The sequence below is a fragment of the Cellvibrio zantedeschiae genome (genome assembly GCF_014652535.1).
Classification (GTDB): domain Bacteria; phylum Pseudomonadota; class Gammaproteobacteria; order Pseudomonadales; family Cellvibrionaceae; genus Cellvibrio; species Cellvibrio zantedeschiae.
Map to the genome: position 1 here is coordinate 1,843,608 of NZ_BMYZ01000001.1, position 57,671 is coordinate 1,901,278.

Genomic DNA, 57,671 nt, shown 5'->3' on the forward strand with positions numbered 1-57,671 from the left:
GAAACCATGCGTACAGATTCCCGTGGTCGCGTTGAATCGATTGTAGGAACAAACCTGGATATCACAGAACTCAAACGCACCGAAGCCATATTGCGCGAGAACGAACGCCATTTGCGCGCGGTTATTGATGCATTGCCCGTAGCCATTTACACCACCGATGCTGAGGGTGTACTCACACACTACAACCAGGCTGCTGTTGAATTTTCCGGTCGCACACCGGAGCTTGGTGTAGACAAATGGAGCATTAACGAAAAACTTTATAGCCCCAACGGCACACCCGTACCCAATGATCAATGCCACATGGCGATTGCACTTAAGGAAGATCGCCAACTTTTAGGTGCAGAAGCAATTGCAGCGCGTCCAGATGGATCACGTATTTGGTTCACCGCGCACCCTACTCCGCTACATGATGCTTACGGAAAATTAATTGGCGGTATCAACATGATGATTGATATCACCGAGCGCAAACGTTTGGATCAGGTGTTGCTGGAAAATAATATTGAATTGAAAAAAGCCAAAAACCTGGCTGAAAAAGCAAACCGCGCAAAATCAGATTTCCTATCCAACATGAGCCACGAATTGCGTACACCTTTAAGCGCAATTTTAGGTTTTGCACAATTAATTGATGCAAGCAATCCGCCACCGACTCCCAGCCAAAAACGCAGTGTTGATCAAATTTTGCAGGCGGGTTGGTATTTGCTGGATTTAATTAATGAAATTCTGGACCTTACATTAATCGAATCTGGCCGCATGCCCGTATCAATGGAAACTGTGTCTCTTCCAGATTTAGTTCGTGAATGCGAAACCATGATTGAACCCCAGGCGCTTAATCGCAATATTACATTGAGCTTCCCCAAATTCGAGCAGCCAGTGAAAGTTAAAGCCGACAGCACGCGTTTAAAACAAGCGCTCATTAATTTGTTGTCAAACGCTATTAAATACAATCGCCAATACGGTGCAGTTACGGTGACTTGTGTTGAATGCGAAACAGATCGCGTGCGCATTTCTGTAGAAGATACTGGCGATGGTTTACCGCCAGAAAAACTTGCTCAGCTGTTCCAGCCGTTTAATCGCCTTGGTAAAGAAAACAGCTCTGAGGAAGGTACAGGTATCGGCTTGGTCATGACCAAACGCCTGGTTAAATTAATGGGCGGTAATATTCATGTAAAAAGTACCGTGGGCAAAGGTACTACTTTTTCAATAGATTTAGATGTAGCAAACGAATCTGAAATCATTGAAGCTGAACCGCAAGATTTCCTGGAAATTTTGCCAATGCCCGTGAAAACCGATGCACCCAAACGCACCCTGCTTTACGTAGAAGATAACGCAGCAAATTTAACGCTGATTGAAGATGTATTAGCAACTCGCTCCGATATTTTATTGCTTACCGCGCGCGATGGTCACAGCGGTATTGAACTTGCGCGCGTTGCACAACCCGATTTAATTTTAATGGATATCAATTTGCCGGGAATTAGCGGAATGGAAGCCTTGAGAATTCTTTCCAAGGATCCAATCACACACCATATTCCCGTAGTGGCAATTAGCGCGAATGCAATTCCGCGCGATATAGAAAAAGGTTTGGAGGCTGGATTTTTCCGCTACCTCACCAAGCCCATTAAAATTAATGAGTTCATGCACACAGTAGATAGTGCGCTTGAACTTTCTATTCCGAAACCTATGAGAATAAATTAAGAGAAATTAACATGAAGCTAACTGAGCAAGATATTCTCAACGCCAGCATTTTAATCGTTGATGATCAGCAAGCGAACGTAGCGCTGCTGGAACAATTGCTAAGCGAGGCGGGTTACACCAATGTCTCGTCAACCATGAATCCAGTGGAAGTGGGTGCTTTGCATCGCAAGAATTACTACGATCTTATTCTGCTGGATTTGCAAATGCCGGAGATGGACGGCTTCCAGGTTATGGAATGCCTTAAAACCAATGACCAGGAAGGCTATCTGCCGGTTATTGTTTTAACGGCGCAACCTGGCCATAAATTGCGTGCATTGCAAGCGGGCGCTAAAGATTTTATTAGCAAGCCATTTGATTTAATAGAAGTCAAAACGCGCATTCACAACATGTTGGAAGTTCGCCTGCTGTACAAAAAGCTGGAGAACTACAACAAAATTCTTGAGCAAACCGTTGCCGAGCGCACCGCTGAATTACGCGAAAGCGAAGCGCGTTTCCGCAGCCTTACTGAGCTCGCTTCCGATTGGTATTGGGAACAAGATCAGGACGGAAAATTTATTAAAGTCTCCGGCCCCGTATTAGAAATGCTTGGCATTCAAGTTGATCCGCTATTGGGAGACGCAGCGACAGCCAACACCTTAGACAACGCCGGATGGAACGAAGACGAGCGCAAAGAATTGCAAGGCATTATTGAAGCGCGTCAACCCTTTATTGATTTTGCATTCAGCCGCGTTGACTCTACCGGCATCAAACATCATTACCGCGTAAGCGGTGAACCTATGTTCGATTTGTCCAGTCGTTTCATTGGATACCGCGGTATTGGTATTCAATGCAAAGAAATGCCTGGCAGCAACCAATAGGGATAACGATGCAAACAATTCATAGTCCATTGCAAAATCATCTTCTCGCCGCACTCAGTAAACCGGAAATTGATCGTTTAACTGCGCGCCTTGAACTGGTGCAGTTGAAGTTGGGCGAAAGTATTTATGAACCGGGCCAACCCTTAAGCTATGCGTATTTTCCAACCACCAGCATTATTTCGCTGCAATACGTTATGGAATCCGGCGCATCTGCAGAAGCGGCAGGCGTAGGTAACGAAGGGATGGTAGGCGTTGCGCTATTCCTGGGTGGCAATACCACGCCAAGTGCAGCTGTAGTGCAAACGGCGGGTTATGCGTATCGCCTGGAGCGCAGCATTTTAAAAGCTGAGTTTAATTGTGCAGATGTAATGCACCGCTTACTGTTGCGCTATACGCAGGCGCTAATGACGCAAATGTTCCAAACTGCTGTGTGCAATCGTCATCACTCCGTTGAACAACAATTGTGTCGCTGGCTATTAAACACAGTTGATCGCATTCCCACGGGTGAGTTGGTTATGACACAAGAATTAGTCGCCAACATGCTCGGTGTGCGCCGCGAAAGTGTTACAGAAGCCGCAGGTAGTTTGCAAAGCGCAGATTGCATTCGCTACAGACGTGGTCATATCGCCGTGTTAGACAGACGCAAGTTAGAAGCGCGTACTTGTGAGTGCTATCAGGTCGTTAAAAAAGAATTGGATCGACTAATGACGAATGTAAAATAATTTGTCAGCGGTATAAAAGGATTTTAGGGAGTGTTTTTTAAAGTTGGATTTTAAGGGATCTTCGCAACCGAGCCTAATCCTGACACCAATAAAAATCAAAGCTAGATACTGGAAAGCCAGTTAGAAATAAGGGAAATAGGCTTAAAGGGATATTAAGGAATAGAAATCACAGAAGGGAAAATTCAGACTACCGTTTTACTCCTACCAAATTCGTTTTGAATCACCTACCCATCGCAACCTTATTTAGGCTTCTAATAAAAAACTGGAATGCACTTAGGCCAAATAAGCAAGCGAGCATTTGACCTAAGTACATTCCAGAAAAAGGAAGGCATTTCAAAAACGAGTGTAAAGCAAACAAACCTTGGCAAGCTTATAGTCTTCGCCCCTGTATGATTCTCACCAGAATCACGACTACTGCAGCAACCAATAACACATGGATTAAACCGCCGATAGTGTATGAGGACACTAGACCCAATACCCATAAAATAAGCAGAATGACTGCAATAGTTTCTAACATGATAATTCTCCTATTAAGTTAACCAGCAATAAAGCCACATGAATAGATTAAAAAATCACCCTGTTAAACTCGGTGCGCTAACGTACCTTGATTTTAAAAGACTTTATAAATTTGCTAATCACATCTCATTTTTTAACCCCCAATAAAAAAGCCCCGCATTGGCAGGGCTTGGTTTTTTCTAAAGCAATTTCAGGTATTAAAATACCAGCTCTTTTGCGTTCACACTTTTTACACCGCGAACATTTTCTGCCAGTTCAATTGCCAAGGCACGTTCAGCTCCGCTAGTAACCTTACCTTTTAAAGTCACTATGCCCGCACTGGTGGAAACATCTATATCAGAACCGCTAACGTTGCTGGAGTAAAAAAAGTTTGATTTAACCTTGGTAGAAATCCAGGCATCCGCAACTGATTTACTCGTGTCATTAGCCGCAGCTTTTGCTTTATCGGTTGCGCCGGGTTTTGAGTCAACATTCAATTGGTTGCTCACCGCAATTACACCGCGTGTGCTGGCAGCCAAACGAGTTGCAGCAGTTTTTGCATCGGTGGAATCTACATTACCTGTTAAAACTACGCGTCCGCCTTTGCTTTCTACCTTGGTGGAAATGTAAGAAAATTTACTCCAGATCAAACGTGATTTAACCGCAGCAACAATAGTGACATCATCAACTACTTCACCATAACCCCGATTACCAGCTTTAGGAACGTAATCTGATTTAACAACAATTTGGTTATCTACATCCTTAATACCGTCAACACCCAAGGCAATTTCCTTCGCCAAATCTTTGTTGATATCCTCGTCAACCGTACCTGTTAAAACCGCTTTGCCATTGTTAACCTTCACTTTTAAATCGTGGGCTCGCAAATAGGGACTCAACGCATAAGTTGTCCAAATTTGCGTTTCCTGGCGAGCGTCAACAATATCTTGTTTTGCATCGGCGCTCGCCATCATACTCGCAACAGAAAATACCAACACCATGCCAGTTTTTGCGAAAGATTTTAAAAACACTTTGTTCATAAATATTCTCCGTTAAAAAATATTCATCCGTGTTTAATGCCAAATCACGCAAATATCTTGCGCGACAAAAACACATGAACTTTATCCTTAAGCCCTGTGAAAACTAATCTGCCCTGTTCAGGAATGGCGCTTTCTTAAAAAGGCTGCCACTTGTTTGTCAGCCTCCGCGCGCGAAATCGCATAGCGTTCTTGAACCAAGCCTGACAAGCGCTCAATTTGCCCCTGGCTTTTTAAGAGGTCGTCTTCAGTTAAGCGCCCTCTTACCATCTTGGCTTTTTCAATTTGCTCCTGCCAAATTGCCTTCACTTGGCTGTCACTTGGTAAGGAATGCTCACGTAAAGGTGCATCCAAATCCCCCTCCCGGCGCGCTTGTTCAAGTTCTTCCGGAGTTTGTTCGCTCAACTGAACTGAACGCTTATCGTGCAAAATACTTTGCATACGTCGCGTCACCTGGCTTCTTTTAGGCGAGGAATGTCGATCCATGGGTTGATGGGTATTCGTTAAACCAAACTCATGACTTCTGTTCATATTGACCTCCGAGTTAATAAAGACCCTTCAACCACTCTGAACGGAATGCGGTGGACGTAATACAAGGGATGACCCTTACACTAATAGTGAACGCCTACCCAATCTGTACGGTGCCGAACGCGATTGCTGCGGACCAACAATGAACAAAGCGCCCACTTCCCGCGGCAAACGAGCTACAAATGCCAAAAATAGCCTTGCCACCCCTGAATAATGCGCGCGCCTGTGGATAACCTGTGAAATACTGGTGCATATATCTAGTGCATCACAAAATATAAAACACTAGATATTGTGTCGAGAACGCGTCTCCCTTATAGTATGGACACCTCTGGATTTCGCCAAAATAATGCGCGAAAAACCAGGCTAGAGATGAGTTGCCAGCCTAACTGATTGATTTCACTTGATCTTTAGGCGACACCCAAACCTTTGATCTATCACAAAAACATCAATAACCGAGCGATAGAAAATAGGTAGAACTTTCCCTAGCAACGAATCACTAAGATTAAAGCGCTATTGAAACTACCGCGATGCCGCTGGGGCCTTAAACGCCTCGATCACAGATATAAACAGCCAGATAAGCTATATAGAGAGGAAAGCCATGTTAAGTTGGGATGAATTCGACTCAGAAGAAGTTGTAAAAGAAGCCGCGAAAGAATCAGCACGCCAGGAAGCACTCAGTGCCGCTCCCGTAGCGCCTGCACCTGTGCAACAAATCGCGCAGACTGAAGCACCAGCAGCGACTTTTACCGCCAGCGCCAACGAAGAAGGCATCAGCCCGGAGCTGGCCAAAGCCCGCGCCGCCCTCGCCCAACTTGACCCAACCCCAGGTATCGCCGAATTGGAAATGGGCGCAGCCCGTATCCAGGTTGATGAAAAGCGCATGATCAACTGCCGCGCTGACCTTAACCAACTCGTACCTTTCAAATACGACTGGGCATGGCAAAAATATTTGGACGGCTGCTCCAACCACTGGATGCCACAAGAAGTAAACATGACCGCTGACATCGCTTTGTGGAAAAGCAAAGACGGCCTCACTGAAGACGAACGCCGCGTTGTTATGCGCAGCCTCGGCTACTTCTCAACCGCCGACTCATTGGTAGCCAACAACTTGGTATTGGCAATTTACCGCTTAATCACCAACCCGGAATGTCGCCAATACATTTTGCGTCAATCATTCGAAGAAGCGATTCACACCCACGCCTATCAATACTGCATTGAATCTTTGGGCATGGACGAAGGCGAAATCTTCAACATGTACCGCGAATTGCCATCCGTTGCTAACAAAGCCGCATGGAGTTTGAAACACACGCAATCACTGAGCGACCCAACCTTCACCACCGGCACACCAGAAACCGATCAAGAATTGTTGCGCAACCTCGTAGCATTCTACGTAGTGACCGAAGGTATTTTCTTCTACTGCGGATTCAGCCAAATCCTTTCAATGGGCCGCCGCAACAAAATGACCGGCGTTGCAGAACAATTCCAATATATTTTGCGTGACGAGTCCATGCACTTGAATTTCGGTATCGACGTAATCAACCAAATCAAATTAGAAAACCCACACTTGTGGACCGCAGAATTCCAACAAGAAGTTATCCAAATGATTTTGGAAGGCACCGAATTGGAAATCCAATATGCCCGCGACTCAATGCCACGCGGCGTACTCGGCATGAACGCTGCGATGATGGAAGAGTACTTACACTTCATCGCCAACCGCCGCTGCTCACAAGTTGGTTTGAAAGAACAATACCCAGGCGCACAAAACCCATTCCCATGGATGAGCGAAATTATGGATTTGCGTAAAGAGAAGAATTTCTTTGAAACGCGCGTGATTGAGTATCAAACAGGTGGTGCGCTTTCTTGGGATTAATTTTTTAAAAAAATTATTGGCCACAACCTAATTGATTTGGGAGTCGTCATCTTCGCGCAGCGGAGATCCACGAATAGACAAGCCCTGCGACAGCAGGCAACCAAATGGACAAATATGTTCCGGAGTGAATAACCAAAACCGTTATTGAGTTGTATCAGAGATTTTCTGGTGGGGCTTGGTAGCGGTTTTTTTATCATCAAAAAAGGATAAAAATGAACATTATGAACTTATTAAAACAAAAAAAGGATCCTTCTGACGTATTCACACCTCGACAATCAGAGGTGAACGACAATATGTACATTCATAGAAATAAAAATGAAAAAAGCATAGTGCGCTGGTTAAAAGAAAATATGCATGGCTTTATTTACGGCGAAAGTGGAAATGGAAAAACTTGGCTATATAAAAAGGTATTCAATGAAAACAATGTCAATTATGTAATTGCAAACTGTACTCTTGCTTCAAGCAAAGGCTCTTTAAGAAATGAAATTTTCTCATCATGCATGCCATCAGCAACATCAATCAAAACAGGCTATAGTGAAACCAAAGAAGCCGGCTTAGATGCAGTTGTTGCAAGTGCGACAATAAATCACGAAGCGAATTATGAAATTCTTACAGAAGACAAGCTTTTAATCTCATTCAAAGAGCTCTCAAAAAAGGCCGATAAAAATACATTTTCAGTTATTGTTCTAGATAATGTAGAAACAATATTTAATAACGCAACTTTAATGGATGAACTAGCCGACATCATTATCTTATTAGATGACTCTAGATATGCTAAATACAAAGTAAAGTTTTTAATTGTTGGGGTGCCATGCGGAGTTATCGAGTATTTTTCAAAATCGAAAAATAGATCATCAGTTGGAAATAGAATAACAGAGCTTCCATCGGTAACTGGATTTTCAATCTTAGAGACCAAGGAAATTGTTAATAAAGGATTTAATGAACACCTAGACTGTGATTTAAGTCAAACGCTAATTGATGGCATAACAGGAAAAATTTATGACATTACGTTAGGTGTGCCTCAGCGAGTACATGAGTATTGTTTATCGCTCTATTACGCCCGAGAAGATAATAATGGAAATATTGACGCAAAAACTTTAACCGATGCTGATGCTGGATGGCTTCAAAAAGGCCTGCGAGAATCATATGCGGCAATTGAACAGCATTTTTCTGGCAGTGGAGGACAGATAAGGCGCGGACAGGTTTTATACTCAATAGGAAAGCTGAAAGGGCATCAGTTTAATACGGCTGAAATCGGAGCTCAAATTAGAAAGAATTTTACCTCTGTAGAAATTAGTGCAGACTCAGGAATTGGATCAATATTATCTAGTTTAACAAAAGGAGATTCTCCCTTACTATCCAAAAACACAACAACAGGTTCCTACAGTGTCATAGACCCTCGTACGATAATGTGTTTAAGGCTCATTCTCGAAAAGACTGATGACAATCAGGTAATCAAAAGGGGATTCATCAGAAATTAAAAATCAGTAGGCTGTAAAGTTAACAAACAGGATCAGAATAAATAATCATGCCTGCCACAGGCCTCACTTTTCTTTGCTTCGCCACAGAAAAGTAAGCAAAAGAAAGGCGACCCGGCGAATTTCTGACCCTGTGCTTCTCAGGGGCCAACGGGTCGTCTTGGTGTGACATCCCTGTCCCATCAAGACTAAAACGGACGTCCTGTCCGTTTTACCCTATCACCTTACGATGCTCAGAAAATTCACATGGGATTCAACGGAAAAGAGCAAGAGCAAGAAGTCTGGAAAAATAACCTATAAATAATCAGGAAAAGGAAGTGAAAAGATGAACGAAAACGTAGCCAACATTGAAAACGATACTCTACACGCTGAAGAGCCGATAGAAATTACAAAAGGAGGGATTAGCAATGAATTTTATATTGTCTCCAAAAAGAAGTTTATATGGCTTTACTTCAGCACTTTTGGATTTTATTCAATATATTGGTTTTTCAAAAACTGGATACTTCAAAAAAAATTCCATAATGAAACTTATTGGCCAGCAATGCGTGGTTTGTTTTATATATTTTTTACGCATTCGCTATTTAGACAAGTAGATAGAAAACTAAAAAATTCTGATAAAAAATATATCTGGGACCACGGCGGTATTGCTACACAAATAGTAATGCTAACTCTTGCCTCTAACCTATTGGGCAGGCTGGCAAGTAAATACATGGGCTCACCTTACACCGATATAGGCTCCATCGCGCTTGCAGCCGTTATGGGAGTACTGCTGCTTAGAGTTCAAATGGCTACTAACCTGGCGTGCAACGATTCTGAAGGCGAATCTAATAACAAGCTTTCTGCACTCAATATATTTTGGATTGTTATAGGGGGGATTTTTACGCTTCTTGCGATCTTAGGCATTTTCTTTACAGATGCTGACACCTAGAGTTAGTACCAACGAGTCGCCTTGATGTGAGATCCCTATACCATCAAGACTAAAACGGACGTCCTGTCCGTTTTACCTTACCACCTTGCGATGCTCAGGGAATTCACATGGGTAAAAAAATCAACATAGAAATCACAATGGAAAAAAAGGATTAAACATGAATGACAATAATCAATTACCACAAAGCTCCGAATCTAACGAAGAAATAAAAGAATCTGGCGCTCTTGCTTCGCGCTGGGATCGTTTGGGAGCAGCAATCATTGATGCAATTATAGGCATGTGCGTTATGTTACCGCTTATGTATTTTTCTGGTGGGCTAGAAGGTATCAGCAAAGGAATAGAACAACCGATAGAATACAAATTAATTATGAACATAGTCGGGATAATAGTTTTCGTTATGCTCCATGGAGCGTTATTGGCAACAAAAGGACAAACCATTGGCAAAAAAATAATTGGGATCAAAATAGTTGATCTAAATGGAGACCTACCAAAAATACAAACACATTTGCTAAAGCGATACGCGGTGTACTTTATTCTAGGCTTAATCCCTACAGTCGGTGCATTTTTATCTTTTTTAAATATTTTATTTATCTTTGGAAAAGAAAAGCGTTGCGTTCATGACTATATTGCTGGAACAAAAGTAGTAAATAGCTAATCGGTCAATCATACGTCATTGAAGTGATAACGGACGTCCTGTCCGTTTTACCCTATCACCTTGCGATGTTTAGAAAATTTACATGGAATTGAACAGCGGGTGCCAATAAAGAATATTTTTTGCTTTTGCCTTTAACCACCCCTTATGAGTTCGCCGAGCACTGGAAGAAAATTGCCGGAAAACGGACACGACGTCCGTTTTAGTGACTACGCGGCAGGACGCCGCGTCGGAACGACGGCTATTTTCTGAAGCGCGCAGGAAACACGAACGAGTGGGTCGCCTTTCTTTTGGTTACTTTACTTTGGCGAAGCAAAGAAAAGTAACTCGCCAGCAGGCGAAACTGAACATAGAAAATGATTAACCAATTTAAGGAAAATGCAATGAAAAAGCTATTAACCTCAATATTCTTGCTATTTATTAGTTCACAACTGGCTGTCGCTGAACTAGATAAGAATTATCTAGTTCAAATAGATAAAATGGTTGCCGAAAATCAGTATGAAAAAGCTTTAGATGCCTTTAGATACTATTTTAAAGAATCAAGAAAAGAGAGCAGCTTAGGAGCAGTTCGATTATCGTTTTGTTTATCTGCTTGGGTTTCACTGGGAAAGATTTATCCTCCGGCAATGAGCGAACTCATTTTAATGTCAAATGAGCGCAGGAACCTTTTGTTAGCTGGCAAAGGGAATTCCGAGACCTTTCAGGAATACAATGCTATCAATCGCTATATAGAAAAGGATAACGAAACATTAGCAACTTTCATCGCCATAGAGAAGGATTTCCCACAGCAAGCAGCCTCATACCATTTTTTTGCTAAAGACCTCATCATCAATGCCAAACAGTACGACTTAGCGAAAAAGTATATTGATCCTATATATGAATTTGAAAACTTAAGATTTCTCAGAGAATCAGAATTAAGCTCTTCAAGAAAAAGTAAATATGCGTTTGCAAATAGTCAAAGCGACGTAGTCTTCGAAAAAAATGTTAGCGAACTTATTGAGCTGGCAAATAAAATTGGAATGAAAGACGCCGCCGACGATATTAAGCGCCGTTACGCTAACTACATTAGTTTAAGCCCACTAAAAAAATAGGACGCATCACGTCAAGAAAATATTTTTGCTTTTGCTTTTAACAATCCCTATGAGTTCGCCGAGCACTGGAAGAAAAGTCATTCAGACCGTCCATGGCCTTTACTCTTCGAGCAGCTTCGCTGTGCAAAAATGCTCCTGCAGTTTGTGGCGAAGCACGACTGCATGGATGAAGTGGTACGGCACCCCGAAGGTAGAGCAATGCAGGAGCAATTGCCGAAAGGAAAGTAACTCGCCAACAGGCGAAACCAATCACGAAATAAAAACCTCAAAAAGGAAGTCAAAATGTTCAAGCTAATAACAATCCTGGCATTCGCGATCACCCTGTCCTCATGCGCAACCAACACAACTAAAACCAAAGAAAAGGATGAAGATCTCTCCTCCGCACTTACCGGCCTTTTTGGCGAACCGAAAAAAGTAGACGAAAAGAAACTGGAAAAATTTCCCTTAGGTTCCGAGAAAAATCCTGTTCGAGTGGCTGGCCCCGGAGGACAACGCGATTACCTTTCCCGCTTGGTGTGCGACAACAACGAGCCCGTATCAGCGTTTGAACGTATGGGAAGCGCAGGAATGAGCCCCTTTGGATCTATAATGGATATCTACGAAGTTATCTGCGATACAAATAAGGGGGTTGTTAAACATTCCGTTTATCTTGATATGTACCACGGAGATTACGACGAAACGCGACCAGCAGTAGGCTTTATTGCATTGAAACCCAACTGTTGGATCCCCATAAAAAAAGCAATTGAATTTAGAGAACAGAAAAATTTCAATGCTGCATTGGAGCAAATTGAATTACACAATCAATGCGATACATCCAAAGAGCGCATGTCTTACTATTATCACCTTGGATGGACTTATGCGGAAATGGGCGAATTTATAAAAGCAATTGATGCTTATTCGGAAGGTTTAAAAACACAACCCAACTACCCCTTCGCTTACTGGCGCAGAGGTTTGGCTTATGAAAAATTTGGCAAAGCAGTTGAAGCACAAGCAGATTACAAAAAGGCGTACGAAGTGGGAATGGAAGGGAATCCTGAAAAATTTAAAGAATTTCTAAATCAAAACCCAGATATAGCCAAAAAACTTATGCCACAATAAATAAATGTGATCAGCCTGTGACTGACTCATCAAGACTAAAACGGACGTCCCGTCCGTTTTACCCTATTTCCTTGCGATGCTCGGGAAATTCACATGGGAAATAGCAACATTGTGAGCACCACCTTGACATGGTGAGGGTCAAAACTAATAAGGCATGAAGATTGAGCTGCGGGTACTCATAGCCGATAAATATTTGTGCTTGTGCTTTTAACATCCCTTACGAGTTCGCCGAGCACTGGAAGAAAATCGCCGGAAAACGGACACGACGTCCGTTTTAGTGACTACGCGGCAGGACGCCGCGTCGGAACGACGGCCATTTTCTGAAGCGCGCACGACTGCATGGATGCAGGAGGTAGAGCAACGCAGGAGCAGTTGCCGAGGAAACACGAACGAGTGGGTCGCCTTTCTTTTGGTTACTTTACTTTGGCGAAGCAAAGAAAAGTAACTCGCCAGCAGGCGAAACCTACAAACAAACAAAACTAAATATCATGAAATACAAACTCGCCATATTCGACTTCGATGGAACTCTTGCAGATTCCTTTCCATTTTTTGTAAGCGTATTTAACCAGCTTGCTGATGAATACGATTTTAAAAAGATTGATGCTGCTTCCGTAGATCAATATAGGCATTACAACGCCAAACAAATGATGGAAATTGTTGGCTTGCCGAAGTGGAAGCTGCCAATGGTGGGGAAACGCTTTATGTCCTTGATGAAAGACAACGCAAACTCCATTCAATTATTTGACGGCATTAGTGAAACCCTGGAATACCTTGTTGAACACCATGTTCTGGTAGCTGTTGTTTCGTCTAACTCTTATGAAAACCTTAGCCATATTCTCGGCGATAAGCTTTCACAGCTCGTTACGAGTTTTGATTGTGGTATGTCTATATTCGGCAAAGCCGCGCGCTTGGAAAAAGTACTCAAGCAAAATAAGCTTACAGCTTCTGATGCTATTTATATTGGCGATCAAGTTACCGACCTTGAAGCCGCGCACAAAAAATCAATCGCTTTTGGTGCTGTGGCATGGGGTTATGCGTCAATCGAAAGTTTAGCGGCCCATAGCCCCGCAGAGATATTTCAAACACCCTACGACATAAAACGAATCGTAAATTAACGCGCCCATCTCAACAAAAGTGATCCACATGAATTATTTACGGTTGATCAAGGCCTGCGTGTGTTAGCGCACTCCCTATAGACGCGCCACACGTATAATGATGACATTTTCATTCTGACAGCGGGGGCAAGAATCATGGATTGGAAAGGCGGAAGACGCAGCAGCAATATTGACGACCAACGTAACTCACCGCTTGCGGCTGGCGCGGGAGGCATAGGTATTTTGCTTCGTTTCTTACCCTATTTGATTGGAACTAAAGTAGGCCGAATTATCCTTGTCGTTGGCGGTTTAACCTATTTTGGCGCGCGCATGCTTGGTATAGATATGCTGCAAATAATGAGCGGAGCACCTGCTGCTGCCCCCACGCAAGCCTTAAGCGCTAAAGATCAGGAATTGGCAGATTTTGTGTCCGTTACTTTGGCAAGCACCGAAGATGCCTGGAAATCTGAATTCCAGAAAGCCGGAAAAACTTATCAGGAACCGGTATTGGTACTTTTCAGGCACAGAGTTAATTCCGCTTGCGGTTTGGCGCAATCTGCTACGGGGCCATTTTATTGCCCAGCCGACAATAAGCTTTACATCGATTTAAGTTTCTATGAAGACATGAAAACAAGATTGGGAGCACCAGGAGATTTTGCACAAGCCTATGTTATTGCGCATGAGGTAGGTCATCACGTTCAAAATTTACTAGGGATTGCGGCAAAAGTCAGTAACGCGCAACGCACATCATCACCCAATGTGGCGAATGCATTATCCGTGAAAATGGAACTACAAGCTGATTGCTTAGCCGGTATATGGGGTCACTATGCGGACCGCGAGCGAGGCATTATTGAAGCAGGCGATATAGACGAAGCCTTAAATGCTGCCGCTGCAATTGGCGATGATCGCCTGCAAGAACAGGCGACAGGTACGGTTAGGCCAGAAAAATTTACGCACGGAACATCCAAGCAAAGAGCTGAGTGGTTTAATCGCGGATTCCAAAGTGGTTCATTTGAAAACTGCAATACATTTACTAACTAAATCACCTCAATATTTTACCAGCGCATGAATCACTGCAATTCATGCGCTGGTAAAGAATCTGCTCCGCTGATCACTTCAAAAAGTTAGCAATATCAAAATAATTTGATTAAAATTTAGTTTCGCTTGATAAACGTTCAAGTGAAAAATAAATATTTATAATTTCTAAAAATTTTCATCAATTGGCTCAAGTATTTTATATTGCTACGCACCGTCAAATCAGTTAGACGCTTAACATTAGTAAACCTATATTTTTTGTTAACATTTTTTTATTACATACAGCGTCAGCGCAGCATAAACACATGAAATTTTTCCTGAAAAAGTAATAAAAACTATTGATAGTTTTTGTTTCATCAACCTAGAATCAAATCGCCTTTTTTGCAATCCCAAGTGATTTCAAAAATGCATTTCGTAAGTTAATTTTTTTCAGGAGATTTTTATGAAAAAGCTATCATTAATTCTTGCAGGTGTTTTAACGGCTTCTATGGCTATCGCACAAACCGGAACAGGTAGTGGCAACACCAACAAAGGTACTACAGGCGCGAGTGGAACCAACAAAAGCTGGTCTTCATCCTCATCGTCGCGCGGCAACATGAACGACGGTACTAACGGCACTCGAAACGGAACTAACGGCAGCGGTAACACAGGAAGTGGCAGCGGAACTGGTACAGGAACTGGAACCGGATCTGGCACTAATGGCTCAGGCTCTGGCAGTGGTGGTAACGGCACTACCGGAACTGGCACAGGAACCCAAGGTAGATAATGTGAACTTTCATTTACAATTAAAATAAAAGGCCCTTTCTTGGGGCCTTGTTGTTTTGAAAATTTATTACAACCACAACATATATTCTCGCATTATGATAGGCTCTCCTCGTAAGTTGCACGCCCCACAATAATTAATTAGCTTGCACACCAAATCAATTCACGGAACTGACAATGATTTCTCTAACCCATATAAAAAGCCTGCTATTGGCGCCCTCCTCTTTACCCAATCGCCATGCACATTTAAGTGCGGCAAGTGGTTTGGTGCAGGTTGGGCCCTGGTTATATGTTGTGGCCGATGACGAATTGCATTTGGGTAAGTTTTCATTAGCAAACAATGATGTCGGCGAATTATTCCGCTGTTTCGATGGCGAACTACCGATGGATAAGGAAGAGCGCAAGGCAGCTAAACCCGATATTGAGGTACTGACATTAATTCCGGCTTTTAACACATCACCGCACGCTTTATTAGCCTTGGGGTCTGGTTCAAAAAAAAATCGCCACCGTGGCGCAATAATTCCGCTTGATCACAGCGGCAATATTTTAGGCCCAGCGAATATCATTGAGCTTTCCAATTTTTATGAATTTCTTAAAAAAGAAATAGGAAAGCTAAATATTGAAGGTGCCGCTATTGTTCAGGACGACATTTTACTTTTTCAGCGCGGTAACAAAAAAAATGAACTCAACGCCAGTATTCGCCTCAAGCTTGAAGATTTTTATCGTGCAATTCAGGAACCTAACTACGAACCATGCATTCGCATAACTCCTTATGATTTAGGTGAGATCGATCAAGTGCCACTGTGTTTCACCGATGCTACTTCACTACCCAGCGGCGACATTATTTTTACCGCAAGCGCAGAAAACACGTCCGACTCATACCTTGATGGTGCCTGCATGGGTTCCGCTGTCGGAGTTATCGACCCCAAGGGAAAGCTCAGCCTACTGGAGCCTGTAAATAAAAAAGTCAAACTGGAAGGTATAGAAGCCACTACAAATGGCTCGGCTATAGAACTCTTGCTCGTAAGCGATGCCGATGACGCGACACTCCCGGCACAGCTTTATTCCGCACGTATTAATTCTTAATGGAACCTATGAGGACATAAAATGAAATCTGTAATTGTTAAAGCAACGGTGATTTGTGGAACCCTGGATATTCTTTACGCCATAGTTATGGCAATTCTGGGCGGCGGCACAGCCTTGGGGGTTTTGCATTCTGTTGCGTCCGGTCCTTTTGGTGCAAGTATAAAATCCTGGGGCTGGGCGGGCGGATTAGTTGGGCTTGGAGTGCACTTTACAATCATGCTGGTAATGGTTGCAGCTTTTGTATTTATTGTTAAATCCGTTCGAATCCTTTCATCCATAAACACGTTTGTATTAGGCACCATTTATGGATGCTTACTTTACTTTGTTATGTATTGGGTTGTATTAAGCTTGCGTTGGCCGAGTGCATTTCCACAAACAGATCCAATGCAAATTATTAAAGCACTTATACCCCATATTTTTCTCGTAGGGATTCCGTTGGCATTCATTGCCAAGCAGCAAAAAAATAGACAAATTTAGGAAAACAATCATGACCGAAAAGTTAAATGACGAAGCATTACAAGCCTTAAAAATCGCATTCACTTATATGCCTAAAGCAATTGAAGTAAATAAATATGAGTACGGTGACCGCTACCAAACTGTACTTGAGCATATTGAAACCGTAAGAGAAGTATTACTTCTCAATGACGTAGACCCCGAAGAAGTTTATGGTGAAATTAATCCTGATAGCACACCTAATTCATCTTATTAGTGATGAGTATATTAAACGATGAATATCAAAGAGCTTTCAGAAAAAACGCATCTATCTGCGCACACGCTAAGATATTATGAAAAGATTGGTATTCTGCCGAATATTCAAAAGAATAGCAGCGGACATAGATTTTATTCAGCAAGCGATCTGGAATGGATAAGTTTTGTTATTAAACTGAAAGAGACTGGAATGCCGCTGGAGGAAATTATTACTTATGCCCGCCTTCGTGAACAAGGCGATGCCACTTCTGCTGAACGTATGCAATTATTAATTAAGCACAGGGAAGTATTGGAGGCAGCCATTGCTCGGCAAACAAATTATCTAGCGGCGCTAGACGCAAAAATTAATTTTTATCGCAACAAAATTAACGCTTGACTTAGACCTAACTCTAACACTTAAGCTCGCCCCACATTCACAGTAATGAGGGAAGACCATGACTCAATCACGCTACGAAACTGGCTTACAAAAGCTCAACCAAATTGACGGTTTAGCAGGCACAAAGGTTATTGAAAGCCTGCAAGATATTTGCCCCGACTTAGCCAAGTTCACCATCGAATTTCCCTTTGGCGATATTTATTCGCGGCCCGGCCTGGATCTTAAATCCCGCGAAATAGCAACTGTGGCCGCTCTCACAGCCTTAGGCAATTGTGCACCGCAACTTAAGGTCCACCTTCAGGCAGCGCTAAACGTAGGATGCACAGAAGATGAACTTAAAGAGGTTATTCTACAAATGGCTGTCTATGCAGGTTTTCCCGCCGCCCTGAATGGCATGCTCGCCTTTAAGGAAGTATTAAAAAGAAACTAATAAACGAAGGTTCAGTGTTCGCCTAAGACCACATTCGCAAAAGCAATCTAAATATCTTGTTTAACGACAGGATGAAGCTATGGCATCATAGTAAATATTGCGTTACTTACGCATTAAGCTTCTGTTTGCGCAGTTGGAGCATCCGAATATTCGCACCCTATCGAAAGAAAACATAAGAGGCTACTTTGGGTTCTTTACATCCAATGTAGCCCTTTGTGCCCTACTCTTTTGCATCTGCCTCTTATCACCCGGCGTGCACGCCGAGCAAACGGATCCTATAGTTGTTCGTTACCCTGCATCTGATTCAAACCCCTATTACTACAAACGCGTAAAATATTTCGTAGAAATACTTGAATTAGCTCTATCCAAATCAAACCACAAATATCAGTTAGAAAAAGTTTCGTTGCCGTTTATGAACGAAAGCCGTTCCAAGACCAACCTTATGACTAATGTTTATGAGGTTCATTGGCTGAATGTTCAAAAATCATTAGACACAGATATACACCCGATCCGAATCCCACTATGCAAAGGCTTGAGCGGATGGCGAATATTATTTATACGCCCAGAAAGCCAAAGCAACTCTCTTCTATCAAAACGCTAAAGGATTTACGCCATTACACAGCGGGGCACGGTAATGATTGGCCAGAAACTGCTCGCTATAACAGCTTAGAATTACCGCAAAAATTATCAGGAAGCTGGAAAGGACTTTTTTATATGCTGAACCAGAGCCGAATAGATTATTTGTCGCGCTCTGCGCTTGAAATTTACGATGAGGAAGATGCTTTTCCAGAGTTAGGGTTGAAGATCGAATCGCAATTGGTATTTCACTATCCTGCCACCTATTATTTTTATGTTAACAAAAACAACCAATCACTTGCTGCCGATATAAAAATTGGTTTGGAACGCGCTATCGCCGATGGTTCATTTGACAAAATATTCAACCGTTATTTCAGTGAAAAAATTAGCCGTTTACATATTGAAAAACGCCGTATTATTGAAATGCCAACCGAAGCCGATGCAAGCCTGATTGCTGATCGAAAAGCAAATCCTTCTTACTGGTACAAAGCACATTAATCGCGACCCAAAAAATATTTCATTCCTTTTACCCAAAAAAAATTTCCATCATTAATAATGGAAAACATTCAAATACAATTCTAAACAAAACTGAATAAAGCTAATCTTGCAACAAAATCGCGTTAGTAGGCAGACTAATAATGATGTACGACCATCATTATTTTTAACCTACCAGGAGACGGTACATGCAAGGTTTCAAAAAATTATTATTAGGATGTGTTTGCGCAGCTGTATGTACACAAGGGTTTGCCGACAGCAAGGATAACAAGGGCTTTGTAGTGAGCAAACCAAGCCTTACCTTGAAAGCAGCAGAAACTATTGCAAATGCGTGCATTGAGAATCAGGTAAGTAATAGAGGCAGTACGATTGCAATTGCAGTCGTGGATGCAAGCGGAAATTTATTGGTTTATAAACGTATGGATGGCACGAGTGTAGCGAGTGGTGATATTGCGCTGCAAAAAAGCATCAGCGCCGCCCGTTACGGTTACGCTACTCGTGAAACAAATAGATGGGTCACCGGCAATATCGCCGTTGGTCAAGCGAAAGATATATTTGGCGTTACAGGCGGTATACCCGTTAAAACCCAGTCAGGTGAAATTTTGGGTGGCATAGGTGTTAGCGGTGCCATTTCAGACGATGATGAAGCCTGCGCTAAAATTGGTTTAAGTAAATTGGGTGATCTGTAAAATTCAACCCGGCATTCTGCTCTGATTCGCGTTTTTGACCATAAAAGTGAATCAGGGCAACTTCTCTCGACAAAATCCCCTCTCAAACATCAATCTGCCGGTTTCGGAATGTCACTGAAAGACATAACTCCGAACAGAATTTTCCAGAAAACACAGATCGCAGACGAAATTTGACGAAAAGAATGCCATTCATGGAAATTTCGTCGCTTTTTCCTAGGGCACATCTCAATAAAATCCTGTATATTACGCGCCTATTTTCCAACCCAGCTTATAGAGAGTCCTATGACTGATTTATCACTTTACAGAAACATTGGTATCTTCGCCCACGTTGATGCCGGCAAAACCACCACTACCGAGCGTATTCTGAAGCTGACTGGTAAAATCCATAAGATCGGTGAGGTTCACGAAGGTGAATCAACTACCGACTTCATGGTACAGGAAGCTGAACGTGGTATTACCATTCAGTCGGCAGCTGTAACCTGCTTCTGGAAAGGTACTCGCTTCAACGTAATTGATACCCCCGGACACGTTGACTTCACCGTAGAAGTATATCGTTCATTGAAAGTATTGGACGGCGGTATCGGCGTATTCTGTGGTTCTGGCGGTGTAGAGCCTCAGTCAGAAACTAACTGGCGCTATGCGAACGACTCTAAAGTATCGCGTTTGATTTTCGTAAACAAACTTGACCGTATCGGTGCTGACTTCCTGCGCGTTACCGACCAGGTACAAAACGTACTTGGCGCCAAGCCACTGATCATGACCCTGCCAATCGGCCGCGAAGACACTTTCGTGGGCGTGGTAGACGTTCTGAACCGTCAAGCCTACGTGTGGGACGATTCTGGCAAACCAGAAAACTACAACGTTGTAGAAATTCCTGCCGATATGAAGGACGACGTTGAACTCTACCGCAGCCAATTGGTTGAAACTGCTGTAGAGCAAGACGACGACTTGATGATGGCTTATATGGATGGCGAAGAGCCTTCAATTGAAGACCTCAAGCGTTGTATTCGTAAGGGTACTCGTGACCTCGTGTTCTTCCCAACCTTCTGTGGTTCTGCCTTCAAAAACAAAGGTATGCAACTCCTGTTGGACGCGGTAGTTGACTATCTGCCTAACCCAACCGAAGTTAACCCCCAACCTTTGACTGACGAAGAAGGTAACGAAACTGGCGAGTTCGCAACAGTTTCTGCCGACGAGCCATTCCGCGCACTGGCGTTCAAGATTATGGATGACCGTTTCGGCGCCCTGACCTTCGTACGTATCTACTCAGGCGTGCTGAACAAAGGTGACACTCTGCTGAACTCGTTCACCGGCAAAACCGAGCGTATCGGTCGTATGGTGGAAATGAACGCTAACGACCGTACCGACCTGACCACCGCACAAGCTGGTGACATCATCGCGTTGGTAGGCCTGAAGAACGTTCAAACCGGTCACACCCTGTGTGATCCAAAGCACCCATGTACTCTTGAACCAATGGTGTTCCCAGAGCCAGTAATTTCTATTGCTGTAACTCCGAAAGACAAGAGCATGATCGAGAAGATGGCGACTGCTATCGGTAAGCTGGTGTCAGAAGATCCAACTTTCCGCGTTGAGACTGACCAGGATTCAGGCGAAACTATCCTGCGCGGTATGGGTGAACTTCACCTGGATATTAAAGTAGACATCATGAAGCGTACTTATGGTGTTGAGTTGAACGTTGGTCAACCACAAGTGGCCTACCGCGAAACCATTACTCGCGGTATCGAAGACAGCTACACCCACAAGAAGCAATCTGGTGGTTCTGGTCAATACGGTAAGATCGACTACCGTATTAACCCAGGCGAGCCAAACACTGGTTTCGTGTTCAAGACTTCTGTTGTTGGTGGTAGCGTTCCGAAAGAATTCTACCCAGCCATTGAAAAAGGCTTTAAGTCAATGATGGACACTGGTCCATTGGCTGGCTTCCCTGTGTTGGACGTGGAAATTGACCTGTTTGACGGTGCATTCCACGCCGTGGACTCGTCAGCAATCGCGTTCGAAATCGCAGCGAAAGGCGCTTTCCGTCAATCTATGCCAAAAGCCGGTCCACAATTGCTTGAACCAATCATGAAAGTTGACGTGTTCACTCCAGAAGATCACGTAGGTGATGTTATCGGTGACCTGAACCGTCGTCGCGGCATGATCAACGGCCAAGACGCTGGCGTAACTGGTGTTCGTATCAAGGCACAGGTTCCACTGTCAGAAATGTTTGGTTACATCTCTACTTTGCGTACCATGACTTCTGGTCGCGGCCAGTTCTCTATGGAATTCTCTCACTACGCTCCTTGCCCAAGTAACGTAGCTGAAGCTGTAATTGCAAAAGAGAAAGAAAAGAAAGCTGCTGCTGAAAAGAATAAATAATTCTTTTTTATCAGCGCCTCTCCTGCGCATCCATGCGCTCGAGGCATACCGTTCATCCTGAACATAAAAGCCCCGCCAGTGAAAATTGGCGGGGCTTTTTTATTGGGTTAAAGCGTTAGTTTTAAAAATGGTAAAAAAATAACGACAAGCCTAGCTGTTTATTAGCGCTTCAATTCCCGCGCCGTAATTGATATGAAATACATTTCCATCAACCACCAGTGCAGGCACAGATTTAACCCCGGCCTTTAAAGCTTCATCCAAACGGTTCTTTTGCAAACCAAGGTGCACAGATTCAACAGGGCTTTTCAAATTGTCTACGAACTGCTGTTCTGCAGTTACGCAAACGGGACAACCTGCATGGTAAAAAACGGCTTTAGTGTTCATAATGTTTCCTCCAAAGGATGATAGTAGTACGCAGGAACTCGTCCTGACCCGATCCACATTAGGTGAAAGCGACACTGGAAAATAGCGGGCACTTTTTGGTGCCCGGGTAACTTTTTGGGGTAAAACCTTGATGAAAAACGAGAAAAAAATTTCTTCACCAACATTGTCCGATTATCAAAAACTGGAAGATGTTATCGGCTGCAAATGGTCAGTTGCAGTTTTAACGAGCATCGCCAAAGGGATTAATCGCCCCGGCGAAATTGAACGTCACATTGAAGGCATATCCACTAAAGTGCTTTCGGAGCGCTTTCGCAAATTAACGGCATACGGGCTTTTGTTGAAACATGCTTACGCCGAATTACCACCACGCACCGAATATGAATTAACAAATAAAGGCAAAAGCTTGATCAATATTATTGAGCAGATCCACGAATTGGACGCAACAGAATAACTTAATGAAAAAAAACTCTCGCCCAATTTTATATACATTTAGGCGCTGCCCCTATGCCATGCGCGCACGCATGGCTATTTATATCGCCGGCATTGACGTCGAAAAAATCGAAGTTTCATTAAAAAATAAACCGCAAAGTCTATTAGATTACTCACCCAAAGCTACGGTGCCTGTAGTTGTTACACCCACCGGTGAAGTTATCGAACAAAGCCGTGACATTATGAATTGGGCACTACTGCAAGCAGACCCGGATAATTGGTTATTGCAAAATGATATTTTGATGCAGCAACAAATGAAGCAATTAATTGATAGCTGTGATAATGAATTTAAACCCTTGCTGGATCGCTACAAATATTTTGACCGTTATCCGGAATATTCGCAGCTGGAGTATCGCCAGCAAGCAGAGAATTTTATTCAGGTATTGGAAACCAGATTAAAACAGCAAGCGTTTCTCGTAGACTCACAAATGCGCCTCGCTGACGCCGCAATTTTTCCCTTCACTCGACAATTTGCTGCGGTGGATCATGATTGGTTTATGCAAAGTGATTATACAAACTTACAGCGCTGGATTGATGTTTGCGTAAACACAACTATGTTCAAAAGCATTATGGAAAAGAGTTAACTATGTAATCGCAGCACGCATTTAACCTAGTGTATATTTCTGTAAATTAATAGGATTTATCGTAATCCTGTGTTGTACTAGATAAGTTTTCTGCACGCTAAACTGTAAAATTCTCCTGACACGCTTGAAAAGTGTTGGCTCAAAATGAAAAGGTCGGCTCAAAATGAAAAATAATATGCTTCTTATTTCACTATTCTCCATCGCTTTGTTGGGGTGCGCTGATGCAGGCACCAAATCTGATAAAGCAAATGCTGCAGCAGCAAAAACTGCTAGCTCCGAAGCTTTTACCGGAGCGAACTCTCGCTTAATTGGCCGTTTCGATCGTAACACTAATGGGCAAGCAAAGTTTACCTGGCCAGGTTCAGCGATTGAATTTCGCTTCGAAGGCTCCAAAGCCAGTATTAATATCGCGAGCCAGGCAAAAACACGTTTCGCAGTAACGATTGATGGAAAGACTACAGATCTTTGGACTGAAGCCGGAAATCACACATATGTTTTGGCATCCAATCTGGGCAGTGGCACTCACACTCTCAGACTAACGCGCCTCAATGAATCCACTGCAGGTGTCACCAGCTTTATTAGCGATCCACAAGTCGATGGAAAATTATTAAGTCCACCGCAAACACCGGAAAAGCAGTTGTTGGTAATTGGTGATTCAATAACTGCAGGCTACGGCGTTGAAGGTGCGAGCGAAGCCTGCCATTACACACTTGATACGAGCAATCAACAACTTACTTATGCAGCTCTCGCGGCAAGCGCGCTGGGCGCAGACTTACATGCGATAGCATGGTCTGGCATTGGCGCCTGGCGTTCCTACGGTGAAAAGACTCCAACAAATCCGACCATTCTCACACGGCATACACGTACGCTTGCTGATGATACAACTAGCGTTTGGAATCCATCGCAATATCAACCCGATGCAATACTTATTAATATAGGCACCAATGATTATTGGGAAGGCTCTACCAGCGACGATTACCGTCTTAACATGGCAAAATTAATTGCACAAATACAAACTGACTATAAAAGCAAACCTATTTATTTAATCGTAAGCCCTATGCTTACCAATAAGGTTCACGCCGCACAAAAACAAGTTTTGGATGGGCTTGCAGTTGGAAATGTAAAAGTGCTCGATTTAGGTGAGGGCCCCGGTTCAGACGGTCTCGGCTGTGATTATCACCCCAACAGCAAAACCCATGCACGCTTGGGCAAGGTATTGGAAAAAAATCTTAAAGCAGATTTGAAGTGGTAATCTAACTAAATGCATCATTGCCCAGTGCAACAACCTGGGCAATGATGATGCTTCAACACGAAATGCAATACTTTCACCATGAATAAACTTTTTATCATTGGCTTGCCTAGAACAGGCACCACCAGCGTCAGTGTTGCACTTCTGGATTACGGATTTAAAGTTGCCCATACCGCTTACACCAAACGTGCATTTGAATTAGCCGATGTTATTTCTGACGCGCCCTGCTTTTGCGATTATCCCCAACTGGATAAAATTTTCCCCGATTCCAAATTTGTCTACCTGGACCGTGCGTTGGAAGTATGGATTCCCTCCATACAAATGTTATTAAATAAAATGCTCCCCGAACTCACACCCAAAGGTTATCTTCACCCTGTTCTTAAACGCAGCATGCAGCAAACGTTTTCCCTATCATTAATTTCGGACCCATTAAGTAATAAACACTTAAGCGATTGTTATGCTAAGCATCAAAAAGCCGTTTTAGATTATTTTGCAGATAAAGATAATTTTTTAAAAATCGATGTCAGCAAGGACACGAGCCTGATCACGCTTCTGGAATTTTTGAATATTGCCCCAAAAGGCGCAACCTGCTTCCCCAAATTAAATGTTGGAAAGCTGGTGGACAACTGGAAAGAATTCAAACACCCTAACAAAGTAAACTCTTTAAGCGCAGGCGCAGAACATCGAAAATTTTTTGATTACGAAACAGGGGAAACCAAACAAAAAATTCGATAAACTCATCTGCAAGGATTCCCCACATACTCATTAAGGCGACACTATGACAAGCAATTTATCGGACTTTCTCGTCACAAAAAAATGGCCCGCCAAATATCCAGACAGACTACAACTCTACTCCCTGCCTACACCCAACGGCGTTAAGGTTTCAATCATGCTTGAAGAAATTGGCATGGCGTACGAACCGCATTTAGTTAATTTCTCCAGCAACGACCAACTGTCCCCAGAATTTTTATCCTTAAATCCTAACAACAAAATACCTGCGATTATTGATCCTAATGGGCCGGATAATAGGCCAATAGCATTATTCGAATCGGGTGCTATTTTAATTTATCTTGCAGAAAAATCCGGCCAGCTTTTACCCCAAGACGCCACGGCGCGTTACCACACCATTCAATGGTTAATGTTTCAAATGGGCGGAATTGGCCCTATGTTTGGCCAAGTTGGATTTTTCAATAAATTCGCGGGTAAAGAGTATGAAGACAAACGTCCTCGCGACCGCTATGTCGATGAAGCAAAGCGCTTGCTGAATGTATTAAACAAGCAATTGGAAAATAGTTTGTGGATAATGGGAGATACATACACCATAGCCGATATTGCTACTTTTCCCTGGGTTAGAAATCTAATAGGATTTTATGAGGCCGGAGATTTAGTGGGCATTAAGGATTTTCCAAATGTTACGCGTTCCTTCAATGCATTCTTGAATCGACCAGCAGTTATTAAAGGACTTACAATCCCGAAAAATGAATAAATGCGTACATTAAATGAATTCGGTAAAATAGATTTTCAACCGCAAATCACGGAGGCTTTATGACCCAAATCCCCCCTGAAGTTAGTAGTCAATTGCTTTTGGATAGCATTACCGCAAACGCTATTGGCTTGGTGGTGCTGAACAGCGACAATAAAATTCTATTTCACAACGGTATTTTTGCGGAACTGCTCCAGTTTGAGGAAATATCTTTAGTTGGCCAGAATTTTGATGAAGCCATCACCTGGGTTTACAACCATCGCAAAAATTCTAATACCGAATCTAATTCGCTACAAAAATGGCTATCACACGCAAATGAAAACCTACAATTTGACACTGAACTGGATGGGCGCTGGCTATCAATAGCTAAACAAACCCATGCGAATGGTTTGATCACCCTTCTGTGTTCTGACATCACGCAGCAAAAGAATGCAGAGTTAAGCTTACGCGACACAAAAGCCGAAATAGAAGTGTTGGCTCTGACCGATGAATTAACAGGCTTGGCCAACCGCCGTTATTTTATCCGACATTTAGAGCGTGAAATTAATCGTTCTCGTCGCAACCATCATCCACTTTGTTTGGCGATTTTAGATATAGATTTTTTTAAAAATATCAATGACACTTTTGGCCATGCTGTTGGCGATAAAATGCTGATGCATTTTTCACAGTTTTTGCAGACACATTTTCGCGCCAGTGATTTTGTTGGACGATTGGGTGATGCGGAGTTTGCTATTATTCTGCCCGAAACCAAAATCGATGATGCATTGCAAGTTGTCGAGAGAGCCATTAATTCGCTTACTAATGAAGAGCTGAGCGATATTCAATATAGCTTCTCAGCTGGAATTGCCAGTTTCCCCGGTGAGTTAACCATTGATAGTAATTGGTTACTGACGCAGGCAGACAAAGCCTTACATATTGCAAAATCTGGCGGGGGAGCCAAAGTGGTTAGCGGTGCAAGCGATTGATCATTTTTGCAGCGCGACTTTATTAGTCAGCTGAATATTTTCCTGCAGAATTTGGTGAATCAAATCCAATTTTTTTATTACCGGCTCGCCCAATACAAATGGATACGCATGCTCATGGCCCATGCTACGATTCAAACTATTTAGGGCATAAGTTAGCGGGAACCAATGTTCAATAATGCTGCGAAAACTTTTGGTGCGATAAGGATTAATTTCCACATCAACTTGCAGCTGTTGGTTAGCCGTCGGTTGCGGGTGCACTTGCAAGCCAAACTCTCGCGCTGTTTCAAGCGTATCAATAATATGTAAATAATGCGCCCAGGTTTCTGCCCAATCCTCCCACGGGTGCGAACTTGCGTAAGCGCTTACATAATTAAGCTGCCAATCGTTTGTTGGGCCATTTTCATAATAAGCTTTTAGTGCTGAACCGTAATCAAGACTGTCATCACCAAACAGCTCCCTTACAGGCTCAAGCCATTTGCTATTGCGCACTAATATATCCCAATAATAATGCCCCGATTCGTGGCGAAAATGTCCGAGTAATGTTCGATACGGCTCCGCCATTTGCTCGCGCATTTTTTCACGGTAAGAAGCATCCGCCTCCTTAACATTTAGCGTGATTAAGCCATTCGCGTGCCCCGTAAGAACAGGGCCAGATTCGCCAGAAACACATGGCGAATCCATTAAGAAATCAAATGCTAATTGCGGACTATTATCAGCGGAAGGCGCGAGTGGAAGTGATAAAGCTAACAAACTATAAATCAATCGACGTTTTTCAGTTTCAATTTTAGACCACAAAAAGAGGTTATTGGCAACAGCAAGATCTGGAATAGTTCGGTTTAATCGACAAGCCACACACAGCTCGTGATCATCAGCTAACTCGACGACCCAATTGCAGGCGTTATAAATTAAACCGTTTGCACAATAACGATAGGTTTTGGATTTGTTGCCATTTAGCAGTTTTAAGCCTCCGTTTTTATGTTGCTTAAATGCTTCAACTTTTAATGTTTCTACGCTAAAACCCAGTAAGGCTCCACATGCCGTACAAGAGGTATTTTCAAAATAAACAAGTTGTCCGCAGCTGCCACACGTGGATAACCGCATTTTTGTAACCTCATAAAGTACAATTAAAATTCTTTTACCTAAGAATACACAAGGGCTCTGTACGACAACGCACATGAACCCTATAGGTAGTTTGGTACTTTAAGCTTTTGGAAACCACACCAGGATCGTCTATCATGCAAAAGCTATGGCTGCTCGTTGTTTTTATCACCCTCACCTTTTCATTATTAGGCTGCGAAGATCAAAAAACTGAACCGCCAGTTGTGCATCCAACCGCAAATTCAAACGCACTGACCACTATTGAAACTGACAAATGGCTTGGTCGGTGGAATGGACCAGAAGGAACTTTTCTCAAGCTTTCAGGTGGCGAGGGTAAGTATGAAATCACCATTCAAAATTTGGACGGTCCGCAAGTTTATAGCGGCATAAGCCTAGACAATAAGATTCGATTCGAGCGAAATGGAGTTATCGAAAATATCCACGCAACTAGCGGGTTAGAAACCGGTATGAAATGGCTAAGCGAAAAACATAATTGCTTAACCATCAAGCGCGGCGAAGGGTTTTGTCGCGATTAAATGACGGCTGCAGACAAATATTTTTATGTGAGTGAATCCAAATTGCGGTAAGAGTGCATCCAAGTAATACACGCCCTTAATGTGAGGCAATTTGATGCTGACGTTTATCTGCTGGTTGTTACTGTTTGTATTGTGCTGGCCGCTAGCCATTCTGGCGTTAATTTTATGGCCTTTTGTCTGGCTGATTTCATTACCTTTTCGTCTGATAGGAATCACCTTCAGTGCCATCTTCGCTTTATTGGCAGCAATACTATTCTTGCCCGCCAGAATTCTTGGGCACAAATGGCAAAATTAATTGAGAATCTTGCCCCTCCGAATTCACCATCTCATAAAAAAAGGGAAGATAGTCTATCTTCCCTTTTTCTCAATTCGCCTATTGTAATCGCTAGGCACTAACTACCAAATGCAAGGGTGTTGTCTCCGGTTGCAGTGTGCGCAAAATATCCATGGTCGTAATAACTCCCAACGCAATCTTGTTATGGGTTACCACCACACGGTGCACATCGTTTTTAACCATCACCGCCGCTATCTGCTCAATAGAGAATTCTTTCTCTACAGCAATAATTTCTTTTTTCATAATTTGATGAACGGTGCAATTTTTTTCAGCGTGGGCACTCCATTCGCGCAAACTGGTTTCATCCAAATCTATTTCACAGGCTTCGCGGTAATAATTGCGCAAAGCTTCACGACGGTTTCGCTCATCCATATTACTAAACTTGAAAATATCAGAAACAGTAACCACACCTACGAGCTCATGGTCTGAAGCAATAACCGGCGCGCCGGATATGTTGTGCTTGATAAAAAACTCTGCCAAACGGTGAATTGTCCATCCCTCATAAGCACTTAACAGAGTGCGGCTCATGATCGATTCTGCGGTTAAACCATTATTATGAATCAATGACATATTGTTAACCTCGTAGTAGTGGATACTCATTAAGTATTGACGTAAAAATCTACTTCGCTAAATTCTGTACCAATCGCTTTATACTTTTTATTCATTAAGAAAGCGCCTGTAGTTCCTCCAAAGGAAGTGAAGAATCATTATGAAATGAGCACAGTATGTGCAAGCAGATAGACATCATAAATCCTATAGTGTTCTGAATAAAAAGCTAGCCACAAAAAGGATTTTCACGCCACAGCCTTCCGTTGCCGTTGTTACGGATAAACAGCCAAGACTTACAGCTCAGCTTGTCATAGTAGTTTTTTAAAGAAGCTGCGGGTAGACTTCGCTGGCTGTTATTTTTTACAACAGGAATCAATTACCAAGAGGAACTAATAATGAAATCAACCATGCTATTTTCGTTACTTGCGGCTTTAACAATTTCTTCCACAACTCTTGCTGCTGACACGCCTGCACCTAAAGGCAAAGTTTTTATTGTAGAGCCAGCCAATGGTGCGACTGTGCCAACCACCTTTACCGTAAAATTCGGGGCGTCAGGTGTTGATATTGTACCCGCAGGAACTGATAAACCTAACTCGGGCCACCATCATCTATTGATTGATACCGATAAGCTTCCCGATTTTCATACTCCGCTGCCCGCCACTCCAACCCTGCTTCATTTCGGTAAAGCACAAACAGAAACCCAAATTACCTTGACGCCGGGTAAACATAGTTTGCAACTCGTGTTAGGTGATTACATTCATGTCCCAGGCAACAATCCTTTGATATCGGAAAAAATCACCGTAAACGTTCAATAAATTGTAATGTGCTTTCGATAGCTTCAAAGGAAGGGAGATTTTTACGGGTAAGTTTTTGTTAAGCCCTCCAATCAAATCTTAATGCAATCTGCTTGACCAAAAGGATTTAAGAGTCGCAAGGATGTGATTTTTTTAATATTTAAAGGGTATTGAATATGGATAACTTAATTAAATTTAATGCGTCATCGCTCCTCGCCGTTTTAATCATTTCTTTTGCAACATCCGCAAATGCCGGGCTGCTTTCTTTTGCTGCAACGAGAGATAGTAGCCTTCCGCTGGATGAATATAACAATTGGAATTACACCTATACACATATAGATACACAAACGGATGGTTCCATAGCTTCGTCCAGCATTTTAAGTGGCAATGCCAAAGCCCAATCAGCCTATGGCGTTAACAGAATTTCAGTTAGTAATAACGCAGCTGTAGACGACGCAGACTTAAGGGAACATTCAATCGGCGGACCTTTTGCCACAGCTATATCCATTTGGTCTGATACGTTCACTATTACCGGTGGAACTGGCAGCGGAAAAGTATCTGTCAGTGCCAATGTTAGCGGACAATTTGGAATGGGTTATGGTGCAGCGGGTATCTATCGGTTATTTAAAGCATCGCCACAAGACTTGCAAAATTTACTCGCGAAACCTTTCGAGTTTTTAGTTGATGAGCCGCTCTTAAACAAACCCTGGGCAACACCTGATTATTTGTTAGACCTGGGACAAGATGTTATCAATTTATCGGTATATGACGACCCCGAAGAACATCTTCAACCTGGCAGTACATTTGGAAAATTGCTTACTACTGAACTTGACTTTAATTATGATGATCCATTTACATTGGTCAGTATCCTTGCAGGTTCGGCAAATGATTTTGGTTCATTATCCGCGTTTAATTCAGCCCACTTTGGTATAAGCGGCCCCGAGAATTCGATCATCTCAACAACCTCCAATTCCAGATATAACCAGGCCGCCGTTCAAGTGCCAGAACCGGGTTCATTTATCCTGCTCACAATTGGCAGCCTATTGTTGTTGATGCGGCGCAAAAGCCAAAAAAATTTTCTGCGCTATAAAATTATATAGTTAAGAAAGTTATGTACCCGGTAAAAATAAAAAGAGCCTGAAGGCTCTTTTTATTTACTTGAGATTAATAATTTCATAATCTAGCGCAACAATCCTTCTCTAAAGGCCTCCCCGTGAAAGATCAATCAATAAACAGCGCCGCTCTTATAAATGTTACAGTAAATGCTTTAAAAGCAGCCAAAGGAAATAGAGATGCGTTGGCAAGCGCAATCACGCAATTTTTAAATGATGCTCGTGCGGCTCATCTTGAAATCGAAGAAATTGAAAATATTTTGGGTGTGAATGAACCCAGCATAATGGATTTGGCAGAGCTTTCAGAAGACGATGAAGAAATAGTGATTGACGCGTTTGAAGAAATTTCGGCCAACCAATAAGAACAACCTAGCTTGGGAATATTATGGAATCTCCTACTGATCAGAATTTAATGCAACCCGACGAACCAATGTTGACCGCCATTGAAGCACGCGTACTCGGTGCGTTAATGGAAAAACAATTGACTACCCCCGACGCTTATCCCATAACCCTTAATAGTCTAGTGCTCGCCTGCAACCAAAAAACTAGCCGCGAGCCGGTGACTAATTATGAATCGGGCGAGCTGCAACGCTGTGCTAGTCAATTACAAGATAAGAATTGGATTACGGTGGATTACAGTGCCCGCGCCGCTCGTTATGACCAGCGCTTAACACGCGTGTTGGGGTTAGACAAAGCTGCGCAAGCACTTTTAAATGTAATGTTATTGCGCGGTCCGCAAACATTGTCTGAATTATTTACGCGCACGCAGCGTATGTTTGACTTTGAAAATATTAATGCGGTTGAAGAGAAGCTTGAACATTTGTGTGCTAAAACAACTCCCTACTTCGTACGTATCCCGCGAGCTGCAGGCCAAAGGGAAGATAGGTTTATGCATTTGCTGTGTGGAAAACCAGATCTGGATGCTATTTCAGCCATGCAAAGCGCTAAAAACACTTCACATGCTAACGACGAATCCACTGTGTATTTGGAGCAAAAAGTTGTGCACTTGGAGCAACAACTCGAACTCATGCAAAAGCAAATAAAATTTTTGCTGGATTTAAACGGTGTTAGCGATTCAGATATAAATTAACCTTAGAAAAATTCTATGCTTGCTTCTGCCTGGATCTGCTCTGGCTGTTCTTTGGTATCAAGTAATCTAGCGGCTTGATCGAGCTGTACGACCAGGCTGCGGAAATGGCCTTCAATTGCATCAGTAACTTCATGCAAGGTTTCTAACGAGCCCAGTGCTCGTTCGGATAATTTCAACATGGAGGATTCTTGCTCCAATGTTAAATCCATTCCTACCGCCAATTCACGCAAAGCTTGTGATAGCTCCGTCATAATGAGTTTGACCGAGCTACGATTGTCGCGCGAGGCCATTTCCAACAAAGACATTACTGTACGAATTTTTTCCTGCTGAACTTTTAACAAAGAATTTACTTTGATTGTTTTTGCACGCGCTTCAGCAATAGACGCTATTTGCGCAATAACATCACGCAAGCGCCCATATTTATCGGGGTTAGCTATTGGGGCATCGATAATCAAGAATTGGGCATTTTCAAAATTGAAAATTAAGAAGCGCCCGTGTGACACTATCCGAAGAGCAGACATACGAAACTGATCAAACAAATTCCGATAACCGGGTGCTATGGCTCTAGGGTAAATCTCCACCGAATCGTCGAAGGTGAATTGAAGATAACCGTTCACCGATAAATCATTCAGACACCGTATAGTTTGATCAGCCAGACGATCCATGGATGAAATTTCTTGCACCGCTTGCGCATAAAACGCCACTATTCCCATTTCAGATGCAGATGACATAGCGGTGAAGGCTATTTCAGAATAGTTTTTCAACTCTTCTTGCAAGGCCAGTATGGATTTTCTATCTTCATAAGATTTTTGAATGCTGACCTTTAGCGCTTCAGCGGTGAATGGATTAAATAACCAGCCGTCCAGATTCAACTGCTCAAGTTGCAAGCGCGCATCGGCGGAGGTGTTTGCCTTAATCAATGCCAAACTTGGTAAATTGGTGGGTATAGCTGCCAGGTAGTCAGACTTAAAAAGCTGGCGACCCGAGATTAGAATTAATTGATTAACAGTTTCACAATAGGCGACGAAATCTGCCGGGCTCGCCACGTCCAACCTATAAGAATCCGCTGCCGCAGTCGGCATGCCTTGATCGTCAACGATGGACTCTCCATCGGGCACACGACACATGCTGTTCGTATCTGAAAACCACCAGAGTTTATCCATAACATCTCCTGCTTACTCGTAACCACACCAAATCAATTTGGCAAACAATTTGAGTATAGGTTGCACCAATCTTTTTGCACGCCTCAAAAAATTACATTGCATAACATAGGCGCCATTTTTTACGTGGGAGCGCTTAAAGCACCTGTTTTTATTATTTTCTTTTATAATCAAGGAAGTTTTTTTGCTTTTTAGTTAGTTAATATTTCGAAACTACTAAAGATCGAAAACATTGATAAGAAAATTTTATGGATGGCAGAACTAAAGATTTTATTACTGCAGAGCAACGGACAAGCGGATAGCCATAGTTTATGATGACCAGCGTTCCATTAAGCGACCGGGCTTACCAGCCCTAACCAACAGGATAAAGATTGTTATGCGCACTAGTGTTTATATAGGTATGTTGTTCTTGAGCTTGATGCTTGCAGGTTGCAGCAACGAACTTAATATTCCCTATAAAGGGCCGGAACTGAATAGCCTGGAACAAGCCGCTAACTATTTTCAAGCGCGCAATGTGAGCAAAAAAATTGTAGGCATGAAAATTCGTATAGAGGAAAAACCCTTCCTCTTGGGTGCCTATGACGTGCGCGATGGAATTCCAGCAAGGGTTCCAGAGGAAAGCTATGGCGAGCTACTTGACGCACTACAGAAAAATGCATCACCGCTCACCAGTGCCCCTCAACTTAGCGACAACCCAGATTCACCAGATGGCTTGCGCACGGCGCAAGAGCGTGTGAGTTACCTCACCGCACGTGCGATTGCCAAAAGCTTTGGCAAAAATGGTATTCCTGTTATGCCTGCCAGTATGGCTATTGGTCTGGCAGATGCCCAAACAACCAACACTCCGCCTAAAATTTCAGCAAAGGAAGAAAAGGAATTATTAGAAGCCATTAAAAACAAAATTGCGGTCAAAGATAACGATTGGGCCGAGAATCGTAAGCAGTATTTTATGGCCGAAGAAAAAACATTTTTTGCAGACAATATTATTAAACCCGGTGTTATAGCGCTCGACTCTGGCGTGCAATATAAGTTTGTTAAAAAGGGAACGGGCAAAGCACCCAAGCTAAAGGATACGGTAACCGTTAATTATCGCGGGACATTGCTTGATGGCACCGAATTCGATAGCAGCTATAAACGCGGAAAAACTGATAGCTTTAAGTTGAGCGATATGATTGCCGGCTTCGGGCAAGCTATGACCCAGGTTCCCGACGGATCGCAGGTCATAATTTATATTCCCACCCGTTTGGCTTATGCGGAAAAAGGTGCAGAGGGGATTCCACCTTATGCAGCAGTCATTTTTGAAGTTGAATTACGAGGAACTAAAAGTAGTTTCTTTTAATCTCTACCAAACCATTAAGGTTCCTAACAGGAGATTTGAACAATGAAATTTTTAGCAATTTGCGGCAGTTTACGAAAAAAATCGACCAATATGGGTTTGCTCCGCTATGCCCAGGCTAACGCGCCCGAGGGCGTGGAATTTATCATTGCCGATATTTCGGAAATTCCCTTCTACAACGCTGACCTCACCGAAAAAGCTGCCTCGGTGCTCAAGTTGTTTGAGCAGCTAGCAGCGGCAGATGCTGTGGTATTTGGTTGTCCGGAATATAACTACTCGCTGGCTCCAGCCTTGAAAAATGCGATTGATTGGGCTTCGCGTGAGCAGGGTAACCCGCTACTTACCGGTAAACCGGCTGCCATTATGGGCGCCGGTGGCGGTATGGGTACTTCACGTGCGCAGTATCATTTACGCCAGGTTTGTGTCTATGTGAATTTACACCCCATCAATACACCCGAAGTTTTTGCCAATGCGTTTACAAACTCTTTTGATGGCGATGGCAATCTCGTTGATGCAAAAATCCAGGGCAACATAGTAGCGCAGCTTGAAGCTCTGGTAACTTGGACCAAGCAGCTGCAAAAATAATTTGCCTTTGCAATCACTGGAGCTTACCACCAGTGATTGCAGCGCCAAACTTCAGTTCCGTTACTTTATTGTGCCTTTCGAAAATCTTCGGCTAAGCTTTTACAGAGGCGCAACTCGACGCCATAACAATAAGCGGCGGCGATGAGAAACTCCTGGCATGAGCAGTAGCGAAAGTAATCATTATTGTAAGAACCTGATGGAAGTGAACAAGTCGCACAGCGTGGTGACTAACCAAGCCATCTACAACGAACAAGGCACCCTTCTCCTGGCAGCAGGCTCTGAATTGAGCGAAAAGCGCGCCGACATCCTTTTACAGCACAAGCTACTTAAACCGCTGGAACAATGCATTGGCATCGCTAGCAGTTTCAGCGCCAAACAACTTTATGAGTATCTGAACAAATTTGCAGGAAACATTGCGGGCTTAATTGCAGTTACCAAAAATGAGGATTACCAAAAAACACTGCGCCAAATGTGTTTGTTCTATGAGAAGTATCCGCTGCTCCAACAAAACCTCACAGTGCTCGCGCTGCGAACCCCCAACATTTACTACCACGGCCTCTTCAGTGCAGCCGCCGGTTTGGCAATTGCAATTCAACTCAAGCTTTCACAACGAGAGCTGCAAACTATCTTTATTGCCGGCTTATTTCACGATGTTGGCTTTTTATATTTGGCGCCAGAACTCAGTCAAAAAAACCAGGAGTTCAGTAATGATGAATGGAAAGCACTGCAAGCTCATCCTCTTATTGCCCAACGCTTTTTAAACCTTGTACCAGACTTACCAAAAGAGATTGGCGATGCGATAGTCAACCATCATGAGCGCATTGACGGTACTGGTTACCCCTACCATATTTTTGGTGACAAACTGCCCATGGTCAGCCAAATTATTGCCGCTACGGATAACATTATTTTCAATCACTCACGCTACAAAGATTACGGTGTGCACGCCCATTCTATGTTGCTTACAGCGCTCAAATTGAGCGACAACATATATTTTGAATCTGTTTATGATGCCGCGATGGTTTTGTTTAAACACGCACCCTCGCCTTCAACCAACCTTATTGAGGCACCGTCTGTCGAAGAACTTTTGGTGCGGCAAAAAATGTTGCAGCAACAATTTCAACATGCAAAATTTTTATCACAAAAATTAATGACGTTTCCTGCCAGCCCCATGATACGTTCAGTTTCTGCCGTTATGGGACGACTGGCGATTTCCGTGGTAAGAAGCGGAATCCTCCAACCTGAACAGGAAGAATGGCTCAATCAATCCAGTCACAATATGAGTTCTGAAGATAGTTTGTCGCTCGTCGAGCTAAGCGTTATGCTGGATCAAATTTATGACCAGCTATTACACCTTAAAAACATTATGGAACGCGTAGTGGAATCTATTCCTGCAAACAATGCGCCCCTTAAAAAAATGGCTTCCGATGCCTTGAATCAAATCGATTTGCAGTACGCCTGAGCAACTTTTTAGGATATGGACACTTCAACCCAACAACTATGCCCTCTCTGCAATAAACCCAACGGCTGCGCGCTTGCCAACGATAAAGAGGCTAGCCAATGTTGGTGCATGAGCGTTAAAATAAACGCGGAAGCCTTGGCAAAACTCAAAACACCGCAAAAAAATTTCGCCTGCATTTGCCAGCAATGCGCCAGCGTGCCTGAAGCTAAATAACCTTAGATCACGCGCGCAGCCCGGATGTTTATCAACTATTGAAGTCATTTATGCTTACCTGGATCAGCCATCACACCGAAAGCAACACAGTTCACGCAGTTTCAGTTGCAGAAACTTCAGAAAACGCCGTGTGTCAAATCATTGAAGCCAGTGCAGAAAAAGCCATCCAAATACTTAAAGAAAACATTCAAGATAATTCACTCTACTTATTATTTGAATGGGATGCCAACCAAGCCAAACTGAACATTGTTGTAACGGATGCAAGCAAAAAACTTGATTCACCGCAATCAGTTTGCTGCACTTTTTCCAGCTTGGCCGTTGAGCTAGCGCGAGAAAGTGAGGAACAGCGCCTTGGTTATACGGAATCTGTTAAATTTTGGCTTCACGATTATTTAACGACGTGCACGGCATTTTTTAATTACTCACTGGTAGCCATTTTTCACAGCAGTTCGCGAGACAATACTGAGCTTCTGTAACATAAGGTTTTACAAATTTATTAATGGGATGGAGACTATGAATCAGTTCAGCACCAGTTTGATTTTAATTGGAATGCCTGGCGCAGGTAAAAGCACCATAGGTGTGTTACTGGCGAAAGCGCTTGCCAAAGATTTCGTCGACACCGATGTGCTAATCCAATTGCAAGAAGAGAAAACCTTGCAAGACATTGTAGACACCCAAGGTTATTTGAAATTGCGCGCGATTGAGGAACAAGTACTGCTTAATACGCACTACCCCAATCATGTTATCGCCACGGGCGGCAGTGCAGTCTACAGCGAAAAAGCCATGCATCATTTAAGGCACTTTGGGCAAATTGTATTTCTGGATTTACCTTTAGCTGAACTCTCCAAGCGTATAAAAGATTTTGATACACGCGGCTTGGCGCGCAAGCCAGACCAAAGCCTGGCAGAACTTTATAGCGAGCGACGCAAGCTTTACCAAAGCTACGCCAACATCACCATTGATTGTCTTGGCAAAAAACCGGACGATATTTTGGCTGAAATCATTTATGAGGAAGCTGAAGCTTATACTGAGAAAGATGCCTAATCTTTACTGACTCAAAAAAAATAAGGCTGCCAATGGCAGCCTTATTTTTTTCGACCGGCAGGTTTTTTATCGACCCGCAGGTTCTGTGGTTCGTTGCGGTGGTTCGCCTTCAGGCTTGGTTCCCGTACCGCGCAAACGCACCAACATTTTTAACACATCAAACCAAAAAGGCGCACCGAACAACGAAGCCGATGCTGTTACTAACCAACCAATAATAGAAGAAGGTACAAACAGCATTGAAAATTCAAAATGACCATTCCAGCCTACCGGCAATGTCTGCAATTGCGAATAAGCCTGGGTGGCTAGAAAGGTGTTGCTTTCTGAAAGCTGAAGTTGCGCAATCGACGCAGGATGCAACCAAAGCGTTTTGAACAAATGTACGCAATCAATGTTAAACCCCGCTGCAATCACAAACGCGATAACAAAACACCAGATTTGTGATTGTTTTTTATAAGCACCGGATACACGCCCCATACCTGTATCAAACCAGGTTGCTATCTCGTGTTGGAAAACATGGAAATTTCCTTCTGCTTTGCGATACAAATTTTGTAGGAGCGCACGCAACTGTTCATCTTTTAACGAATTAATACCCGCTTCCAAATTATCTAGTTTGCCAGGAACTTCTTGTATGGAATGTATTAATGCTAAAGCGAAGTTTTTAGAAGGTATGTAGGCAGGTTTATTTTTGATGTCTTTCACTTTGGTGGCAGAACCATTGCCAGCCGGATGTGCCAAAGCATCGTTATAAATAGACAGTAAAAGTTCATGGCCTTCATCGGTCTTTGCATTTAATAGCTCTGTTAAACCGCACAACAAAGTTTTGGAGCGAAGATTCATCCAGGATGCTATGGCCTCATAAATCGAGCTTGCAATAAGCGCTACAGATGCGAAACAAAAAATAAGGCCAATGGCAACTTCCAATACCGTACTATTAAACATACATCAGCTCCTTTATCCGTTTGTATTAGCTAAGAGTGTAAGCCAAGAGTCAAAAGCCAAGCCTTACGAACTTCACATGCAGATTGTTATGGACATCAATTCCTTAATACTGTTTTACGAGATTTCAAAACACCTATTGCAACACACCGCTGTGAAAACGAAACTCAGTGTCAGCGCTTTCAATCAAACTTTTTTCCAATTCGAGAAAAACATTCACTCGCTCGCTAATATCTTCACCGTTCGCTACTTTTTTAGCGAGGTGTAGATAATCCTCATAATGGCGCGCCTCAGATTTCAGCAACGACAAATAAAAGGTTTTTAATTCCTCGTCCAAATGCGGTGCTAATTTGGCGAAACGTTCGCAGGAACGCGCTTCAATAATTGCACCTACAATAAGCGTATCCACAAAGCGCGCGGGCTCATGTGTACGCACAGGTTTACGCAACTCGCCAGCATAGCGGCACGGAGTAATTTGCTCATAAGCGATACCCCGTTTTTGCATTATTTGCATTACTTGTTCGTAATGCCGTAATTCTTCACGCGCGAGACGGGACATTTTGTGCATCATTTCAAAATCGCCCACATACCGGTACATCAGGTTGACCGCAGTGGAGGCTGCTTTTTTTTCACAGTTCGCATGATCAAGCAACAACAACGCCTGGTTTTCAGATTGTTTGGCTGTTTCTACCCAGGCATCAGGCGTTTCACAATGTAAGAAATTTTGAATACGAGCCAAAGCTGTGGCTAGCGCTGGTGTCGTAGCAGTCGAGCTGGATATAGAATTCATAAACAATCAATAATTATTCAGTAAAATGTGGAATTACATAGCGCTCATAGTAAGCGCAGGATAAAGCGTAAAAATCCCGATCAATGTTATCGCGAATTTCTGTTAAAGGTGTATCGCGCCATTTTGGTTGCAGCCGCAAGCCATAAGCTTTTAAATCGCTGATTTGGCTTGCGCCTGAACGCAACAGATCAAACACCCAGCAATAGGGATTTTGCTCTTCCTTGAATAAAATTTGCTGATGTTTAATTTGTTGTAAAAGTATTTTTTCATCAACAACTTCAATCATGTTTTGCACAACTTGCGACAGATATCCTTCCAAACGCTGCGCAATAATTAACCGCTGTTCATGGGTGTAAGCGTTCCAATCAATAACTTCATGAGCGAAGCGTTTGCAACCTCTGCAAACGCTATCACCAATGCCCGTGGAGCAAATACCAACGCAGGGTGTTCTGACTGGTTTGTATAAAAGCATAAAATTAAAATAACGCGATTAAAATAAAACGATCAATAAGGTGAACCACTAACATCCAGTTTCAATTTCCAAACTGCACCAGCACCGGTGAGGAAAAGTGTTTTACCATCTTCTCCACCGAAAGCGGCGTTGGTTATGTTGGCGTCCACGTTAATGGTGGCAATTTGTTTGCCTTCGGGAGTAACAACACGCACATGTTTGGCGGCATGTTCAGTGATATAAATATTGCCATGGCAATCCAATGCCATACCATCTGGAATAACCAATCCAGTCACAAGATCTTTGCCTGCCTGGGGAATGCCATCAACAATTGGATAAGCGCGCAACACACCTTGCGCATCCCCACCCTCTACATACAAAGTTTTTTCGTCGAGAGATAAAGACACACCATTAGGATTATTAATGGTGTCATCTACAACACTTATTTTTCCATCAGTGGCAACTCGATACACACGAGTTTTATCCTGGCCACCAGGCGCTGCGGCTGTTTGATAAGCAGGGTCGGTGAAATAAATAGTACCGTCTTTGGCAATTGCCAAATCGTTGGGCGAGTTAAAAACATTTCCTTCGAACTTATCAATCACGCTCGTACGTTCACCCGACAGAGTATAACGTGAAAGATTTTTAAATTTGTGTGCGCCGGCAACCAGATTGCCTTGGGCGTCTACCGCCAAACCGTTACTGCCACTGTCATCGATCAACGTAGTCATCACACCATTTGCATCCAGTTTTTGTATGCGTGACGGAAATGTGCCGGATGTTAAAAAATCAGAAAAATAGAGCGCGTCTTTTATCCAGACAGGCCCCTCATAAAGACTGGGTTCTGCGCGCGTACTGTTTGCACCCGGAATACGCTCTGCCACCAATTCGCCAGCAGGAGCAACACCGCAGGCATTTACTACTGATGTGGACGAGCTGGTATTTACCACGCTGGCAACCGGCTCAGATTTTTTTTGCTCACAGCCAGCCAAACCGAATACCGCCAAGCTGGAGGCAGCCAAAAACACAAACGATGATTTCGTTATTTTCATGGGAATATTTACCTTAATAGTAACCGTTAGATTAATTGGGTTTTATTCTTGGCAAGTGTTTTGGATATCAATAAACCAAAGCGCCTCAGTTTTCGACATCTCGTATTTGTAGGGACGCAAACATACCACATGGCCCCGGCAAAATCCTGAACTCGCCACTGAAAATACGAGAGACGTCCGGAGTTTGTACGTATTACAAACACCCGGGAGGTGTGATTAAGTGCTGCGAATAGCGCATCCGAGTTAACAGCGTCTAATGCATCATGTATACTTCACGCCCGATTAAACGCTCTTGCCAGAGTAATTAATTCATCCGTGAAGGTCACGGATAGTCTCTTGCCGCAGAGATCCTGCATGCGAGAGTAAAAACCACCCAATGAGGATAAAATTGTGCTTGAAGCCTACCGTAAACACGTCGCTGAACGCGCCGCCGAAGGTGTTCCACCAAAACCACTTAACGCTGAACAAGTTGCTGGATTGGTCGAATTACTCAAGAACCCACCTGCTGGTGAAAATGAAGTTCTGTTAGACCTGATCACCAACCGCGTTCCACCAGGCGTTGACGAAGCCGCCTACGTTAAAGCCGCTTTCCTAAGCGCAATTGCCAAAGGCGAAGACAAATCCCCCCTCATTGATAAACCTCTCGCTGTAAAACTCCTGGGCATGATGCTTGGCGGTTACAACATCGAAACCTTAGTCGGCCTGTTAGATAGCCCTGAGTTAGGCAAACTCGCTGCCCAAGAATTGAAACACACATTGCTGATGTTTGATGCCTTCCACGACGTGGAAGAAAAAGCCAAAGCCGGCAATGCAAACGCTAAAGAATTGATCCAAAGCTGGGCTGATGGCGAATGGTTCACCAGCAAGCCAAAAGTAGCTGAAAGCACCAAGCTCACCGTGTTCAAAGTGACTGGCGAAACCAACACTGACGATCTGTCCCCTGCTCCAGATGCATGGTCTCGTCCTGACATTCCATTGCACTCATTGGCCATGTTCAAAATGGCACGCGATGGCATTACTCCAGATCAACCGGGTACTGTTGGTCCTATCAAGCAAATCGAAGCACTGAAAACCAAAGGTTTCCCATTGGCATTCGTGGGTGACGTTGTAGGTACTGGTTCTTCACGTAAATCTGCAACCAACTCTGTACTTTGGTTCATCGGTGAAGACATTCCTGGCGTACCTAACAAGCGTACCGGTGGTGTGTGCATCGGCGGCAAAGTAGCCCCGATTTTCTACAACACCATGGAAGACGCCGGTGCTTTGGTATTCGAAGCTCCTGTTGACCTGCTGAACACTGGTGATGTGATTGAGATTCGCCCTTACGAAGGCAAAATCCTGAACGGTGAAACCGGCGCAGTGATTTCTGAATTCAGCCTCAAGTCCGATGTATTGTTGGACGAAGTACAAGCTGGCGGTCGTATTCCTTTGATCGTTGGCCGTGGTTTGACCACCAAAGCGCGCGCATCTTTAGGTTTGCCACCAAGCACGCTGTTTCGCTTGCCACAAGCTCCGGCTGACACTGGCAAAGGCTACACTTTGGCCCAGAAAATGGTTGGTAAAGCATGCGGCGTAACTGGCATTCGTCCAGGAACTTACTGTGAGCCTTACATGACTACCGTGGGCTCACAAGATACCACCGGCCCAATGACTCGTGACGAGTTGAAGGATCTGGCGTGCCTAGGCTTCTCTGCCGATTTGACCATGCAGTCTTTCTGCCACACAGCGGCTTATCCGAAGCCAGTAGATATCGAAACCCAACACACATTGCCTGACTTCATTATGACCCGCGGTGGCGTTTCCCTGCGTCCAGGCGACGGTATTATCCACTCATGGTTGAACCGTATGTTGTTGCCAGACACTGTTGGTACTGGTGGCGATTCTCACACCCGTTTCCCAATTGGTATTTCATTCCCGGCTGGTTCTGGTCTGGTAGCATTCGCGGCGGCAACCGGTGTTATGCCATTGGATATGCCTGAATCTGTTCTCGTTCGCTTCAAAGGCGACCTGCAACCAGGCGTTACTCTGCGTGACCTGGTAAATGCGATTCCTCTTTATGCCATCAAAGCTGGTTTGTTGACTGTTGAGAAGAAAGGCAAGAAGAACATTTTCTCTGGCCGTATCCTCGAAGTTGAGGGCTTGCCAAACCTGAAAGTAGAACAAGCATTTGAAATTTCTGACGCATCAGCTGAGCGCTCCGCAGCTGGTTGTACTATCAAGCTGGATAAAGCTCCAATCATCGAGTACATGACCTCCAACATCACCATGTTGCGCTGGATGATCGAACAAGGTTACGGCGATGTACGTACCCTTGAGCGTCGTGCGCAGAAGATGGAAGCCTGGATTGCCAACCCTGAATTGATGGAAGCTGATAAAGACGCAGAATATGCGGCGATTATCGACATTGATTTGGCGGACATCAAAGAGCCAATCCTCGCCTGCCCGAACGACCCGGACGATGTGAAAGTATTGTCAGACGTTCAAGGTGCGAAGATTGACGAAGTCTTTATCGGTTCGTGCATGACCAACATCGGCCACTTCCGCGCTGCTGGTAAGTTGTTGAATGCCACTAAAGACGCGCTGTCTACCCGCTTGTGGATCGCCCCTCCAACCAAGATGGATCAACACCAATTGGTTGAAGAAGGCTACTACAGCATTTTCGGCACTAAAGGCGCTCGTACCGAGATGCCGGGCTGCTCACTCTGCATGGGTAACCAGGCGCGCGTAGCGAAAAACTCTACCGTTGTTTCAACATCTACTCGTAACTTCCCCAACCGTTTGGGTGAAGGTGCTGATGTGTATTTGGCATCTGCTGAATTGGCCGCTGTTGCTGCCATCCTTGGTAAGCTGCCAACGCCAGAAGAGTACTTGAGCTACGCCAATAAGTTGAACAGCATGAGCAGCGATATTTATCGTTACCTCAACTTCAACGAAATCGAAAGCTACCAACACGCCGCCGACGAAGGCAAGCGTATTGCTGCTGTAGAAATCCAAACCGTAGCGATCTAATTCGTACATCTGCGCCGCTCCTGCGCATCCATGCGCCTGCGGCATACGACCGCCACGGATGGTGGAAGTGCAAAAAATGCAGGAGCAATTTTTTGTCCGTTCATTCTGAACATAAAAACCCGCTCCGGCGGGTTTTTTATTGGGCGCGAAATAGTCGTCTAATTACATATAAGAGAAAAGTATTTATAACAAATAATGGCGTAAGCCCCAATCCGACCTATACTTTTTGGCATAGACCGTGCAATTCCACAAGCAACACTTCTTTTTGTCAAAATCTTGTCGGCGACTACTTTATGGATACTATTGAGCAACTTCTCAAGCAAGCAGAGACCCAGCATAAAATTATTGAACTCAATATGATGTTCTCTAAAAACATGGAATTCTTCCGTGAAGCCCTGCCAAACATCTATGAACAATTCAAAGATTATCAACCCACCGATATTAAAATTGTTATTCAGGAAGATGGCTCTCTCGACCTTGCCAACATCAATATCGACAACAAATTAGTGTACGGCTGCGACCCTGTTCGCTTTGCGGAAGAAACCGTTGCCGGCTTCCTCGCAAATCCTTTAGCACAACGTTTGAATCCTGATGAAACTGATGTTTTGAATATGGATATCGAATCCCATACGCCGAACATCAATAAAATTATCCGGGACCTCAAAGCACAAAACACCGATCACAGCCGCGTGCCGCTCGATAGCCGAACTGAATTTGTATTTATGTTGGGCGTGGGATTGGGTTATCAAATTACCGAGCTACTAAAACATACGGACATTCAACATCTGGTTATCGCAGAAACTAATCTTGATATTTTCTTTGCATCTTTGCACACACTGGATTGGCAAGGACTTAATGATAAATTCAGCGCTCGCTACAAAACATTGAATTTAATTTTAGGACAAACACCGGATATGTTTATCCACATGGTGTCGCATCACGCCAAGCAAATTGGTGTATTTAATCTAGCGAAACCTTACGTATTTACACATTTATCGAGCCAGGAACTAACTTCTGCTACCATAAAATTTTTACAAAATGTTCCAATTATTGCAGGTGCACTTGGCTATTTTGATGATGAAAAAGTAGGTTTGACCCACTCCATCAATAACTTTAAAGCCAAAATACCGTTTATGAAAAACCACGGTTTCCTGTCCAAAAAATTTGTGACAAAACCGGTATTCTTAATTGCTAATGGGCCATCCTTGGATCATGCAAAAGATTTCATTGCAGAGAACCGCGATAAAGCTATATTAGTGTCCTGCGGCAGCTCCTTAAGCTCACTCTTTAAATTGGGAATTAAACCTGATTTCCACGTAGAGCTGGAACGTACACATCCTATTAAAGAATGGATCGATGTGACAACCACACAAGAATTCCGCGATGGCATTACCCTATTGGCAGTGAACACCGTTCACCCCGATTTGCCCAAACTGTTTAATACCACGGGCATGGCATTGAAATACAACGACCTGGGTGGAACATTCATTGAAAAATATATTTCGGACGATGAGTTTTCGGTAACCTTGGGAGCTTGCAACCCTACAGTTTCCAACGCAGGGCTTTCATTTTGTGCAGCATTAGGTTTTACCAATATTTATATATTTGGCATCGACCTTGGATTCCCGGAAGGTGGAAAGCACCACTCTGCCCACAGTTTCCACTACGACATTAAAGATGAAGATATTGATTCATTCCAGCTGGCAATGCCGGAAGATGATATTGATTTTAAATTGCCAGCAAACTTTGGTGGAAATGTTATTTCAAATCCACTCTTCCTACGGTCCAAACTTTCTTTAGAGTCAATTTTAAAAGACTGCAAAGAAATAAATTGCTACAACACTTGTAACGGTGTCCTCATCGAAAGAGCTACGCCCACTAAAGTTACCGAGATAGATACAAGTACCTGGAAGCCTTTTAACAAAAAGGAATTCACCCAAAAGCTATACAAGGAATATTTTAGCAATAAACATTTATTGAAACTGCCAAATGATTCCGAGATTGTTAAACTCTTTCAGCCGGCCATAGAGGCGTTAGAAAAAGCTCATGCTGTTTTCGATAAGGATATTACGAGTTTCGAAGAAGGTATTTCTATGCTGATAAAGAACGAAACCATTACCCAAAACTTTGTCGATGCAAAAGAAACCACTACCCTAGGACGTCTCATCAAAGGCAGCTCGGATTCATTTTCACTCATGCTCGCTTTGTGCTTAAATGCCAACAACAAGAAAAATGGTGTACCCGCATTTAATAGCGCAAAAGAATCCTACAAAAAATATTTGCGTGCAGCCCAGCATGCCATTAAAAATAATTTGCTGGAAAACGACTACAGCGCATTTAACATTGAACAGAAATTAAAAAAATAATCGGGTGTTTAACTATGAAAAAACACACCTTTATTATTGCGGAAGCTGGTGTCAACCATAATGGCGACATTACCTTAGCTAAAAAACTTATTGATGCAGCGGTTAAAGCTGGGGTTGATGCAGTTAAATTCCAGACGTGGAAAACTGAACTTTTAGTCACCGAACAAGCCGAAATGGCAGAATACCAAAAGCTCAACACCCAAAAAGTGGAATCGCAATTTCAAATGCTTAAGCGGCTCGAATTAAGTTACGACGCTTTTGTCGAACTAAAGCAGTATTGTGATCAACAAGGCATTATGTTTTTATCCACACCCGATGAAGAAACTAGCGCAACATTCCTCAACGACCTACAACCGATTTTTAAAATCGGTTCCGGCGAATTAACCAATACGCCTTTTTTACGTCACATAGCGGCTTTCAATAAACCCATTATTTTATCTACCGGCATGGGCACACTTGCTGAGATCGAACACGCCTTAACTACTCTGAACAATGCTGGCGTAGCACGCAGTAATATTACAGTACTGCATGTTACCACCCAGTACCCAACCCCCATGCATGAAGTCAACCTCAGTGCGATGCTAACGATCAAGCATGCATTTCCAGGAATCCAGGCTGGCTATTCAGATCATACCTTGGGGATTGAAGTTCCTGTTGCTGCAGTAGCCTTAGGCGCGACCATTATTGAAAAACATTTTACCCTGGATAAAAATATGGCCGGCCCAGATCATCTGGCAAGCCTTGATCCAAATGAATTAATTGATATGGTGAAAGCCATACGCAATATAGAATCGGCTCTCGGACACGGTAGAAAAGAACCTACCGAGTCAGAATTAGAGAACAGGAAAATTGTCAGGAAAAGTATTGTTGCAGCAACTTCTATCACGAAGGGAGACATACTTAACGAACATAATTTGGCAATTCGCCGCCCAGGTAATGGCATTCCGCCCAGCCGCTGGGATGATGTGGCCAATACTGCTGCAACCAAAAGCTATCAACCAGGTGAATTGATTTAATGTTACGCAAGATATGTGTCATAACATCTACGCGCGCAGAATATGGCGCACTCAAAAATCTGTTGCGCGAAATCAATGATGATTCATCGCTGCAACTGCAATTGATCGTTACAGGCACACATCTCTCACCCGAATTCGGATACACCTTAAAAGAAATTGAAGCCGATCAGTTTAATGTCACCAAAAAAGTGGAGATACTTTTATCATCCGATACCGCTGTGGGCGTCAGCAAAAGTATGGGCTTAGCGCAAATCAGTTTTGCGGAAGTATTTGACGAACTTCAACCAGACATTGTTGTAGTTATTGGCGATAGATACGAATTAATTCCCGTAGTGACTTGTGCCAATATTGCACGTATTCCAGTTGCCCATATTAGCGGTGGTGAAATCACTGAAGGCGCAATCGATGATATGTTTCGCCACGCCACCACCAAACTCTCCCAACTTCATTTTACCGCTATCAATGCCTATTCCGAACGCGTGATACAAATGGGAGAAGACCCTGCACAAGTATTCACAGTCGGTGAGCCCGGCCTGGAAAATATTCACACTCAGGATTTATTAAACAAACCAGAAGTGGAAACATTACTAGGTACCCCACTACAAGAAAAAAATTTATTGATTACTTACCACCCTGAAACTTGTGAATCCACGCAATTTACTGAGCAATCATTTAAAGAATTATTAAACGCGCTACAAGACCTTGCCGATACTTTATTCATTTTTACCAAAGCCAATGCCGATACTGGCGGACGAACGATTAATCATTTGATTGACCAGTTTGTAACCCAGCATCCAACCAAGGCTATTGCATTTAATTCATTGGGGAAACGCGGCTACCTGTCAACTCTCCAATTTGTTGATGGTGTGGTGGGCAACTCATCCAGTGGAATTGTGGAAGTGGCGTCCTTTAAAAAAGGAACCATCAACATCGGTAATCGCCAAAAGGGACGTATCCGTCCCCCTAGCGTAATAGATGTAAAAGCAAACCAAGCCGACATTGCGCAAGCAATTGCAACACTCTATTCAAAAGAGTTTCAATCCTTACTGCAAGAAACCGATAATCCTTATCGACAAGAAGGCACTTCTGCGAAAATAAAAGAGCATTTAAAACAGTGCGATTTAAACGCGCTAAAAACAAAAAAGTTTTATGATTTGGGTAAATAATTACCCAAAAATATTAAATACATCTGTTTGGGCCTGCTCAAAATCACCCAACCGTCCTATATCCAACCAATATTCATTGATAGGAAACATAAGCACATTCTTATCTTTCGCTATCAAATCATTGAATAAATCCGGCATATCTTTACGCTCAGACTTGGGAATATTTTTTATAACTTCGGGGCTTAACACATAAATCCCTGCATTCACAAAAAACTGTTGCTTGGGTTTTTCTACAATAGAAGTAATTTTCAATTCACTGGATTCAATAACCCCATAAGGTACTTCCATACTGTACTCACGCACACACATGGTCGCCATAGCACCTTTATTTTTATGAAAACTGAGTAAGTGGCTAAAGTTAATATTGGTTAGCAAATCGCCATTCATCATAATGATGGGTTCGTTGATATGCTCAGGCAATAAACTTAGAGCCCCACCCGTTCCCAAGGGTTGATCTTCCTGCACATAGCGGATATTGACACCCCATTTTGATCCATCACCAAAATGTTCGCGAATTTGGTCCGCGAGATAGAAAACGGAAATATAAAATTCGTTGAATCCGTGCTCGATAAATCCCAGCATTATGGTTTCCAGAATTGGGCGCGAGCCAACCTTGAGCATAACTTTTGGAATTGAATTAGTAAGTGGACGCAAGCGTGTACCGAAACCACCTGCCATTAAAAATACCGGCGTAGATTTTTTTGATTTAACGTCCGACAGACGCTCAAAAGTTTCTACCGTAATTAATTTGCGTTGGTCATCCACAACTGGAATATGCATGATGCTATGTTCACGCATAATCGCTAACATTTCTGTAGGGCTTGTTCCCAAAGAAACAACCACCGGATTTGCATTCATAATACCGGAAACCGGCGCGGAAAATTCTTTATAAGCTAGGAATGCACGACGGATATCACCGTCTGTTACCACACCGCGCAAAGCTTGCTGATCATCTAATACTAATGCCAGGCGAATACCACCATTATTAAGCGCTTCAACCGCCTGGATAATAGAATCATTTATGTTGACTGTAGATTTCTCAAAATTAGCCATGATTTTTTTCCGCCGTTATACACCATTCGAGAATTGGATTTTCCAATGGCACACCTCGCACCACTTGATCCACCTCTAGCAGGGTTAAATTTTTAGGTAATAATTCAGGCAAATCTTCACGTGCAGTAAATCGAGTTAAGCCAGTGTGTGCCATAGGGCCTACTGCCGGGAGGTAGGTATTGTGCCCAAGCACCTCACCGGTTTCATCACCAATAGTCCCTTTAGCAAAACAGCGGCTGTAAAGTCTTCCGCCGGGTTTTAGTACACGTACCATTTCGGCATAAATTAGCTGGGCCTGCTCAAAACCGTTACAACAAACAGCTTCAACATCTAACACACCATCAAAATAATTGTCGGGAAAATCTAATGAAAGTATATCACCCACCGCAAGCGAGCCTTTCCAGCCTGTGACTTCAGCATCTAAACGTGCACGCGATATATCTATGGCTGATTGGGAGCCGTCAACACCGTAAACCTCGAAGCCTTCACGCGCAATGAACCATAAATTCGCGCCAGTGCCGCAACCTATTTCCAAGAGTTTGACTACAGATCTATCATCAGCCTTGTAAAATCCCCTAGCAACAAAACGCACAACATCCTCACCAGGATATTTCCCCCAAGGGCGTGATGAAAAAATTTTTTCCCAAGTATTGTCCCACATAGCAAGCCTCTATTTTTAGAAATAGTTTAGCGATAAAAAAGCACGCGATTATTTTCACCAGCGCATTCCAATTTGAGTTTTTCGTAGCGGCCAGGCTGGTGAATATATTTCCCCACAAAAAATGGTTGTTCCAACTTGCCAATAGAACGCTTGAATTTCAGCAAGTTATTATCTGGCTTGGTATCCGTACCACCACCTAAATGAAGAATAGCTGAGCCAGCTGGCTCTTTCATGGCGTAGCGCATAGCATAATTGTGCAAAATTAAATTAATAACACCCAGCTGTTGACCTTCTGGTGTAGCCGCAGACAGATGATATTCATGCCAATTGCCTGACCTTAAAAAAATACTCGCGGCAAGTATTTCGCCATTTCGTTCTACCAATGCTAATTGATTGCCCTTAGTAACTAATTGCCCTACATAATCTTTACTATAAAGATAGTGTTCACCTGCGCCTAAAGCCTGCATACGCGCACGGTATATACGATCAAAAGCCGCAGCTTGCTCATGGCTTGGTTCATCAACAAACACAATATGACAATTGTTTTTGATTGCTTTATTAATATTTGATATTGCGCCGTGACTATTTTTTTCCACACTATAGTCAGTCAAATCTATTGCGCAGGTCGTACGATCAAACCATGCGTTGCCATAATAAATTTCCTGATTTGCGAGCGCTGGCGTAAAACGAACAAACTCTGCCAGAGCATCATGCTCCACTGAAAATTTTTTATATTCAGCCAAAGCTTCTTCAAGAAATTCCCTATCGTTTGAGGTTGAGATAGGCCCGCCATAACCACGGGCACTTTCAAAATCTGTAACCTTAAACGCAGGTGTAAATACACGGTGCAATGGCTGGTAATAAGTTTCACCGCCCTTCTGGTAAATAAAAAATACAGCGCTAATACGTTGGTTTTCTTTGGTGTATTTTTGCTTTGCGTCTAGCGCAACATAATCCGGGTTGTGATATGGCGACCTGAGCGACTCAGGTAGCGAGTGATAAACTTGCTTTGCAAAAGAAATGTCGCATGTCATATATACGCCCACAAACTGGCACTACTTGGCAAGCATAATGTCGAATTAACATGATTCTTTGCATTGGTTAATGCCATAGACGGGCATGCAGCATACATAGGCAATTCATTATTCAGTTGCCACAATGGTCGCAACATAATGTGCTCTTGATGAGCAAGTGCTATCAATCGATTTAATTCTGTCACATCACAGTTTTTAATTTGCACCGCACACAACCAATAATTGCTGGTTGAATTAAACTCGGGGGCCACAAACCGAAAAGCACCATGCTTATCAAAAAAGGCCTGATAGTAATCGGCAAGTTTTTTCTTGTGGGTGAGAAACTCTGGCAAACGCTCAAGCTGTGCCACACCCAATGCTGCGTTAATGTTGGCGAGCCTGTAGTTGTAGCCCACCTCATCGTGAAAGAAGAAACCTGCTTCACTGGTCTTTGCAGTAGTGCTTAAGTGTTTAGCACGCTTCATAAGTTCAATATCATGACTTACGAGAGCTCCACCACTACCCGTGGTCATTATTTTGTTGCCGTTAAAGCTGAAAATACCTATATCACCTATGGTACCTACATGCTTACCATCGATAAAAGAACCCATGCCTTCTGCAGCATCTTCAATTAACTTTAAATGATATTCAGCAGCCAAGGTTTTGAGTGCTTGCATATTGGCAGGATTGCCTAATGTATGCATAACAATCAATGCTGTAATAATTCTACCGGTGTTTTTATTGACAGACTTTCCATCGCGAATAATGACATTAGCTTTTAAATATTCTGCCAATAGGTCCGGACAAACGGATAAATCTGTTTTACCTGAATCTACAAAATGTGGAACTGCACCTGTATAGGCAATCGCGTTAGTGGTTGCAACAAAAGTTAAGGCCGGTGTTAATACCTCGTCCCCTACTTTAACATTCATCAATATCAAAGCAAGATGCAAAGCCGCTGTACCATTAACGACGGCAACTGCTTTTGGAACGCCTGTATAAGCCGCGATATTTTGCTCAAACTGATCAACAAACTTTCCAACGGAAGAAACCCAACCACTGGTAATGCATTCACTCACATAGGCTAATTCATTGCCCGAGAAATCCGGCTCGTGCAGGCCAAGCACAGCTGTGTGCTTTAGGTGGTTAACAGAATCTAACAGGATATCCGCAATATTGTTCATAAGTTGATTGCAATCATTATTACAGGTTATACAAATGCGTTTTGTAATGCTTTAGATTTTCTGGTTTTACAAACCATTCTGCGGTTTTCTTCAAGCCGTTTTTAAAACCATCCAAACCAAGATATTCCGGTTGCCAGTTTAATTTGGCACGCGCTTTTTGATGATCGGCAAACAAACGCTCTACCTCACTATCACGTGGGCGGAATCTCTGTTGGTCGGAAATAATTTCAATCTCAGCAGACATAATGTCAGCAATGCTTTTTGCAGTGTCTTCCATGCTGATTTCAAACTGGCTGCCCAGATTAAAAGTTTCGCCAGCAATATTATCGGCCTCAAGAGCGGCAATAAACCCTTTTGCCGTATCGCTCACAAAACTGAAATCACGCGTTGGGGTTAGTGCGCCCAATTTTATTTGGCGATTGCCCGCAGCAATTTGCGTAATGATGGTAGGAATAATCGCGCGTGCCGATTGCCGTGGTCCATAGGTGTTAAAAGGACGAACAATACTGACCGGCAATTGGAAAGATGCAAAAAACGAGTACGCCAATTGATCAGCCGCAATTTTTGTCGCGGAATATGGTGATTGACCACATACTGGATGCAGCTCATCAATGGGTACATACTTCGCGGTCCCGTAAACTTCACTTGTTGAGGTGTGAATAACCTTTTCCAGATCAAAATCCCGCGCCGCTTGCAAAATATTCAGCGTGCCTTTGACGTTGGTATCTATATAGGAATCGGGTGAATGGTATGAAAATGGAATGGCAATCAATGCAGCGAGATGCAGCACCGCATCGCAACCTTTCATGGCATTGCGCACACCATTTGGATCGCGAATATCGCCTTGGAAAATTTCAATTTGCGACAACACATCCTTCGGGGTTGTATCCAGCCAACCCCATGAATTGAACGAGTTGTAGAAAACAAATGCTTTAACACTATAACCTTGCGCAACCAGGTGTTCGCATAAATGCGAGCCTATGAAACCATCTGCACCAGTAACCAATATTTTTTTCGACATTTATTGCAAGTCTCTTTGTCGTTGAGAGAAATGAAGCTCTGCTCTTTTCAAATCATCCGGGGTATCAATATCAATACTTTCATCTTCAGACATCACATAGGCAATAACTTTTGTATCAGGAATTGCTTGATGACGCTGGAAGTTAGCCACGCTAAAAATATAAATAGCACCATTAGGTGAATAAATTTTGGGCAAATCCTGACGGCGAGATATTTTTGCGAATTCAGGCATAGCCGGTATCAGGTATGGATCGGCTCCCAAATATGCATAAAGATATTTATTGTCCGCCGCGCACACGCTGTTTAATGCATGGCAATCCTGATGCCCAAGGTACAACTTTAGTGACGCCTTTATATCTTGCGCAGTGCGCAGCGGTGATGTTGGTTGCAACAACACAATAATATCCTCACCAAGCAACCCTTGTTTTTCAATACATTCCTGAATAACCGGATTAGTAGGCGAACGATCTTGCGCCAAATCTGGATGACGGCGAATTATTGCCGCTCCGTTGTTTTCCGCAACGGTTAAAATCTGAGCATCATCGGAAGACACATAAATCTCATCGAATATTTGCGCAGCTTGAGCCGCATGGATTGTGTGCGACAACAAGGGTTTTCCCGCAAGATTAGCGATATTTTTTTGCGGAATGCCTTTTGACCCACCGCGAGCGGGAATGAGAGCAATCGTTTTTGCCATAGGAAATCCAGACTTAAATTCTTTATAGATTATAGTCAGCAAATCATATGCCAAACGGATTTTTATAGAAATGCTGTTAGGTTGATTAATCCGACAGCTTAGCGCAACAAACTCAGGACTCGAGGTTAGAGCTTTGCGGTTTAGCGTTTTTTAGGCAAAGGAAAATGGACTGCAATAAACAAACGAATTTATTGCAGGAACATAAAAATAGATGATTAGCTATCGTTAGACGAAGCACTTAGCGCTTTGAAAGCACCAGTGAGGAAGGTACCCGTTGATTTAAGGCTACGCACAATGCTTTCCATCGCACTAAATTGCGATTGCAATCTAGCGCGGTAAGATTTGCTGCGGCGATCAACAGCTGTTAAATCAGTTTTTACTTTATCAACATCTTTAGTGAGGCTGGTTTCACGGGTTTTAATCAGGCCATTGGTTTTCAGGAAATTATCAATTAAGCCAGTAAAGGTAGTGGCAAAACCACGCGAGAAAGTAATTTTCCCACTAGTTGCACCAGCGTTTATTTGCATGTTCAAACCTTCTGCCTTACTACCCAAAGCCGGCAAGAGAACATTTCCGTAACCGAACGCGGCTACACCGTCAACAGTACCTGCTACATCAGTACCTGAAGTGCCGGTGGCAACACTAATTCCCATATCTGCCATATCAGCACTTGCAGCGGTAATCGCAAATTTACTGCTTGAGCCATAAGACGCAGAGGTAAATTCCAGTTTTTGCGTGGTGGTATTGAACACTACACTCACCACCGCTTTGGCAGCAGAAATAGCGGCATCGGCATTAATACGTGATTGTAAATCTGCAGCCAGCTCGGCACCGGTTGCGTAGGTTTTTGTTGGCAATGTAATTGAGGATGCTGCGATACCATCTAGTGCAGCGGTAAATGAATAGGTTTTACCCGTTGTGTCCAATGGGAAAGTTGAAACCATTGCGCCCGCTGTTAATTGACCTTTGGATGGCTGAGCAGTAATTACCACATTGTAAGAGCCGGGGACACTTTTATCTGTATATTTGGTGACGCTGATTTGAGCATTGTCTGAAGAAGTTTTAGGCACAAACAAATCGCGTACAGACTCAAAGTTTTTATCCATAGCCGAACGAAAACTGGTTGTTGCAGTTGAATCATCAATCTTTAAGGTGCCGTCTAACTCTGTGCGAATACCAAGACTGGCAAATGTGTTAAAACTGCCACCCAAACCACCAACTGCAGCGTTCAACTGACTGCGAACTTGTTGTACCAAATTTTTGGCCATAGGGTCCTGGCGCAAACTGCCGTATTCATTCTTCTCTTTATCAAAACCAATTAACTTTCCGCTATCTGCAAGGAAAGTGTTATATGCAGAAACAAAATCGCGAATCGCTTTTTCGGCAATAGTTTTATCGGCAGTCACGCCGATATTGACTGTTTCAGTTGTGGATTTATTAAATAAATCGAATTCCAAACCATCTATCACGTCAGTTATGTGGTTGTTGGAGCGGCTCAAACTCATGCCATTTACACGCAACAAAGCGTCTTTACCTTCTTGTTGCTGGGTAAGGCTGCGCGTGGTTTGGTTAAAGTTAAAACTCGCCAGCCCTAAAGCACCGGGAGTTTCAGTAGCAGTGATTTCAACTTCGTTGCTCGCGCCTGAGGGACCGGTTACCAAAAGTTTGAAATTGGAACCTTCAGCGACAATGCTGGCTTTAACGCCCAGATTAGATTTGTTAATAGTGTCGCGCAAACCAACCAAAGAGTTGTTACTGTCATCAATCGTGATAGTGCCACCATTTTTAGTACTATCCACGGTAAAAGTATCAACGGCGTTATTCCAGCTGCCAAACCGAATCGCCAGGGTGCCCTTGCCTATAGTCGCTGTCTGGGAGCTAAAGTTACCTGAGCTTACGGATTGTGCCTGGGCAATTTGGTCAACATTGATGCTGTATTCACCAACGGATGCTTTGGCATCTAACTTAGTAATACCGAGCAAAGTTGTATTAGGTACAGAGGTAGATTTTGCGTTAAAAGTATCTGCATTGCCCAAGGCACCTGCCGCAGTTTCCAATTTGGAAAAGGCAGAACGCAAAAGGCCAAAGTCTGAAATTTGAGTTTGAAGTAGGGTTTGCTTGGTGTTGAGCCTGTTGGTTTCAGGCAACTTGTTCACGTCTACCAGCTTATCAACAAGCGAAGCCGTATCAATACCTGAGCCTGAACCCAGAGAACTGATGATGGTTGCACCAGTATTCGTCGGTGTGGACGATGTCGATGAAACGCCGGATGTAGCCATAGGTAGTCACCTTAAAACAATTTCGCTATCAGGTTAGCGGCAATTCTTGAATAAACTTTAGCCTAGATAACGCCCAAAAGTGTAAATTTTAAATAGCGCGAACCGGATACCAAACGGTAATAACTTGCCGATCCATATCTACTTGAGCGGTCAGTATCTGCCTGCAATCACCACTTTTTAGACTATTTTGCCGCCATTTAGCGCAGCATCAAGCTTTACCAAGACAAATGCACAGACCGCACCACTTTTGATTTTACTTATATCGATTTCGATAAATTCTTAGGGAATCCCCGTGCGTTAAGCCATATTAATGGCATCAAGATGGTATGATTCGCCCGCCAATCCTCATCAATCACTCGACCAGATTGCACATGCCATTAAACACACACACGCTCAAAAAACTAACCCCACTTATCAGTTTGGTTTTATTTGGTCTTGC

Annotated in this window: 60 protein-coding genes (2 of these 60 cut by a window edge); 42 read left to right on the top strand and 18 right to left on the bottom strand. The window is 43.2% G+C overall.

All coding sequences use genetic code 11. The features are described from left to right. The 3 genes in view from IE104_RS08165 to IE104_RS08175 are tightly spaced (at most 11 nt apart) and all read left to right on the top strand, a layout consistent with a single transcriptional unit that may run on beyond the window. A protein-coding gene (locus IE104_RS08165; protein ID WP_189417390.1) for a PAS domain S-box protein crosses the window boundary here: on the top strand, positions 1–1,692 show its 3' portion. It extends 2,166 nt beyond the left edge of the window; 1,692 of the gene's 3,858 nt are visible here — the last part of the coding sequence; the start codon falls outside the window, past its left edge; the stop codon is at positions 1,690–1,692. Positions 1,693–1,703: 11 nt separating this feature from the next. After that, a complete protein-coding gene (locus IE104_RS08170) occupies positions 1,704–2,549 on the top strand; it encodes a response regulator (RefSeq protein ID WP_189417391.1) in 846 nt (281 codons plus the stop codon). Between the two features lie 8 nt (positions 2,550–2,557). After that, positions 2,558–3,271: a Crp/Fnr family transcriptional regulator gene (locus IE104_RS08175; RefSeq protein WP_189417392.1), complete on the top strand. Its 714-nt coding sequence runs from the start codon at positions 2,558–2,560 to the stop codon at positions 3,269–3,271. Positions 3,272–3,641: 370 nt separating this feature from the next. On the opposite strand, the gene IE104_RS19180 is transcribed toward IE104_RS08175, so the two are convergent. From IE104_RS19180 to IE104_RS18990, 3 genes are all read right to left on the bottom strand, one after another. Beyond that, entirely contained in the window at positions 3,642–3,788 is a 147-nt protein-coding gene (locus tag IE104_RS19180; RefSeq protein ID WP_189417393.1) for a lmo0937 family membrane protein, read from the bottom strand. Positions 3,789–3,984: 196 nt separating this feature from the next. Then, positions 3,985–4,803, bottom strand: coding sequence for a BON domain-containing protein (locus IE104_RS08185; protein WP_189417394.1), 819 nt, complete (start codon positions 4,801–4,803; stop codon positions 3,985–3,987). Positions 4,804–4,920: 117 nt separating this feature from the next. Beyond that, positions 4,921–5,331, bottom strand: coding sequence for a CsbD family protein (locus IE104_RS18990; protein WP_229837726.1), 411 nt, complete (start codon positions 5,329–5,331; stop codon positions 4,921–4,923). A 595-nt stretch (positions 5,332–5,926) separates the two neighbouring features. Between IE104_RS18990 and IE104_RS08195 the strand changes: the two genes are divergently transcribed. From IE104_RS08195 to fusA, 17 genes are all read left to right on the top strand, one after another. After that, positions 5,927–7,198 (top strand): ribonucleotide-diphosphate reductase subunit beta, encoded by a 1,272-nt coding sequence (locus tag IE104_RS08195; protein WP_189417395.1) that lies wholly within the window; start codon positions 5,927–5,929, stop codon positions 7,196–7,198. Positions 7,199–7,410: 212 nt separating this feature from the next. Further along, positions 7,411–8,679, top strand: a complete 1,269-nt coding sequence (locus IE104_RS08200; RefSeq protein WP_189417396.1) for an ATP-binding protein — start codon at positions 7,411–7,413, stop codon at positions 8,677–8,679. Positions 8,680–9,001: 322 nt separating this feature from the next. After that, positions 9,002–9,604: a hypothetical protein gene (locus IE104_RS08205; protein WP_189417397.1), complete on the top strand. Its 603-nt coding sequence runs from the start codon at positions 9,002–9,004 to the stop codon at positions 9,602–9,604. Between the two features lie 157 nt (positions 9,605–9,761). After that, positions 9,762–10,259 carry an RDD family protein gene (locus tag IE104_RS08210; RefSeq protein ID WP_189417398.1) on the top strand — a complete coding sequence of 166 codons (498 nt, stop codon included), beginning with the start codon at positions 9,762–9,764 and terminating at the stop codon, positions 10,257–10,259. 380 nt (positions 10,260–10,639) lie between these two features. Continuing rightward, positions 10,640–11,347: a hypothetical protein gene (locus IE104_RS08215; protein ID WP_189417399.1), complete on the top strand. Its 708-nt coding sequence runs from the start codon at positions 10,640–10,642 to the stop codon at positions 11,345–11,347. A 282-nt stretch (positions 11,348–11,629) separates the two neighbouring features. After that, positions 11,630–12,445, top strand: coding sequence for a tetratricopeptide repeat protein (locus IE104_RS08220; RefSeq protein ID WP_189417400.1), 816 nt, complete (start codon positions 11,630–11,632; stop codon positions 12,443–12,445). 488 nt (positions 12,446–12,933) lie between these two features. Next, complete coding sequence (locus IE104_RS08225; protein ID WP_189417401.1) at positions 12,934–13,560, top strand: HAD hydrolase-like protein; 627 nt, start codon at positions 12,934–12,936, stop codon at positions 13,558–13,560. 135 nt (positions 13,561–13,695) lie between these two features. Beyond that, positions 13,696–14,580 (top strand): KPN_02809 family neutral zinc metallopeptidase, encoded by an 885-nt coding sequence (gene ypfJ / locus IE104_RS08230; RefSeq protein WP_189417402.1) that lies wholly within the window; start codon positions 13,696–13,698, stop codon positions 14,578–14,580. Positions 14,581–15,016: 436 nt separating this feature from the next. Then, positions 15,017–15,340, top strand: coding sequence for a hypothetical protein (locus IE104_RS08235; protein ID WP_189417403.1), 324 nt, complete (start codon positions 15,017–15,019; stop codon positions 15,338–15,340). A gap of 173 nt (positions 15,341–15,513) precedes the next feature. After that, on the top strand, positions 15,514–16,422 hold the full coding sequence (locus tag IE104_RS08240; RefSeq protein ID WP_189417404.1) for a DUF6929 family protein: 909 nt from the start codon (positions 15,514–15,516) through the stop codon (positions 16,420–16,422). A 21-nt stretch (positions 16,423–16,443) separates the two neighbouring features. Continuing rightward, complete coding sequence (locus IE104_RS08245) at positions 16,444–16,899, top strand: hypothetical protein (protein ID WP_189417405.1); 456 nt, start codon at positions 16,444–16,446, stop codon at positions 16,897–16,899. Positions 16,900–16,909: 10 nt separating this feature from the next. After that, entirely contained in the window at positions 16,910–17,131 is a 222-nt protein-coding gene (locus tag IE104_RS08250) for a penicillin-binding protein (protein ID WP_189417407.1), read from the top strand. Positions 17,132–17,149: 18 nt separating this feature from the next. Next, the gene (locus IE104_RS08255; RefSeq protein WP_189417408.1) at positions 17,150–17,506 is read left to right on the top strand and encodes a MerR family transcriptional regulator; all 357 of its coding nucleotides are present in this window, start codon (positions 17,150–17,152) and stop codon (positions 17,504–17,506) included. 58 nt (positions 17,507–17,564) lie between these two features. Beyond that, a complete protein-coding gene (locus tag IE104_RS08260) occupies positions 17,565–17,936 on the top strand; it encodes a carboxymuconolactone decarboxylase family protein (RefSeq protein WP_189417410.1) in 372 nt (123 codons plus the stop codon). Between the two features lie 540 nt (positions 17,937–18,476). After that, positions 18,477–19,010 (top strand): transporter substrate-binding domain-containing protein, encoded by a 534-nt coding sequence (locus IE104_RS08265; RefSeq protein WP_189417411.1) that lies wholly within the window; start codon positions 18,477–18,479, stop codon positions 19,008–19,010. Positions 19,011–19,195: 185 nt separating this feature from the next. Then, a complete protein-coding gene (locus tag IE104_RS08270; protein WP_189417413.1) occupies positions 19,196–19,696 on the top strand; it encodes a GlcG/HbpS family heme-binding protein in 501 nt (166 codons plus the stop codon). A gap of 282 nt (positions 19,697–19,978) precedes the next feature. Next, on the top strand, positions 19,979–22,075 hold the full coding sequence (gene fusA, locus IE104_RS08275) for an elongation factor G (protein WP_189417415.1): 2,097 nt from the start codon (positions 19,979–19,981) through the stop codon (positions 22,073–22,075). 150 nt (positions 22,076–22,225) lie between these two features. Here fusA and IE104_RS08280 read toward each other — a convergent pair whose 3' ends face one another. Further along, complete coding sequence (locus tag IE104_RS08280) at positions 22,226–22,459, bottom strand: thioredoxin family protein (RefSeq protein WP_189417416.1); 234 nt, start codon at positions 22,457–22,459, stop codon at positions 22,226–22,228. A gap of 130 nt (positions 22,460–22,589) precedes the next feature. On the opposite strand from IE104_RS08280, the gene IE104_RS08285 reads away from it, so the two are divergent. The 6 genes from IE104_RS08285 to IE104_RS08310 all read left to right on the top strand — a co-directional run bounded on the left by IE104_RS08285 (position 22,590) and on the right by IE104_RS08310 (position 27,229). Next, a complete protein-coding gene (locus IE104_RS08285; RefSeq protein ID WP_189417418.1) occupies positions 22,590–22,910 on the top strand; it encodes a winged helix-turn-helix transcriptional regulator in 321 nt (106 codons plus the stop codon). Between the two features lie 4 nt (positions 22,911–22,914). After that, a complete protein-coding gene (locus tag IE104_RS08290; protein ID WP_189417420.1) occupies positions 22,915–23,532 on the top strand; it encodes a glutathione S-transferase in 618 nt (205 codons plus the stop codon). Positions 23,533–23,695: 163 nt separating this feature from the next. Then, positions 23,696–24,784 carry a GDSL-type esterase/lipase family protein gene (locus IE104_RS08295; RefSeq protein ID WP_189417422.1) on the top strand — a complete coding sequence of 363 codons (1,089 nt, stop codon included), beginning with the start codon at positions 23,696–23,698 and terminating at the stop codon, positions 24,782–24,784. A 78-nt stretch (positions 24,785–24,862) separates the two neighbouring features. After that, entirely contained in the window at positions 24,863–25,516 is a 654-nt protein-coding gene (locus tag IE104_RS08300) for a sulfotransferase (protein ID WP_189417423.1), read from the top strand. A gap of 43 nt (positions 25,517–25,559) precedes the next feature. Then, positions 25,560–26,267: a glutathione binding-like protein gene (locus IE104_RS08305; protein ID WP_189417425.1), complete on the top strand. Its 708-nt coding sequence runs from the start codon at positions 25,560–25,562 to the stop codon at positions 26,265–26,267. Positions 26,268–26,326: 59 nt separating this feature from the next. Beyond that, on the top strand, positions 26,327–27,229 hold the full coding sequence (locus IE104_RS08310) for a sensor domain-containing diguanylate cyclase (RefSeq protein ID WP_189417432.1): 903 nt from the start codon (positions 26,327–26,329) through the stop codon (positions 27,227–27,229). On the opposite strand, the gene IE104_RS08315 is transcribed toward IE104_RS08310, so the two are convergent. Then, positions 27,230–28,330: a zinc-binding metallopeptidase family protein gene (locus IE104_RS08315; protein WP_189417433.1), complete on the bottom strand. Its 1,101-nt coding sequence runs from the start codon at positions 28,328–28,330 to the stop codon at positions 27,230–27,232. Positions 28,331–28,464: 134 nt separating this feature from the next. Here IE104_RS08315 and IE104_RS08320 point away from each other — a divergent pair, with 134 nt between their 5' ends. After that, positions 28,465–28,863, top strand: coding sequence for a hypothetical protein (locus tag IE104_RS08320; protein ID WP_189417435.1), 399 nt, complete (start codon positions 28,465–28,467; stop codon positions 28,861–28,863). A 385-nt stretch (positions 28,864–29,248) separates the two neighbouring features. Here the strand turns inward: IE104_RS08320 and IE104_RS08325 are convergent, their stop codons facing one another. Beyond that, the gene (locus tag IE104_RS08325) at positions 29,249–29,767 is read right to left on the bottom strand and encodes a CBS domain-containing protein (protein ID WP_189417442.1); all 519 of its coding nucleotides are present in this window, start codon (positions 29,765–29,767) and stop codon (positions 29,249–29,251) included. A gap of 374 nt (positions 29,768–30,141) precedes the next feature. Here IE104_RS08325 and IE104_RS08330 point away from each other — a divergent pair, with 374 nt between their 5' ends. The 4 genes from IE104_RS08330 to IE104_RS08345 all read left to right on the top strand — a co-directional run bounded on the left by IE104_RS08330 (position 30,142) and on the right by IE104_RS08345 (position 32,742). Further along, complete coding sequence (locus tag IE104_RS08330; RefSeq protein WP_189417444.1) at positions 30,142–30,561, top strand: DUF4399 domain-containing protein; 420 nt, start codon at positions 30,142–30,144, stop codon at positions 30,559–30,561. Positions 30,562–30,716: 155 nt separating this feature from the next. Then, positions 30,717–31,640, top strand: a complete 924-nt coding sequence (locus IE104_RS08335; protein ID WP_189417446.1) for a PEP-CTERM sorting domain-containing protein — start codon at positions 30,717–30,719, stop codon at positions 31,638–31,640. A gap of 113 nt (positions 31,641–31,753) precedes the next feature. After that, positions 31,754–32,014, top strand: a complete 261-nt coding sequence (locus tag IE104_RS08340) for a hypothetical protein (protein ID WP_189417447.1) — start codon at positions 31,754–31,756, stop codon at positions 32,012–32,014. A gap of 23 nt (positions 32,015–32,037) precedes the next feature. Continuing rightward, positions 32,038–32,742: a YceH family protein gene (locus IE104_RS08345; protein ID WP_189417449.1), complete on the top strand. Its 705-nt coding sequence runs from the start codon at positions 32,038–32,040 to the stop codon at positions 32,740–32,742. A 2-nt stretch (positions 32,743–32,744) separates the two neighbouring features. Here the strand turns inward: IE104_RS08345 and IE104_RS08350 are convergent, their stop codons facing one another. Beyond that, positions 32,745–33,905: a hypothetical protein gene (locus tag IE104_RS08350; protein ID WP_189417450.1), complete on the bottom strand. Its 1,161-nt coding sequence runs from the start codon at positions 33,903–33,905 to the stop codon at positions 32,745–32,747. Positions 33,906–34,278: 373 nt separating this feature from the next. Here IE104_RS08350 and IE104_RS08355 point away from each other — a divergent pair, with 373 nt between their 5' ends. The 6 genes from IE104_RS08355 (at position 34,279) to IE104_RS08380 (ending at position 38,539) form a co-directional block, all read left to right on the top strand. Further along, complete coding sequence (locus IE104_RS08355) at positions 34,279–35,241, top strand: FKBP-type peptidyl-prolyl cis-trans isomerase (protein WP_189417452.1); 963 nt, start codon at positions 34,279–34,281, stop codon at positions 35,239–35,241. A gap of 42 nt (positions 35,242–35,283) precedes the next feature. Then, positions 35,284–35,823, top strand: coding sequence for an NADPH-dependent FMN reductase (locus IE104_RS08360; RefSeq protein ID WP_189417454.1), 540 nt, complete (start codon positions 35,284–35,286; stop codon positions 35,821–35,823). 157 nt (positions 35,824–35,980) lie between these two features. Further along, positions 35,981–37,282 (top strand): HD-GYP domain-containing protein, encoded by a 1,302-nt coding sequence (locus IE104_RS08365; protein WP_189417455.1) that lies wholly within the window; start codon positions 35,981–35,983, stop codon positions 37,280–37,282. Positions 37,283–37,297: 15 nt separating this feature from the next. After that, positions 37,298–37,495, top strand: a complete 198-nt coding sequence (locus IE104_RS19185; RefSeq protein ID WP_189417457.1) for a cysteine-rich CWC family protein — start codon at positions 37,298–37,300, stop codon at positions 37,493–37,495. Positions 37,496–37,545: 50 nt separating this feature from the next. Beyond that, on the top strand, positions 37,546–37,971 hold the full coding sequence (locus IE104_RS08375) for a hypothetical protein (protein WP_189417458.1): 426 nt from the start codon (positions 37,546–37,548) through the stop codon (positions 37,969–37,971). Between the two features lie 37 nt (positions 37,972–38,008). Continuing rightward, positions 38,009–38,539 carry a shikimate kinase gene (locus IE104_RS08380; protein ID WP_189417460.1) on the top strand — a complete coding sequence of 177 codons (531 nt, stop codon included), beginning with the start codon at positions 38,009–38,011 and terminating at the stop codon, positions 38,537–38,539. 66 nt (positions 38,540–38,605) lie between these two features. On the opposite strand, the gene IE104_RS08385 is transcribed toward IE104_RS08380, so the two are convergent. The 4 genes from IE104_RS08385 to IE104_RS08400 form a co-directional block, all read right to left on the bottom strand. Beyond that, on the bottom strand, positions 38,606–39,478 hold the full coding sequence (locus IE104_RS08385; protein WP_189417461.1) for a hypothetical protein: 873 nt from the start codon (positions 39,476–39,478) through the stop codon (positions 38,606–38,608). 133 nt (positions 39,479–39,611) lie between these two features. After that, the gene (locus IE104_RS08390; protein WP_189417465.1) at positions 39,612–40,265 is read right to left on the bottom strand and encodes a MiaE family protein; all 654 of its coding nucleotides are present in this window, start codon (positions 40,263–40,265) and stop codon (positions 39,612–39,614) included. 13 nt (positions 40,266–40,278) lie between these two features. Next, the gene (locus tag IE104_RS08395; RefSeq protein WP_189417466.1) at positions 40,279–40,737 is read right to left on the bottom strand and encodes a DUF1289 domain-containing protein; all 459 of its coding nucleotides are present in this window, start codon (positions 40,735–40,737) and stop codon (positions 40,279–40,281) included. 32 nt (positions 40,738–40,769) lie between these two features. After that, positions 40,770–41,768, bottom strand: a complete 999-nt coding sequence (locus IE104_RS08400; RefSeq protein ID WP_189417467.1) for an SMP-30/gluconolactonase/LRE family protein — start codon at positions 41,766–41,768, stop codon at positions 40,770–40,772. A 390-nt stretch (positions 41,769–42,158) separates the two neighbouring features. Between IE104_RS08400 and acnB the strand changes: the two genes are divergently transcribed. From acnB to neuC, 4 genes are all read left to right on the top strand, one after another. After that, on the top strand, positions 42,159–44,777 hold the full coding sequence (acnB, locus tag IE104_RS08405) for a bifunctional aconitate hydratase 2/2-methylisocitrate dehydratase (RefSeq protein WP_189417468.1): 2,619 nt from the start codon (positions 42,159–42,161) through the stop codon (positions 44,775–44,777). A gap of 293 nt (positions 44,778–45,070) precedes the next feature. After that, complete coding sequence (locus IE104_RS08410; protein ID WP_189417469.1) at positions 45,071–47,143, top strand: motility associated factor glycosyltransferase family protein; 2,073 nt, start codon at positions 45,071–45,073, stop codon at positions 47,141–47,143. Positions 47,144–47,157: 14 nt separating this feature from the next. After that, a complete protein-coding gene (gene neuB / locus IE104_RS08415; protein WP_189417470.1) occupies positions 47,158–48,159 on the top strand; it encodes an N-acetylneuraminate synthase in 1,002 nt (333 codons plus the stop codon). After that, the gene (gene neuC / locus IE104_RS08420; RefSeq protein WP_189417471.1) at positions 48,159–49,325 is read left to right on the top strand and encodes a UDP-N-acetylglucosamine 2-epimerase; all 1,167 of its coding nucleotides are present in this window, start codon (positions 48,159–48,161) and stop codon (positions 49,323–49,325) included. The genes neuB and neuC overlap by 1 nt, the downstream gene beginning before the upstream one ends. Here neuC and IE104_RS08425 read toward each other — a convergent pair whose 3' ends face one another. The 7 genes from IE104_RS08425 to fliD form a co-directional block, all read right to left on the bottom strand. Next, positions 49,326–50,378: a nucleotidyltransferase family protein gene (locus tag IE104_RS08425; RefSeq protein ID WP_189417472.1), complete on the bottom strand. Its 1,053-nt coding sequence runs from the start codon at positions 50,376–50,378 to the stop codon at positions 49,326–49,328. Continuing rightward, positions 50,371–51,039, bottom strand: a complete 669-nt coding sequence (locus IE104_RS08430) for a class I SAM-dependent methyltransferase (protein WP_189417473.1) — start codon at positions 51,037–51,039, stop codon at positions 50,371–50,373. The genes IE104_RS08425 and IE104_RS08430 overlap by 8 nt, the downstream gene beginning before the upstream one ends. Before the next feature lie 26 nt (positions 51,040–51,065). Continuing rightward, positions 51,066–52,073, bottom strand: a complete 1,008-nt coding sequence (locus IE104_RS08435) for a GNAT family protein (RefSeq protein ID WP_189417474.1) — start codon at positions 52,071–52,073, stop codon at positions 51,066–51,068. Further along, positions 52,070–53,236, bottom strand: a complete 1,167-nt coding sequence (locus IE104_RS08440) for a LegC family aminotransferase (RefSeq protein WP_189417475.1) — start codon at positions 53,234–53,236, stop codon at positions 52,070–52,072. Before IE104_RS08440 ends, IE104_RS08435 begins: the two co-directional genes overlap by 4 nt. 19 nt (positions 53,237–53,255) lie before the next feature. Continuing rightward, positions 53,256–54,257, bottom strand: a complete 1,002-nt coding sequence (locus IE104_RS08445) for an NAD-dependent 4,6-dehydratase LegB (RefSeq protein ID WP_189417477.1) — start codon at positions 54,255–54,257, stop codon at positions 53,256–53,258. Then, on the bottom strand, positions 54,258–54,953 hold the full coding sequence (locus IE104_RS08450) for an acylneuraminate cytidylyltransferase family protein (RefSeq protein WP_189417479.1): 696 nt from the start codon (positions 54,951–54,953) through the stop codon (positions 54,258–54,260). 215 nt (positions 54,954–55,168) lie between these two features. After that, positions 55,169–57,232, bottom strand: coding sequence for a flagellar filament capping protein FliD (fliD, locus tag IE104_RS08455; protein ID WP_189417486.1), 2,064 nt, complete (start codon positions 57,230–57,232; stop codon positions 55,169–55,171). A 371-nt stretch (positions 57,233–57,603) separates the two neighbouring features. Between fliD and mprF the strand changes: the two genes are divergently transcribed. Continuing rightward, positions 57,604–57,671: the start of a bifunctional lysylphosphatidylglycerol flippase/synthetase MprF gene (gene mprF, locus IE104_RS08460; protein WP_189417488.1), read on the top strand. Its footprint extends 2,500 nt past the window's final position; only the first 68 of its 2,568 coding nucleotides appear in the window; its start codon is at positions 57,604–57,606; the stop codon falls past the right edge of the window.

Bases quoted from the DNA above. Each gene is read 5' to 3' on its own strand.
- IE104_RS08170 (WP_189417391.1), top strand. From the start codon at position 1,704: ATGAAGCTAACTGAGCAAGATATTCTCAACGCCAGCATTTTAATCGTT.
- IE104_RS08175 (WP_189417392.1), top strand. From the start codon at position 2,558: ATGCAAACAATTCATAGTCCATTGCAAAATCATCTTCTCGCCGCACTC.
- IE104_RS19180 (WP_189417393.1), bottom strand. From the start codon at position 3,788: ATGTTAGAAACTATTGCAGTCATTCTGCTTATTTTATGGGTATTGGGT.
- IE104_RS08185 (WP_189417394.1), bottom strand. From the start codon at position 4,803: ATGAACAAAGTGTTTTTAAAATCTTTCGCAAAAACTGGCATGGTGTTG.
- IE104_RS18990 (WP_229837726.1), bottom strand. From the start codon at position 5,331: ATGAACAGAAGTCATGAGTTTGGTTTAACGAATACCCATCAACCCATG.
- IE104_RS08195 (WP_189417395.1), top strand. From the start codon at position 5,927: ATGTTAAGTTGGGATGAATTCGACTCAGAAGAAGTTGTAAAAGAAGCC.
- IE104_RS08200 (WP_189417396.1), top strand. From the start codon at position 7,411: ATGAACATTATGAACTTATTAAAACAAAAAAAGGATCCTTCTGACGTA.
- IE104_RS08205 (WP_189417397.1), top strand. From the start codon at position 9,002: ATGAACGAAAACGTAGCCAACATTGAAAACGATACTCTACACGCTGAA.
- IE104_RS08210 (WP_189417398.1), top strand. From the start codon at position 9,762: ATGAATGACAATAATCAATTACCACAAAGCTCCGAATCTAACGAAGAA.
- IE104_RS08215 (WP_189417399.1), top strand. From the start codon at position 10,640: ATGAAAAAGCTATTAACCTCAATATTCTTGCTATTTATTAGTTCACAA.
- IE104_RS08220 (WP_189417400.1), top strand. From the start codon at position 11,630: ATGTTCAAGCTAATAACAATCCTGGCATTCGCGATCACCCTGTCCTCA.
- IE104_RS08225 (WP_189417401.1), top strand. From the start codon at position 12,934: ATGAAATACAAACTCGCCATATTCGACTTCGATGGAACTCTTGCAGAT.
- ypfJ (WP_189417402.1), top strand. From the start codon at position 13,696: ATGGATTGGAAAGGCGGAAGACGCAGCAGCAATATTGACGACCAACGT.
- IE104_RS08235 (WP_189417403.1), top strand. From the start codon at position 15,017: ATGAAAAAGCTATCATTAATTCTTGCAGGTGTTTTAACGGCTTCTATG.
- IE104_RS08240 (WP_189417404.1), top strand. From the start codon at position 15,514: ATGATTTCTCTAACCCATATAAAAAGCCTGCTATTGGCGCCCTCCTCT.
- IE104_RS08245 (WP_189417405.1), top strand. From the start codon at position 16,444: ATGAAATCTGTAATTGTTAAAGCAACGGTGATTTGTGGAACCCTGGAT.
- IE104_RS08250 (WP_189417407.1), top strand. From the start codon at position 16,910: ATGACCGAAAAGTTAAATGACGAAGCATTACAAGCCTTAAAAATCGCA.
- IE104_RS08255 (WP_189417408.1), top strand. From the start codon at position 17,150: ATGAATATCAAAGAGCTTTCAGAAAAAACGCATCTATCTGCGCACACG.
- IE104_RS08260 (WP_189417410.1), top strand. From the start codon at position 17,565: ATGACTCAATCACGCTACGAAACTGGCTTACAAAAGCTCAACCAAATT.
- IE104_RS08265 (WP_189417411.1), top strand. From the start codon at position 18,477: ATGGCGAATATTATTTATACGCCCAGAAAGCCAAAGCAACTCTCTTCT.
- IE104_RS08270 (WP_189417413.1), top strand. From the start codon at position 19,196: ATGCAAGGTTTCAAAAAATTATTATTAGGATGTGTTTGCGCAGCTGTA.
- fusA (WP_189417415.1), top strand. From the start codon at position 19,979: ATGACTGATTTATCACTTTACAGAAACATTGGTATCTTCGCCCACGTT.
- IE104_RS08280 (WP_189417416.1), bottom strand. From the start codon at position 22,459: ATGAACACTAAAGCCGTTTTTTACCATGCAGGTTGTCCCGTTTGCGTA.
- IE104_RS08285 (WP_189417418.1), top strand. From the start codon at position 22,590: ATGAAAAACGAGAAAAAAATTTCTTCACCAACATTGTCCGATTATCAA.
- IE104_RS08290 (WP_189417420.1), top strand. From the start codon at position 22,915: ATGAAAAAAAACTCTCGCCCAATTTTATATACATTTAGGCGCTGCCCC.
- IE104_RS08295 (WP_189417422.1), top strand. From the start codon at position 23,696: ATGAAAAATAATATGCTTCTTATTTCACTATTCTCCATCGCTTTGTTG.
- IE104_RS08300 (WP_189417423.1), top strand. From the start codon at position 24,863: ATGAATAAACTTTTTATCATTGGCTTGCCTAGAACAGGCACCACCAGC.
- IE104_RS08305 (WP_189417425.1), top strand. From the start codon at position 25,560: ATGACAAGCAATTTATCGGACTTTCTCGTCACAAAAAAATGGCCCGCC.
- IE104_RS08310 (WP_189417432.1), top strand. From the start codon at position 26,327: ATGACCCAAATCCCCCCTGAAGTTAGTAGTCAATTGCTTTTGGATAGC.
- IE104_RS08315 (WP_189417433.1), bottom strand. From the start codon at position 28,330: ATGCGGTTATCCACGTGTGGCAGCTGCGGACAACTTGTTTATTTTGAA.
- IE104_RS08320 (WP_189417435.1), top strand. From the start codon at position 28,465: ATGCAAAAGCTATGGCTGCTCGTTGTTTTTATCACCCTCACCTTTTCA.
- IE104_RS08325 (WP_189417442.1), bottom strand. From the start codon at position 29,767: ATGTCATTGATTCATAATAATGGTTTAACCGCAGAATCGATCATGAGC.
- IE104_RS08330 (WP_189417444.1), top strand. From the start codon at position 30,142: ATGAAATCAACCATGCTATTTTCGTTACTTGCGGCTTTAACAATTTCT.
- IE104_RS08335 (WP_189417446.1), top strand. From the start codon at position 30,717: ATGGATAACTTAATTAAATTTAATGCGTCATCGCTCCTCGCCGTTTTA.
- IE104_RS08345 (WP_189417449.1), top strand. From the start codon at position 32,038: ATGGAATCTCCTACTGATCAGAATTTAATGCAACCCGACGAACCAATG.
- IE104_RS08350 (WP_189417450.1), bottom strand. From the start codon at position 33,905: ATGGATAAACTCTGGTGGTTTTCAGATACGAACAGCATGTGTCGTGTG.
- IE104_RS08355 (WP_189417452.1), top strand. From the start codon at position 34,279: ATGCGCACTAGTGTTTATATAGGTATGTTGTTCTTGAGCTTGATGCTT.
- IE104_RS08360 (WP_189417454.1), top strand. From the start codon at position 35,284: ATGAAATTTTTAGCAATTTGCGGCAGTTTACGAAAAAAATCGACCAAT.
- IE104_RS08365 (WP_189417455.1), top strand. From the start codon at position 35,981: ATGAGCAGTAGCGAAAGTAATCATTATTGTAAGAACCTGATGGAAGTG.
- IE104_RS19185 (WP_189417457.1), top strand. From the start codon at position 37,298: ATGGACACTTCAACCCAACAACTATGCCCTCTCTGCAATAAACCCAAC.
- IE104_RS08375 (WP_189417458.1), top strand. From the start codon at position 37,546: ATGCTTACCTGGATCAGCCATCACACCGAAAGCAACACAGTTCACGCA.
- IE104_RS08380 (WP_189417460.1), top strand. From the start codon at position 38,009: ATGAATCAGTTCAGCACCAGTTTGATTTTAATTGGAATGCCTGGCGCA.
- IE104_RS08385 (WP_189417461.1), bottom strand. From the start codon at position 39,478: ATGTTTAATAGTACGGTATTGGAAGTTGCCATTGGCCTTATTTTTTGT.
- IE104_RS08390 (WP_189417465.1), bottom strand. From the start codon at position 40,265: ATGAATTCTATATCCAGCTCGACTGCTACGACACCAGCGCTAGCCACA.
- IE104_RS08395 (WP_189417466.1), bottom strand. From the start codon at position 40,737: ATGCTTTTATACAAACCAGTCAGAACACCCTGCGTTGGTATTTGCTCC.
- IE104_RS08400 (WP_189417467.1), bottom strand. From the start codon at position 41,768: ATGAAAATAACGAAATCATCGTTTGTGTTTTTGGCTGCCTCCAGCTTG.
- IE104_RS08410 (WP_189417469.1), top strand. From the start codon at position 45,071: ATGGATACTATTGAGCAACTTCTCAAGCAAGCAGAGACCCAGCATAAA.
- neuB (WP_189417470.1), top strand. From the start codon at position 47,158: ATGAAAAAACACACCTTTATTATTGCGGAAGCTGGTGTCAACCATAAT.
- neuC (WP_189417471.1), top strand. From the start codon at position 48,159: ATGTTACGCAAGATATGTGTCATAACATCTACGCGCGCAGAATATGGC.
- IE104_RS08425 (WP_189417472.1), bottom strand. From the start codon at position 50,378: ATGGCTAATTTTGAGAAATCTACAGTCAACATAAATGATTCTATTATC.
- IE104_RS08430 (WP_189417473.1), bottom strand. From the start codon at position 51,039: ATGTGGGACAATACTTGGGAAAAAATTTTTTCATCACGCCCTTGGGGG.
- IE104_RS08435 (WP_189417474.1), bottom strand. From the start codon at position 52,073: ATGACATGCGACATTTCTTTTGCAAAGCAAGTTTATCACTCGCTACCT.
- IE104_RS08440 (WP_189417475.1), bottom strand. From the start codon at position 53,236: ATGAACAATATTGCGGATATCCTGTTAGATTCTGTTAACCACCTAAAG.
- IE104_RS08445 (WP_189417477.1), bottom strand. From the start codon at position 54,257: ATGTCGAAAAAAATATTGGTTACTGGTGCAGATGGTTTCATAGGCTCG.
- IE104_RS08450 (WP_189417479.1), bottom strand. From the start codon at position 54,953: ATGGCAAAAACGATTGCTCTCATTCCCGCTCGCGGTGGGTCAAAAGGC.
- fliD (WP_189417486.1), bottom strand. From the start codon at position 57,232: ATGGCTACATCCGGCGTTTCATCGACATCGTCCACACCGACGAATACT.